Origin of the sequence: Leptospira kemamanensis (genome assembly GCF_004769665.1) — a bacterium.
Taxonomy (GTDB): domain Bacteria; phylum Spirochaetota; class Leptospiria; order Leptospirales; family Leptospiraceae; genus Leptospira_A; species Leptospira_A kemamanensis.
Window position 1 is genome coordinate 115,344 of sequence record NZ_RQGG01000013.1, and the last position, 57,671, is coordinate 173,014.

A 57,671-nucleotide genomic window follows, 5' to 3' on the forward strand; every position below is an offset into this window, starting at 1 on the left:
TGTCAGTGTGATCACTCAAATTTTACGTAAAAAAGAAGAAACAATCATTCTCATTGGTAGTAAAGCGGATCAGGCAATCGAGGAACATATCTTTCGATTGATGAAAACAGAACCGCTGGAATTAAAACAGAGAGAACGTTTGTTATCTCTCATTGGAAAAACCAGTTTAAAAGAACTTATGGTTTGGATCCAAAATGCGAAGGCGATCATTTCTAATGACTCAAGTCCCATTCATTTTGCTTCCGCTTTTAATACTCCCACGGTGATGGTGTATGGCGCCACCATACCTGCCTTTGGTTATGGAAGTTTATCAGATAAACATAAAATCCTGGAAGTGAATGGACTTGGTTGTAGGCCTTGTGGAATTCACGGAGGAAGAGTTTGTCCCGAAGCTCATTTTCGATGTATGTTAGATCAAAATCCTGTTCGTATCTTTGAAGCCCTTGAGGAGGTGATGAAACCATGAAACAACCGACCTTAAAAACAAATGAATTTGATTCCAATCTCTATCGCAAACGAATCCAAAAGATCCAAAAAAAACTAAAATCTGGAGAAATCCTGATTGTGTTTGCAGCGAATCATAAAATCAGAAACCGCGATGTAGAATATAAATTTAGGCAAAATTCCGATTTCTATTACCTCACAGGAATCAAAGAAGAAGATTCGATTTTCATTCTGACTTCTGTTGCAGCAGGTATGTTTTGTTTGCCAAAAGACAAAGAAAAAGAGATTTGGACTGGCATTCGATTGGGAAAAGACCAAATCAAATCAATGTTAGGTTTGGATTTTACGTATGACTTAAGCGATTGGGACAAACAAAAATCAGCAATTTTACTAGGAAATCATACTTTGTATTATTTTTTCGGTGAAAATCCTGATCGGGACAGAGAACTATTAACGGAATGTAAAACTTTATCAGAACGTGCAAGAGAAGGAAAGTTTGGTCCACATCGAATCGAACATCCTTATTTTTTACATGAAGAAAGACTTACGAAATCCAAAGAAGAAATCCAAATTTTAAAAAATGCAGCCGAAATTACGAAGTTTGGCCATATGCGGATCATGCGAGAAAGTAAACCTGGCATGTACGAATATGAATTGGAAGCCCTTTTGGAACAAGAATATCTTAAGTATGGTTCCATTGGTGGTGGATATGGACATATTGTTGCCTCTGGAAAAAATGCCTGTATCCTACATTACGTAAATAACGACGAGAAGCTACTAGATGGAGATTTGGTGTTAGTGGATTCCGGTGCTGAATGGAATTATTATACGGCAGATGTGACAAGGGTTTTTCCTGTAGGAAAACGCTTTTCTGAACCTCAGAAAACAGTCTATGAAGTGGTTTTGTATGCGCAAAAAAATGCCATCCGCCAATCAGTAGTGAGTGTTCCTTTTAACGAAGTTCATGAAAAAACAGTTCGATTCCTTGCGGACTGTTTACGAGAGATGGGTTTTTTAAAGGGAAGCCTGGATGAAATTTTAGAAAAAGAAACCTATAAAAAGTTTTATATGCATCGAACAGGTCATTACCTCGGGATGGATGTACATGATGTAGGTCGTTATTATTTAGATGGAAAATCTAGGCCTCTAAAAGATGGGCAAGTGGTAACCGTTGAACCTGGGTTATACTTTGATCCAACCGATGAATCTATTCCGAAAGAATTTAGAGGGATTGGGATACGAATCGAAGATGATATTCTCATCAATGGAAAAGATCCTATCAATTTAACAGAATTCATTCCCAAAGAAATTTCGGAAATTGAAGCCTTAAAACTCTAACAGGATCATTTACAACATGGCAAGAGAACTTCCCAGCCGGTTTCGTTCCGTGCGTTATTTTGATCGGATCAGTTCCGAAATTGCTGACATCGTACGGATCGAAATGGAAAAATTGGGATACCCAGGTCTCACCACATCTCATTTCGAAATTTTAACGTTTTTAATCCGTACATCCAATCCCATCAATATGACTCAAATTGCCAAAACCATTGAAAAAACAAAACCAACTTGTACGGTACTTGTAAATCGATTGGTGAAGGAGGGACTCGTTGATCGAAATCCATCTCCTAGCGATGGAAGAGAGTGGGCGATTTTACTTTCCAAAGAAGGGAAAAAGATTCGTAAAAAGATAGTTACGATTTCGGCGAAACTTCTTTCTTTACAAACCTGGGGAATCTCAAAAGAAAACGAGGATATTTTATATCCTATCCTCGATAAAATTTATAAACACATCAGAAAAGAAAAAGATGAGGAACCTCAATCTAAGACGTGAAAACGGGCCGTCTCACTTCTACAGAAGCTGAAATTCCTTCTTTTGCATCTGGAGATTGGATACTCGTGATTGTGTTTTTGATGTCTTCTTTCACAAGTGCAAGTAAGGGTTCATGAACTTTTAAAATTCCTTTTTTGGTATCCTTCATCGCTGAGTTAGAATTTTTCTTTAACTTTGTTTGTAAGGATTTTGATTTTTTCTTTAGATCTTCTTCCGATTCAACAATCTCTTCAAAAAGATTTGGCATCTCTTTTGCTTTAAACGCATCACCAAGTAAGACATGTCTTTTGGCGACGTCGTATCCTACAGCTTCCCCCATGAGTGCATAAACAAAGGATGGAACTTGGATTCCAATTTTCACTTCTGGGAGTCCAAAACGAATATCTGAAGTCGCATAACGGTAGTCACATACGAGAGCCAACATGGCTCCATATCCCAAGGCATGGCCTGAAATTTCTGCTATGGTGGGTATTGGAAGTTGGTAAAGCTCTGTTAAATTCAGGTAAAATAATTCCAAAAAAGCAGCTAAATCTTTTGCCATATCCATCGAACTGACGGTTGTCAAATCAAGGCCTAGGGAAAAAGAACCATTTGAGGAGCTCCTTAAAACCACAACTTTGGCATTGGATTCCTTTGCTGATTGAATCGCCTTTTTTAAGGCCAAAAAAGATTCATTGGAAAAACTGTTTTTGTCATTGATAGATAGGTTGATGACCCCAACACCATCATTTAGTTCGAAACTAATCATAAATCCCTCGGATTGGTTAGATATCTAACTAATAAAACTGTAGGTTTTCGTGACAAGAAAAAATTGATTTAATTTTCGGATAGGTAGGTGTGGATGACTTCTTTCATGACGGAAAGTCCGATAGGTAGGGCATCTTCGTCAAAATCAAAAAACGAACTATGGTGAGGGTGGATGAATCCTTTTTCCTCATTTCTAGAACCAATAAAGAAATAACAACCAGGCCGTTCCATTAAGAATGCGGAAAAATCTTCACCACCCATGGTCCTTGTATTTTCTTCTGTCAGGCAATCGTCGCCTAAAACCGTTTTTGCGGCTTTTCGAACTACGTCTGCCATCGCTTGGTCATTGATGGTTGGTTTATCAATTCGTTTGTATTCCAAATGGATTTTGGCTCCAAATCCGAGTCCAATTTGTTCCACTAATTGTTTCATTCGGAGTGGAATCATTTCGTACACTGATTTGGAATAGGTGCGAACCGTGCCATGTAAAACAGCAGTCTCTGGGATGACATTAAAAGCATTTCCAGAATGAAACGAGCCCACTGTGACTACACAAGGTTCTAATGGATCTACATTTCTTGAAACTAAGGTTTGTAAGGCGGTCACTAGATGACTGCCTACAAGGATGGGATCAACCGTATGTTGTGGCATGGCGCCATGGCCAGAAGTTCCTTGTACCGTGATTTTGAATTCGTCAACGGATGCCATCATGGTTCCGTTCACAACTCCCACTTTTCCTAAATCGATATGGTTCCAAACATGTAAAGCGAACACTGCATCCACTTGGTAACGATCCAAAATTCCAGATGCGATCATTCGATCTGCACCAGAACCACCTTCTTCCGCTGGTTGAAAACAGAGTAATACTCTGCCTTTTGGAACAAAATTGGATACATCCTTTTTTAAATCAGAAGATAACGCAAGTAAGATGCTCGTATGTCCATCATGACCACAGGCATGCATTTTGCCTTCATTACGGCTTTTATACACATGGGAATTTTCTTCATGGATGGGAAGTGCATCCATATCCGCGCGGACTAATATCGTTTTTCCAGGTTTCCCTGAGTCGTAAAGCGCCACAAGCCCAGTCTCTGCAATTCCATCTTCCACTTGGAAACCCAGTGTTTCCAAATGTCTTTTGGCAAACAAAGCAGTTTCCCTTTCTTCGTATTTGAGTTCTGGATTTTGATGAAAGGTTCGTCTGTAACGAACCATTTCTTCTTTGCGATGTGTGGGGAAGGATTTCATAATTTATCTGTTTCGAGTTTGGCGCGTTTTTCGACTTCTTCCAAGATGGAATAAAGATCTAATCCATATTTTTCAAAAAGAGAATTTTTCGCCAACTCATAACGAACTAAATTAATATTAAAATTGATTTTAGCTTGTGTGACTGCCAGTTCCGTATTGGCCAAACTATCCAAAGCATTTTTGACATTCACTGCTGTATATCGACCTTGTCTAAATCGTTCCATAAGACCGTTATAAAAAATCTCAGTTTCACGTTTGGTTTTCAAAAGATCTTTTAAGAGAGCATGACTTGCAAGAAGTGCCTCATAACGGATGTCAATTTCTTGTTCTATTTCCTGTTCTAAGTTTTGGATTTTAAGTTCGTTTACTTTTAAATTGGTTTCTGCGTCTCGAATGCCTGCTTTGATTCCCAAATCCCATAAAGGATAGGACATTTTTAACTCTGCATTGATTTGTGGGTAAAGAAAAGAAGTCACTCCACGTTGTCTTGCGATAAAATTTTCTTGTGGAGAAAGAAAATTTTGACCTATGGAACTATAAGAAACTGTAGCAAGTAGAGAAGGATCATCTTCGGCAAGTGCCGTCTTTAGCGCTAGTTTTGCGATTTCTCTTTCTCGTTTTAAGATTAAATAATCCGCTCGATGGTTTAACGCATATTCTTTGTCAGCTTTTAAATTGATGCCTGTTGGTAAGGTTTCACTTAAATCTGTGACACCTTCAATGGAGGAAGCTGTATCTACATTTAAAATTCGAATTAAATTACGTTCTGCTTCAATACGATCCACTTTTGCTTTTTCTAATAAAGATTGGGTTTTTAAATATGCTTGGTTCCATTGGTTTACTTCAAATCCTTCTGAAAGACCAAGTCCAGTTTTTCGTAAAGTGAGCCTTCGGATTTCTTCCGTGTTTTTAGAAACCTTTTCAAATGTGGCAATTCTAGAATCTACGATACTCAGTGACCAATAATCCACTAAGATCTTCACAACAAGTTGTGTGAGGATATTGATATAATTCTCCCGAACAAGTAATGTTTGGTTTTTTAATAATTTTGCTTTGTCTTCTTCTGTTCTACCAAATCCATATTTGAGAAGTTCCTGAGAAAGAGTCACAGACAATGCACCTGTATACATAGGTGGGGCAGCAAGCAAACTTGCAAATCCAGCGGTAGCTGGGTCAGGATTTTCAAACGCATTCACATCATAACGAACTGTGCTGATTTCTGTTTTGAAATAAGTTCCAGTTTTGAATTGTTTTTCGACACCTGCGGCAATTCGATCTTGAGACCGGATCGTTCCCGCAAAGATGTTGTTTCTGTTATTTGGAAATAATTGTTTGGCAGATTGAATACTTGCGAGTGCCTTCCAGGAATATTTGGACTCGTTTTTCCACTCAGGACTATCTGCTTTTACGATTTCCAATTTGGCATTTTGGACAATGGTATTATTTTCAATGACTTGTTCGATTGCTTGGGCAATGGAAAGTCTTAGTTTTTTCGGACCCGGACCTTGGAGTTTTTCCGGTAAAACATCACCGTTTTCCCACTGGGAAAGTTGCATCCTTTTTACATCATCGTCAAAATCTGATTCTGCTAAAATGGGGAAAGAAATAAGGCTCAAAGATATTAACCAGCTGGTCAACTTTCGAGAATTTGTGAATAAATATGGGGCAAAAAACGGATATGCTTTCAATGGAAACCTTTAAAACCCCTTACAGGAACAAGATGAAAAAATGAATCTTGTCAATCAACCGAAAATGTAAAAAGCTTGGTTGGGAAAGCCTATTTTCTCGGAGAACATTGTGGCAAATTTGTCTAAAAAACCGAATCGTTTGGTTCATGAAAAAAGTCCTTATCTGTTACAACATGCACACAATCCTGTAGATTGGTTTCCATGGGGAAACGAAGCTTTTGAAAAAGCAAAAAAGGAAGATAAAATCATCCTTTTGTCTATTGGTTATTCCACCTGTCACTGGTGTCATGTGATGGAACGGGAGTCCTTTGAGGACCAATCGACCGCAGAACAACTAAACCGTGACTTCGTATGCATCAAGTTAGACAGAGAAGAACGCCCTGACATAGATAAAATTTATATGGATGCCTTACATGCGATGGGAACCCAAGGGGGTTGGCCTCTCAATATGTTCCTCACTCCAGACAAAGAACCCATTCTCGGTGGAACTTATTTTCCACCAGAAAATCGATATGGAAAACGTAGTTTTAAAGAGGTGTTACGCCTGGTGTCAGAAGCTTGGAGAAACCAAAGAGAGGAACTCATCCAAGCCGCAGCGGATTTGACAACGTATTTAAATGAGAACGAACGGAACTCCAGTTCCATTATAGTCCCTGGAAAAGAGATCATTACAAACAACTTCCAACGTTACATCCAATTGTATGATAAAGAATTTTTCGGATTCAAAACCAATTCGGTCAATAAATTCCCTCCCAGCATGGCACTTTCTTTTTTATTAGAGTATTACCAAATTCAAAAAGACAATCGTGCTTTAGAGATGGCATGGAATACGGCGTATGCGATGAAATCTGGTGGCATATATGACCAAATTGGTGGAGGAATTTGCCGTTATGCGACAGACCATGAATGGCTTGTACCTCATTTTGAAAAAATGTTGTATGATAACGCTCTTTTTGTAGAAACTCTTGCCAAACTTTTCCAAATCACAGGCGAACATTTTTTTCTAGAAGCACTCGATGAAATCATCACCTACATCGAACGAGATATGTGTTTGGAAGAAGGTGGCATTGCCAGTGCTGAAGATGCCGACTCGGAAGGGGAAGAAGGAAAGTTTTATCTTTGGACAGAGAAGGAGATCGTTTCCTATGTGACGGATCCTGAGATTTTAGGGTATTGGAATGTAACGGAAGAAGGAAATTTTGAACACCAAAACATCTTACATGTCTATTGGAAGGGTAAAAATCCTTATTTGGATGGCATCCATTTCAATCCTGAATTTAAAGAAAAATTAAAGCAGACAAAAGAAATTTTATTGCAAGTGAGAAACAAACGAATTCGCCCTCTTAGGGATGATAAAGTTTTAACCTCTTGGAATGCATTGTGGATGCGTGCTTTGTTATCCAGTTATGAAGCCACTGGGAACGAATCTTATCTTTCCCAAACCAAAAGAATTTACCAATTTCTCTCCAAACATTTGTTACTGGAAGATGGAACTGTCCTACGAAGATACAGAGAAGGAGAGGCTAAGTTTTATGGAACGTTACCCGATTATGCGGAATGGATTTGGATCTCTATTCGATTGTTCCAACTGACTGGTGAAAAAGAATTTTACCAAACGATGAGCCGACTTTTCGAAACCATCCAATTACGTTTTGTTTCCGAGATGGGACCGTATTATGAATCTTTAGCCGAAAATTCAGATTTGATTGTGAGAACCATAGAAGGTTATGACGGTGTGGAACCTTCAGGTAATTCCACCATGCTCCATGTGTTTTATACCTTACACTCACTTGGATACTCCAAATCAAATTTAGAGAAAAAAGCCAATTCGATCTTTGCTTACTTTTTACCGGAACTCACTCAAAATTCATTGAGTTATCCTTCGATGATTTCTGCCTTTCAGAAATTCCAAACTCCATCCAAAGAAGTGATCGTGATTTACCGGAACAAATCAGAAGAAGAAGTAAAAGAGATCAGACAAAATTTAATGGGAATCTTAGATCCCTGTCTTGTATGGTTAGTGGTGGAAGAATCAGTTGCCAAGTCTTTGGAGGAAGAATTGGCAATCTTTAAAGGAAGAGATGCAGGAAATGGAATCCGTTACTTTGTGTGTCAAAATTTTAAGTGTGAACTGCCAACTGAAAACTGGCAAGATACACTTCTTCTCATACGGAAATAGGACTCGCGTCACCCCAAAGTCGGTCTAAGGAATAATACGTACGCATTTCATCTGTCATGATATGGACACAAATTTCACCGTAGTCGAGAAGGATCCAACCTGTTGCATCCTTCGGTAAATCTGCAAAGTTTTGACGTTTGACTGCTAGTTTTAATGGTTTCATGTACTTATCAATGTCTTTGGCACATGACCTTCCTTGTGTTTCCGTTTTGACAGTCGCAATTACAAATAATGATAAATAGGAATGAACATCTTTTAGATCCAGAAATTGAATGTTTTCACATTTTTTCTCAACTAATGTTTGTTTGATCTTTTTTAAATGTTCTAATGTTTCCGCGCTAATATTTGGCATTTTAATCCTTAGAATTTTGAAAGTCTTCCCCGACGATCACAGTGGCATCGAGGCCTAAATCTTTCCGTAAGGAAAAAAATACCTTCCTGCCTTGGAATGTATCCGAGATCATATCTGTATAATGAGTATTTCCGGAACGATTTAGAATCACTGTGGATTTAAAATTAGAATCCCAAGCATTGTCAACGGTGAGGACTTTCAGACCCTTATCATTGAGTAATACTTTTCCGTATTTGGCAAGTCCATTTTTGGGGGTTCCGTTCAGGACTTCGATCCTTGCCCTTTCTCCTTCCGCAAACGATGGGGATCGCAAATCACTTGAAAACTTATAAAAAGCAACCTTGATGGTTTCTTCATTTGCCTTTAACACTTGGTCTTTGGATTTGATGCGGGCGACTGGCTCGCCTGGAACTTCGGAAACACCAAACTGGAGTTTTTCTTTCTTCAAAAAATCAAAGAAGGTCTCCCATTCTTTTTGAGACATATTGGTGGACATTTGGCTGTGGAGATAAGCCACTTTTTGTTTTCCCATTTGTTCTCTTTTTTCGTGGATGGTTTCCAATAGAGTCAACATCACCGTTTCTTGAATTTCTAATCTACGAAAATAGGATAAAATAGAATCATCTGCTAAAGAACTCATCCAATCAAAACAATCAGGTCCATCTAAGAGATATGATTCTTTGTTTCGGGAATAGTTCTCTGTGACATGTAAGGATTTGGGTTCAAAAAATAAATGTAAACCACCTAGCAAATTGATCCAATTTTGGAACTGTTCTTTGGTCCACACAATCTTAAAAGGGATATTGGAATCCAAAGTATCTTCTAATACGGATTTCACGTAAGAGGGAGCCGAATTTCCTTTTTCCTTCAGAGATTTTTCGCCATCATCAAAACTTGTTTTAGGATTCACAAAAAATAGGGCGGCTTTTTTTTCATTGGGATAAAATTCCGCATACATCGAAAATAAATATTCTTCCTTATCTCCTAAAACTGAAAATAGAATCGGCATTCGTTTGCTTTGTGAAAATTTCTGATCCAATGAAAATCCCGTTTTCGATTTAAATACTAAAAAGAGCAGAGCGAATAAAAAAAAGGAACCCGCTGCGATGAAAAGAGTTTTTGCAGGGATTGTTTGTTTTGGGGAGGATTCACGTAACATTTATTTGGTTTCCTTTAAGGATTGTAGTGCATGGTTGTAAGTAAAAAATGTATGGGGATGGATTACTTCTTTTTTTTCCATAAGAAAGGATATGGTTTGGAATGCTTTCATAAAAATCCCAAAAGATAAATTTTCCTTTGTGTTCTGAATCCAATTTTCTAACTCAATTTGCTTTTGGCAATAGTCGGATCCTAAAAAATCTGCCGCATATACGATTTGGTCTAAAAGAGAAGGTTTGGGACTTCCTAAGGTATGATTTTGGATGGCAGAGCGGATCTCCGGGTCCACAAGTCCATATTCTTTTTGTAAAAACAAAGGAGCAGAGTAGGCATGATAGGCTTGGAAAGGAATTCCTTCCATTTCCAAACCAAATTCGGAGAATAAACTTTCGTGGACTTCCGCTTTTTTTTGTTTGGTGGTGTCGTGGCAAAGTCCAACCAAATAAGCTTTTTTAGGTTCGGGATATTTGTGTGCAATAGCAAGTGACTCCGCCAATTTTGCTACCCTTTGGATATGTTTCCACCTGCTTTCCGTTACATGGTTTGGGACTTCCACTTCAAAAAATGAGATCCATTCTTCTATTGTTTTTTCATTCATTTTTTGTTTCACGATTTAAGATTTCATTCCTGATTCTTTTTCCCGATACGATAACAAAAGTGACCTTGTATTCGGCAAAAGGGAAAAAGTTTCCCATTCTTCTGGTGTATGGTTTCTGATATGAGTGCTACTCATGGGGACGAGGGCATTGTTTAGAACAATGAGTTTTGTTTTGGGGATAAAACTGGGACAAGGGATGGTTTCGGGAGGTTTGGTAAAACGCCGAACCACAAGGAGAGAACGGATCAGAGTTAGAATTTCTTCATAGGACTTCCATTCCTGAAAACTCATCAAATTGTCTTCCCCGATCACAAGAGATAGAGACTGGTTTGGTTCTTTTGTCTGTAACGTGTGTAAGGTTTCAATCGTATAACTGATCTGATTTTGTTTGATTTCTTCATCCCAAAGGATGACCTTGGGAGAAAGTAAACCTTCAAATTCAGTTAAACATAAATTCCAAATTTCTTCTTTAGTAAATTTTCTTTCCTTTTGTTTAAAAGGAGAAACAAAATTTGGGCAAACGTAAAGTTTTGCCTGAGGGAATTCAGTTTGTATCGTTGTGATTACATGCCTGTGGCCTATGTGAGGGGGATTAAAACTCCCACCAAACAAAATCACATCCATTTTACCCTCTGACTTGTCCTTTTCCTGTGACATAGGTTGTGGTCGTTGTTAGGTGGATAAGCCCCATTGGACCACGCACGTGTAATTTCCCCGTTGAAATTCCTACCTCAGCTCCAAGACCATATTCTCCACCATCATGGAACCTTGTGGAACAATTCACAAAAATGGCAGCACTATCCAGTCCTTGTTGGAAGGTTTGAATCTCCGATACATCTTCTGATAAAATACATTCCGTGTGGCCCGAGCTATAGTTTTGGATCTGTTCCATGGCTTCTTCAACGGAACCTACGAGTTTGATACTAAGCCTTGTGTCTAAAAACTCTGTAGCAAAATCGTCTTCTGTTGCCAGTGGGATCGATGAATCCATACTCTGAATGGAAGAATCTCCTAGGATTTGTACTCCATTTGTTTTCAGTTCGCCAAGCAAAGATTTTATGTTTGGGTAAGCTTTATGGATGAATAAATTCTCTAAGGCATTACAAACACCAGGACGTTGGGTTTTGGAGTTCAGTAAAATAGGAAGAACAATTTCTGGATTGGCATGATTCGAAAGATATAAGTTTGTAACACCTTTATCGTGTTTGATGACAGGAATTTTGCTATTTTCTGAAACAAATCGAATCAGGGCTTCTCCACCTCTTGGCACTATCACATCAATCAAATCATCCAATTGGAAAAAGGGAAGCATGGCTTCTCGATTGGTATTGTCTACAAAACTCACTACTTCTTTGTTTACACCAGGTAATTTTGATTCTTCAATCGCTTGGTGGAAAAGGGAAGAAAGAATGGTATTGGAATGATACGCTTCACTGCCTCCACGTAAGATACAAGCATTACCCGACTTAAACGAAAGCGAAGCAATGTCTACAATCACATTGGGCCTTGATTCAAAGATGGTCATGACCACACCAATGGGCACTCGTTTTGTGAGAAGTTCGAGCCCATTGGGAAGGATGGTCCCTCTTACCACTTCTCCAACAGGGTCTGGTAAATTCCGAATTTCCTCGATACTTTTTGCCATCCCTTTGATTCGTTTGGAATCGAGGAGGAGGCGATCCATCATGGAGGAACTTAATCCTTTCTCTTTCCCATTTTTTAAATCAATTTGGTTTTTTGTTATGATCTCAGATTCATTTTCTAATAGCAGTGTTTCAAACTGAAGTAAAACCGCATTTTTTTGATTGGTGGTCAGTCGCTTTAAAGTACGACTTGCCTCTTTTGCTTTTGAAGCAATGTTTTTTGCGTAAGTAGTGTAGTCTTCAGCCATCATTTACTCCGTAGGGAAAGAAAAAAAGTGAGTTTGGATTTCAGATGCAGTAGGAATCCGATGTGGAAAACTACTATTTGCCACAAGAGTTCCAAAGTTTTCTCTGGAAAAAAATTGTGCAATGGCATGTTTTTTTTCTCCATTCACAATCCCTGTTTTGATTCCAAATGGTAATAGAAGTTTGGCGGCATTGATTTTTGTGAACATACCACCTGTCCCTGGGCCAGAAGGACCTGTCGCCAAAGACTCCGTCTCCTTCGAGATTTCCGTAAATAAATCTATTTTTTCCTGACCATTAAGGAATCCATCTACACCTGTGAGGATAAGAAGTAGGTCAGCGCCCACAATCGAAGCAACAATGGCGGATAAAATATCATTATCACCTAAATTTAGTTCTTCTGTCGAAACAGAATCGTTTTCATTGACGATGGGTAAAATTCCCCAATTCAAAAGTTGGCGAAAGGTTTGTTTGAGGTTCGTGAAACTGCTATCTTCATTTAAGTCTTTGCGACCAAACAAAATTTGGGCAATGGGAATGTTCACTCGGCTAAAAAAACTCTCATACAAATTGAGAAGTTTGTTTTGGCCCATGGCGGCAAACGCTTGTTTTTCGGCAAGGGTCGTTTTCCCGTTAGGCAATTCAGCTGTTCCACTTTTGTCTACGAGAAGTTTTTTCCCTTGGGCGATGGCACCAGAAGATACGAGAATAATTTCTTTTCCTTGGTCGCGAAGGGTTCTGATATCACCAACTAAATCATATAAAAAATCATTAATTTTTGATTCTTCCCCAGAAACACGAGCACTGCCAATTTTAATGACGATGAGTTTTGCTTTGTCGAGTGAATCTAAAAAATCCTTACGTGTTTTCATAAACTAACTTTGCTTTTTCGGGAAAAAATACTTTATCAATTCGTTCCAGTAGGTATTCCAAATTGGATTCTTTATCAGCAGAGATACAAATGATTTCACCAAGGGAAGAATAGTTTTTTTGAATTTCTTCTGTAAAACTTGGATCGTTATCCCAAATATCCATTTTGTTGATGACTATCAGATATTTTTTATCTAATAAAGATTCGTTATAATTGCCAAGTTCACTACGTAACATTTCCAATTCTTCTTCGAGTTGTAAATTACCGCCATCAAATAAGAACAAGATCCCTTGGACCCGTTCAATGTGTTTGAGAAAACTGATCCCAAGGCCTACACCTTTGGAAGCCCCTTCAATGATTCCTGGAATGTCTGCTACCGTATAACGAAATAAATCTTCATGTCTATGTACCACACCTAGGTTAGGGGATAGAGTAGTGAAGGCATATCCTGCAATTTTGGGATGTGCATGGGTGATTTTGGCAAGAAGAGTCGACTTACCAGCATTCGGAAGTCCTACAATCCCAATGTCTGCGAGAAGTTTTAATTCTAATCGTAATGAGAAACTATCTCCTTCTTCTCCGGGTTGGCTGTAACGAGGTGCTTGTTGGACTGAAGTTTTAAAAAAAGTATTGCCTTTGCCTCCACGCCCTCCCTTCGCAATGGTAAATGTTTCCCCATCGTGATTGAAGTCGTAGATAAGCTCCATCGTGACCGCATCAATGATCTGAGTTCCCACTGGAACTTTTAGAAGTAAATCTTCTCCATTTTTACCATTTCGGTTTTGGCCAAGGCCTGGTTCCCCGTCTTGTGCCGCATACATTCGGTCGGGTAGGTAATTTTCCAATGTCATCATTCGACCTTCGGCAACAAAGATCACATCTCCCCCTTTGCCTCCGTCACCTCCATCAGGACCACCAAATTCGACAAACTTCTCTTTGTGGAAGTGGACAGAACCTGCCCCTCCGTGTCCGGCTCGAATTTGAATGGGTACTTCGTCGATAAATCCGCTCATAATTTCCTTTGGTCAAAAAAAAACCCGTTTAAGGATGTCCTAAAACGGGTTTTGTCCTCTCGTTTTGTGAGAGGAATTAAGCTTTCGGGTAAACGGAGATTTGTTGTCTTTCTTTTGTTACGTGTTCGAAAGTCACAATCCCGTCAACGAGTGCATATAGAGTATGATCACGACCAATCCCTACGTTTTTACCAGGTTTGTATTCAGTTCCTCTTTGGCGTACGATAATGTTTCCAGCAATTGCTTGTTGGCCACCATATACTTTTACTCCAAGTCTTTTCGATACCGAATCACGACCGTTCTTTGTGGAACCACCACCTTTTTTTGTAGCCATTGTTTACCTCTTAATTAGTTCGTTGTGGACGGAAATCGCATGAGAGTGGGAATGTTCTAAACTTTTTAAACCAAACTCAACCATGGCAAGTAGGCTTTGGTAGACCTCTTTTTGGTTTTGTTTGACAAAAAACTGAAGATACCCGTCTCTTTTCTCTTCTCTTTCCAAACTGCCTTGTGATGCCAAATACGAGTGAGCACTCTGCACGAGAGTGGAGACTCCGGCACACAAAAGATTTTCGCCTTTCGAACCTAGGTTCGTTGGAGAATGTCCTTCCAGCTGGATTCCTGCGATTTTCCCTCCTAAATCTTTAAAAATTGTACTATAAATCAATTAACCGCTGATCGAAACTACTTGCAGTTTTTGGAGTTGTTGTCTGTGACCCCAAGACTTCTTGTAGTTCTTTCTTTTTTTGTATTTGAAACCGTGGATTTTTTCACCCTTGCAGTCTTCTAATACCTTTAAAGTGACTTTTGCTCCCGACAATGCAGGGGAACCAATGTTCACTTTGTTGTTATCGGAAAGGAGTAGGACTTTCGTTTCTACTGTGCTTCCAACCGTGTTTCCTGTTTTTTCTGCGACGAATACCTGGTCAGGAGACACTTTAAATTGTTTGGCTCCAAGTTCAATGATGGCGAACATATAACTATCCTAATCTCTTTCTCGAATGTAGTTCTTACCAGGATTTCTGACAGGCACCTCTTGTCAAACTGAAATCCCCATTTACAGCCTAAGTGGATTGGAATTTCTGGTAAAAACAATGGAAATTCGCAACATCGCCATCATCGCACACGTCGACCACGGTAAGACGACACTCACAGATTGTATCCTTCGCCATACGGGCGCCGTAACCGCAAAAGAAGACCGAGAAAGAATCATGGATTCCAACACTTTGGAACAGGAAAAAGGGATTACGATCCTTGCCAAGAACACTTCGGTAAAATACAAAGGCACTCGCATTAATATCGTAGACACTCCAGGTCACGCTGACTTTGGAGGAGAAGTGGAACGAGTTCTGTCCATGACAGACTGTACACTTTTACTCGTAGATGCATTCGACGGACCAATGCCGCAAACCCGTTTTGTTCTAGGGAAATCTCTCCAACTTGGACACAAACCAATTGTGGTTGTCAACAAAGTGGATCGTGAAGGAGCAAGACCAGGTTACTCGGTAGACAAAGTATTTGACTTGTTTAGTGACCTCGGGGCCACCGAAGAGCAGTTAGACTTTCCAATCATCTATGCTTCGGCAAAACAAGGTTGGGCGGTAAATCAACTTTCTGAAGTTCCTGGCTCTAACATTGAACCACTACTCGATAAGGTTTTGGCACATGTGCCAGCAGTGAAGAACGAAAGCGACAAAGCTCTTCAATTCCAAGTCACAGCACTAGATTATAATGAATATGTTGGTCGTATTGCGATTGGTAAAATCTACCAAGGAACCATGAAAAAAGGTGCCGATGTTACACTCGCCAAAACAAACGGAACCACAGCCAATTATAAAATCACAAAGTTATATGGTTACGAAGGACTCACTCGTTACGAAATCGACGAAGCGGGCTCAGGGGACATCGTTGCGATGGCCGGGATTCCGGATGTATTCATCGGAGACACGGTTTGTGATTTAGGAAATCCACTTCCACTTCCTGCGATCCAAGTGGAAGAACCAACTGTATCGATGTTCTTTATGGTCAACAACTCACCGTTTGCTGGAAAAGAAGGTAAGTTTGTGACCACACGTAACCTAAGAGAGCGTCTTGACCGAGAACTTGAAACCAACGTGGCACTTCGTTTGGAAGAAACAGAAGACAAAGATCGTTTCAAAATTTTAGGTCGTGGGGAACTTCACTTATCCATCCTCATCGAAAACATGAGACGGGAAGGTTATGAACTCCAAGTATCAAGACCAGAAGTCATCATCAAACACAACGAAGCTGGGGAAAAGATTGAACCTTACGAAACACTCGTAATGGACCTTCCAGACCAATACACGGGCGCTGTGATCCAAGAACTAAACCGCCGTAAGGGTGAGTTAACAGGAATGGATGCTCATACTTCTGGGATCACTCGTGTGGAATACACAATTCCAACTAGAGGACTCATTGGTTTTAGAGGACATTTTATTTCGGAAACTCGTGGTGAAGGGGTAATGTCTAGCCGCTTCTTACGTTTTGATAAATACAAGGGTGAAATTCCAGGCCGTAAAAACGGAGCTCTCATTTCTATGGACTCCGGAGAATCCACTGCCTATGCACTCTGGAAAGTGCAAGAACGTGGGGACCTTTTCATTGAACCACAAGTAGCGGTGTATCCAGGTATGATCCTTGGGATGAATAGTAGAGATACTGATTTAGAAGTGAACCCTGTGCGTGAGAAGAAACTCACAAACGTTCGGGCTTCTGGATCGGATGAAGCAATTCGTCTAGTTCCACCGAAAAAACTCACTTTGGAACAATCCATCGAATTTTTAGATGATGATGAGCTTCTGGAAGTGACTCCTCAAAGTTTGCGTCTTCGTAAAAAAGTTTTGGATGCAAGCATGAGAAAACGATCCAGTGGTGGAAGATAAGGTTCGATTTTTAAAAGAATCCAAACTTTCTTTTTTAGGAATGCGCTAAAACAAAAAAGGGACTAAGAGATTTGTCCCTTTTTTTTGTACCAATCATGATTGGCAAAGAAAGGGTTTCTCCTTAAAAACCCAAACCTTTGAGAGCGTCGCCTGCACCAGGAATTTTTTTCAATGCATCTCCCGCTTTTCCTTTGATCACTTCTTTCACGGCTCCACCAATTAGGTCTGTTAAAGTACCAAGTCCCACTCCCAGTTCTACATTAGGATTACGGATATCTCCATAAGTTCTAAAGGGAATAAACAAACGTTCGTCCTTTACCAAATTCCCAACAATTTTATTTCGAAGAGCTTTTGGATCTCCTTGGCCTTTGGTTGCTTGTTTGATTTTTTCATCTACCGAAGCGAGTGATTTTTTGGATTCATCTTCATCATACAACATTCCCATTTTCATTTCATGGTAATTGGTAGTCGTGACAATGAAGGATCCTTTTGTAATTTGGAGGTCGTAATTTTTTGTTGGAAAGGTTGGTTCGTCAAGGAACGTCACCTTGCCGTTGCTATACTCTACCTTAAAACTCACGTCTTTTTTCAGTTCAGCTTTTTCTTTTAGTTTGTCCAGTTTGAGCCCTGCTTGGTTCATCGCAGGAAGTTCTCCGGCAATGGCATCAAACGCAGCAAATCCAGAAAGGAACGAGTCTTCTTTCATCGTCACTTCATAGATGACCTTTGGATTCACTAATCCTGTTTTTTCCACAAAAGGAGTCACCTTACCACCTGTTTCAAGTAAAAACTTGGCTGCTTCCTTTTTGTTTTTACCAATGATTGTCACATCGGCATCAAAGTTCACATCTAAACTGTTATGCGAAGCTAAATCACTTCCATCGATATCAATGTCTGTGATTTCCAAATCCAATTTTTGCACGAGGATTTGTTGGCCTGTTTTCCGCATATTGACTTGGATGTTTCCTTCTTGGATTCCCACAAGTCCCATTTTGATGGCGATGGGAACATCTTTGATGGAAAAAGGACCAGATGGAGGTTCATTTGCTTTTTCCTTCGCTTCTGCTTCCGCCTCAGCTTTTTTTTCTGCGAGAGCCTCTGGTGATAGAGCTGGATTTTTTTCTCCATCTACGATTTTAGGAGTTTTGAAAAGGGAAGTCAAATTGTTCCCACCATCTTCATTCATCGTAAGAGAAATTTCAGGTTGTTTTAACACGAGTTTGTTGACTTTAACTGTTTTTGTGAGCAGTGCTAAAAAGGAAATTTTTACATCTACCTTTCCTAATTGGATGGCACCTTTTGGTTTTGATTTTCTTTCCTCAAGAGGAGTTCCCTTATTGGCTACTTCATCTCTAGGGGCAAGGATGATCCCTTCTATTTCAATTCCTGATAATACATTAAAGAGGTTGATATTTACTTTTTCAACATGTGCTCGGACATTTATGGAAGATTCTATTTGTTTGACAAGAAAGCTCGGAGTGATGATACTTCCTGCAAATACAAACGCGATGATAATGATTAGAAGAATTGCCGCAAAAAATGCTCCAATCCCATAACCTATTTTTTTCATGGTGACTCCTAATTCCAACTAAAACGGTGGACTAGAGACTATAGTGATTTTGGAATCTGTAAAGTAAAAAAGGGAAAGAAATTAATTCAAAAACCTGACAGAACTGATGATATTGGTTAGTTGTTGGAACAGTTCGTCTCCCACTTCTTCATCTGAATTATAAGTAAGAAGGATCATTCTTTCTTTATTGGCAACCATGTACACCATCCACACACGATCTTCTCTCATAAATTCACAAGCGCGAATCGCTGATCCCTCATTGTTTTCAAACACTGCTACCTTTTCTGGATCATAGTCAATTTCATGAATTTTTAAGTAGTTTTCTAATTCTTTGTCGATATCGAAATATTCTGCTTTGGATTCAAAGGCATACACTTGTAACGCACCACCCCCGTCTGGATGGAAAAAAGCAGGAATTTCTTCTACCACCATATGTTCCCAATTGACAGGAAAAAGAAAGGAATACCAACCTTGAGGGGAACGAAATTGTTTGTACATTGGTTTTGTCATGAGAAATCCCTTTTCTTTCCAGTAAATCTATGAGGGAATGGCAGTAAATGATTTTCAAACGAAAATATTTCTGGGTGATTTCCCTTTTTTTGATTTGGTTATTTCCCATTCGTCCTATTTCTGCACAGATTTCTGGATATGATGTAGCGTATCCCTCTGCTTATTTACTTGGACTATCTTCTCAAGGAGTGGTAAGCCAAAATCCCATGGCAAGTTTGTATGGGAATACTGCATTTTTATCTTACCAATCTAAACATATGATGGATGTTTCGCTAAACGGAAGTCATGCGAATGGAAAATTTTCACCTCTCTATATTTCCGGTGCTGGTTATTATTCATTTTCAGAATCCTTTGGATTTGGGGTTCGTGGAAAACCAGTTTACTTACGATCGTTTCCTACGGACGAACGGTATTCAAATTATGCATTTCAAACCTTTGCCAATTGGAAACTTAATCCCTATATTAGTTTTGCTCTGCAAATTGGACCAAGTGTTTCGGGAAGGTTAGGAGGTTATAGTTCTTACTCTTGGAATGTCTCTCTATCCACTGCTATCCAATATGAAAATTTTCGATTGGGGATCATTCTGGAATCACCAGGAAAATACCGCTTCGATGAATATTTAGGATCGGAAAGGTTAAAGGAAAAACTCCCCGAACGGGCATTAGTTGGATTTGGTTACCAATGCAATGATTGGATTTTTTTGCAGGCTGAATTCTCTCGTAAATTTTATGAAAGGACTAGTGTGAATTTTAACCAATCGAATGAATACACTCCGTATCCCATTCGCACCATGTATTCGGGTAATTTCAGTTTGGCGATTGGCAAAATGGAATCCTTTCAGTTCCTAACAGGCGTTGGTCGAGAAATTCGAATGGATACGGAATTACGTGGATTTTATACAGCCTCTCTCGGAATTGCTGGTGCTTTATTTCCAGATTGGTTTGGAGAAGGGTATTTTTATGCGCTTTCTTTCCAAAGGTCAGGCCTAAGTGTTCCCGAACGAGAAGGTGCTGAAACAAGAATGGCAACTCAATTGCAAGTTCAGTTCTAATTAGGAACATCATTTGCTTAATATTTACGCAAATTGGTTGTTTTCCATAAATAGTCTCCATACGATTTGTTCGGATTTCATACCGTTTGTAGAGAAATATAGGATATTCTTACTTCTTTAGGCGAGATGCATCGTCGGTACGATACTTGCATCTCATTGAGAAAGGTATCCAATATGGTTGATTTCAAAGTTTCCAAACGAATGCTCGTCAACTTCCGCGGACAGAACAAAGTTGTGGGAGGATTAACAGATAAAGATAAAATTGCAATCCTTCTTTATATCTCCAAAGAATTTGCCAATTTAGATAGAGAAGACCAACTCTTTTCCAAGGTCATCCTGATTTGCCAGGAGATTTTCGAATCGGATAATACCACTCTCCGGTTATGGGATGGTGAGTTTTTAGTTCCAGTAAAGTTTGTTAAAGAAACAGAACCTCCTAGAAGGAATTTAAAATCAGGGGAAGGGTATTCAGGTACCGTATTTGAATCCAGAGAACCAATGCTTGTAAACGACCTATCCAGGTCAGCGCATTACTTTGATGAGGGGGAAAAAACCAAGTCGGTGATGTGTGTTCCCATCATGCAAAAAGAAGAAATCTTGGGAACTCTGGCAGTAGAAAGTGAAAGGGAAAACTTCTATATCCTGGATGATTTAGAAATCCTAGAAGCCTTAACCTCACAACTAGCTCTTGCTTTATATGGTGTTCGTCTGATTGAAGGTCTTGTTACCGCTAGAGCACGCGAAGCTGCCATCTTAAACCAATTAGAATGGGATTTGAAAATGGGACGAAATGTCCAAAGTCAAATCCTTCCTCAAGACTTAAGTGCTTGGAATGGAATTTATTTTGCCAGTCATTATGAACCAATGGCGGAGGTGAGCGGAGATTTAGTGGACATTGTAAGACAAGGTCACTCTCTCACGGCGATTAACATCGATGTGTCGGGTCATGGAATTCCTGCGGCTCTTGTGACGATGGCCATTCACCACCAGTTCCGCCGTTCGGTGATGGCAGGTCTTGGCCTTACCGAAATCATGGAAGAACTTGGGGAAAAATTAAGAGAACAACTTCCTGAATCTACTTATTTTACAGCCTTTATGGTTCGAATTTTTAGTGATTATACCTTTGGTTATGTGAATGCAGGTCACCAACGTATGTTACACTACAAAGCTTCCGATGATACTTTTATTCAATATGATACGAAAGGTGTTCCCCTTGGAATTTTACCTGTTCGTAAAATTGATTACGAGGAAAAACAGGGAAAATTAGAACCAGGTGATTTTTTACTACTGATCTCTGACGGGTTTAGTGAACAAAGAAACCACTTAAAAGATGAAGTGGGAGTGGAACGAATCCAAACTTGGTTACATGACGAAAGAGAAAAACTCGTTATCGAAGGTCGTGGAAAAGTTGATTTAAAAAAACTTTCGAATGCCTTTATCAAACGTTTTCGTGCTTACCAAGGAGAAGTGCCAAACGGTGACGATTTGAGTTTTCTCTTTTTGTATTGTGGTGATTCCATTCCAGAAGCTTCCCATTACATCCAATTAGCAAAACAATCCAATTCGAAAATGAAAACGGAAGAGGCATATGCACAAGCTCTCAAAGCCTTCAGCATTGATTCTTCTTTAAAAGAAATCCTGGTTTTCCTTGGCAAAATGTATTACCGAGACGGGAAATACAAAGAAGCTATTCGGTATTTAGAAGAGTATTTGAGAACCTCTGGGGATAATACAGCTGCTTCCCACTTTACGATGGGAAGAGCTTATTATAAAGCAGGAATGATTTCGGAAGCAAAACGAGCATTAAAGATGGCACTTTCGAGTGATCATAGTTTTGCGAAAGCAAGTATTCTACTTGCTCAATGTTATTTGAAAGAAAATGCAAAACCAAAAGCGATTAAGGTATTGCAACAAGGCGTAAAAAATACACCTCAAAGTTTGGAATTAAAATCTTCACTTTTGAGACTAGAATCACATACCCAAAAGGCAATTTAAGGAACGTTATATGAAACATTTCGGAGTTTACTTTAGTTTGATCGTTTTTCTTTTAGTGGGGAATCTAGCTGCAGAAACAACCTCCCTGCCAGAAAAAGAAAGTTTGGAAAATTTGGCAAAAGACCTGGCAGAGATTAAATCCTCTCTTGCGGAAACCAAACTAGCATTAGAAACCACTAAACAAGAAGCCAATTGGGTTTGGACTTGTATTGCTGCCTTTTTAGTATTCTTTATGCAAGCGGGGTTTGCTTACGTGGAGGCTGGATTCACTCGAGCGAAAAATGCAGTGAATATCCTAATGAAAAACTTCTCTGACTTAACCGTTGGTGCGATTGCCTATTGGCTCATTGGTTTTTCGATCATGTTTGGACCTCAAGTATTGGATGGATTTGGAATTGGCGTGCCAACGTTCGCCGAGTCTCTCATCAACGCAGAGGATGGAAGTATGGATCCTGCCAATTATACGTTTTTTATCTTCCAAATCGTATTTGCCGCTACGGCAGCAACGATCGTTTCGGGAGCGATGGCAGAACGAACCAAGTTTTCTGCTTATTTGATCTTTTCTGTGATCATCACAGCTTTCATCTACCCAGTGTTTGGTTCTCTTGCCTGGGGCAGTTTACTTGGGATCTCCACCGGATTTTTAGAATCGCTTGGACTCGGGGGAGGAGAAGGCGTTGGTTTTCATGATTTTGCAGGATCTACGGTAGTGCATAGTGTGGGTGCTTGGGCAGGTCTTGCTGGTGCGATTGTTGTTGGTCCAAGGATGGGCAAATTTCAATCGGATGGTCGAGTGTATCCCATCTTAGGGCATAATATGTCCATGGCAGCTTTGGGAGTTTTTATCCTTTGGTTTGGATGGTTTGGGTTTAACCCAGGTTCGACGACCTCCATTGAGGGAGGAAGTTTTGCAAGGATTGCGGTGGTCACCCATATGGCAGCTTGTGCTGGTGCTCTCAGTGCGATGGCTCTCACTTGGTATCTTTTCAAAAAACCAGAAATTGGTCTGACTCTCAATGGTGGTCTTGCAGGGCTTGTGGCCATCACCGCACCTTGTGATAATGTGAGTATCTTAGGAGCGGTGATCATTGGTCTTGTAGCGGGGATTCTTGTGATTGTATCCGTTCTCTTTTTGGACAACCGAAAGATTGATGATCCAGTGGGTGCAGTTTCTGTGCATGGGGTTTGCGGAGCTTGGGGAACTTTGGCGTATGGGCTTTTCAGTTTGGATACGGGTCTTTTTTACGGAGCCGGATTTGCACAATTTGCCGCGCAAGCGATTGGTGTTACCACTGCCTTTTTCTGGGCCTTTCCTGTGAGTTTGCTGATGTTTTATCTGATCAAAAAAACCGTGGGTCTACGTGTTTCCGAAGAAGAAGAGCTGTTAGGTTTGGATATTCTCGAACATGGAAACGAAGCATATCCTGTTTCGAAATAGTCCTTGACCCTAGATTTTCTCTATGGGGAAGTCTAGGGTGTGTTCCGCATTGTTTGTTTTTTACTCGTTTTTTGTTATGGATGTTTTGAATACGAAGAGACCATTCTCTTTCGGAAAATCAGTTCTGGGACGGTCGAGATCGCATATACTGTCCCTCTAAAAAAAGATTCGAACGAATCTCTAGTGAAATTTTTGCCTACGTCAAAAGAAGAAATCCTAACCTCTGTTAAAAAGAAGTCCAATAACAATTTACAAGTTCGAGATTTTACATTTCGTGAATTGGAAAAATCCGAAACAACAGATATGTATTTCAAACGAAAAGGGAAGGTGTCTTATAAATTAGATTTTGAAGACCCAACTCATTTGGAAGGGGTTCTCATAGGAACCTTTACGATCAAAACAAAACCACGCTCCATTGCTGTGAAAAGAGACTTCCCCAATCTGACAGACAATGCCATTCTTGATTCCAGTGCGGGAGAGAAAAAAATCATAGCAGAGACTTCTCGTTTGCTTCGGGAAGGGAAAATTCAATTCAAAGTTCTGTTTCCAAAAGATTCCGAATGTAGTTCGAACCGTGGGTTTATCGGACTTGGGAATTTAATGTATCAAATTCCTTTACAAGAAACCTTAGAAAATCCAGAATCCAAAACTTGGGAATACAAAATCCGTTTTTTTTAATTTAGAGAAGTCCAAGTGACTTTGCCGTTTGGATGAAAAGAGAAAAACCTTCCAAATTCTTTTTTTCAGGAATGTAGTGTAACTCTTGTTTGAGGTAACGATCAGTGATTGCAATGGGCAGGCGTTTTTCTTCGGCGATGATGGAAGGTAGTTCTTTTAGTCCATATTCCAACGCTGTCAAAAATATTTGGTTGTCCCATGTTTTTCCTTTGGGATAGGCCCAAAAGGCAAAACAAAAATACAATCCAGTCATTCGATTCCACCATTCCGCTAGATCCAATACTTGGTATCCTGGAATCGGTGTTTGCAAAAGAGCATGGTCTCCAAATAATAAATGGGAACCTTTGCTTTCTTTCATCATTTCTGAAATTTCAGAAGCGTCGGTGGGAATCACTTCGACCGTTTTTCCATATTGCAAGTGGAACAAACATTGGAGGAGGCAAACACTCGACCTAGATCCTTTGTCTGTAAACACCTGATCGGGAATCCCCGATTCTCTTTCGTTTTGAAAGTACAAGACCGAACGCACCACATCCCTGGCACAAACTCCTACGATTTTGGTATAATCCAACTTGTCCGAATTTCGTTCACATTCAATCGAAGACACTAACGCACAATCTAATTCCCCTTTTTTTAAGAGTTCAATGAGGACACTGGGGTTCTCATACACCGGAGTATAGTTGGGAGAGCGTTCAAAAAAGAGGGTGAGAGGTCGTGCATTTAGGTGTTTTACGATGCCAATCTTCATGTTTGAACCTCCATGGGAAAAAACAACTTGTCAGATGGAAAAAACTCTGTTGAATCTTCGTGAGGGCAAATTGGACTTTCGAACATCTTTAAACACAATCGGTGATGCCGAGTTTGAATTCATCAAAAATTTAGTGTACAAACAAGCAGGAATTTTCCTCGCTCCACACAAAAAGATCATGGTGCAGTCTAGGCTCAATGCAAGATTACGTACTTTGGGAATTCCGAGTTTTGAGGACTATGTGGCAAAACTCAAAATGGATCAAAATTTTTCGACCCAAGAAATGCAGGAGCTTATCAATCGCATAACAACGAATAAAACTGATTTCTTTCGTGAAAACCATCACTTTGAATTTTTAAAAAATGAATACTTCCCTCAGTTGGAAAAATTAGCTCAAGATTCAGGTGCCTCGAAGAGTTTGCGCATTTGGTGTTCTGCTTCTTCCACTGGAGAAGAACCGTATTCGATCGCCATTACGGTATATGATTATTTCCAAAACAAACCAGGTTGGAATTGTAAAATTTATGCATCTGACATTGACACCCAAGTATTAATGACAGCAAAAAAAGGGGTGTATCGAGATGACCGTTTAGAACCAGTTTCCGAAGCGATCAAGAAAAAACACTTCACCGAATTCAAAGAAAAAGACCATGTTTACTTTGAAGTAAAACCTCATTTGAAGGCTCTGGTTGACTTCCGCCAAATCAACTTATTGCATTTTCCGTTTCCCATCACGGACAAACTGGATTTGATTTTTTGCCGCAATGTGGTGATCTACTTTGACAAACCTACACAAAAAACCTTATTCCAAAACTTTGAAGTGAGTTTGAAACCGAAAGGGTTTTTGATCCTTGGCCATTCGGAAACCATGTTTGGAATCTCTGACCAGTTCAAGTTTTTAGGCCATACCATTTACCAAAAGAAAACGTAAAAAAAAACGATTACGTTTCTTCAGTGACCCAAAGTTTTTTCAAATCCTCCCACATTTGGTAGGGTTCGTAGATGACAATCCTCGTATTGGATAGGACATCTAAGAATCCTGCTTCGTTGGGGAATCTGGGCACAATGTGTTCATGGATATGGGGGATGGAACCACCGCTGTTTTTTCCTAAATTATAACCTGTATTAAATCCTTGCACCTTCCATTGTTTTTCCAAAATCCGCATGGTTTTTTGGGTGAGAACGTGGATGTCCAAAGCTTCTTCGGCTGTAAGTTCCAAATAACTGATGATATGGCGTTTGGGAAAGATGATGATATGACCTGGGTTGTAGGGAAATAAATTGATGGAAACAATCGAAAGATCGGTTTCCGCTATGGTGAGATTCGGGACAATTTCGTTTTTATCTCGCACACCACAAAGGATACATTCCACATTGGGTCTGTCCCCTTTGGCATAACCCAATTTGCCTACGCTAAACAGGTTTTTACGAAGGGAATGTTCTTCATAGGAACTCATTGTTACTTTCAATCTCCGAGAAGGATTAAAGGATTGCAAGGATTTTGACAAGTATACAGTAAGAAAGTAACAGTGTTAGAATCTCCTCACATACCCGTCCTTCCCAACGAAGTACTCGCCTTATTACAAGATACCAGAAATCCAAACCCAAAGTGGTTTTTAGATGGAACGGCAGGTGAAGGTGGTCATTCCAAACTGATTTTACAAACCTTTCCCGAGGCAAATCTCATTCTGATTGATCGGGATGCGGTAATGTTGGAACGAGCGAAAAAAGAAATCCAAAAAGAAATTGGGTCTTTGGATCGTGTTCATGCCTTCCAAATGAATTTTTCTGAAGTGGATGAGACCCTGCTTTCGGACTTAGGTTGTCCTGGACTTGACGGTGCTCTGGTTGACCTCGGAGTTTCCTTGTTTCATTTTTTGCATTCGGGTAGAGGTTTTACTTTTAAAAATGAAGAACCTCTGGACATGCGCCTCGAACCCCAAGTGGGTCAAAAAACAGCAGCAGATGTAGTGAATTATAGTTCTGTCCTCCATTTAAAAAAAGTGTTTTGGGAATATGGGGAAGAACGTTGGGCCTTAAAAATTGCAAATAACATTGTACAGACGAGGCACAAAAAGAAATTTGAAACCAGTACCGATCTTGCCAAACTTGTGGAAGCTTCGATCCCAAGAAAATTTTGGCCAAAAGAATCTCATCCTGCCACAAGGATTTTCCAAGCCCTAAGGATTGAAGTAAACGAAGAACTGATCCATGCTGAAAAAGGGATTCGCACACTTGCCAATTCCTTGTGTTTGGGTGGAGTTCTTACTTGTATTTCTTTTCATTCCCTGGAAGACCGCATCGTGAAATGGACCTTTCGGGATTTGAAAGCAACTGATCATTTTGAAATCCTAACCAAAAAACCGATATTGCCTACGGACAAAGAAATCAAAGAAAACCGAGCCTCTCGTTCTGCAAAATTAAGAGGGCTACGTAAAATCGAACCGATAAAAGAAAGTAGATGGGAAAAGTGATTTACCATATTCAATCGCTGCCAAAGAATCTTTTTGCCTTTTTGGCACCACTACAAACGTTTGTGGTCTTATTCCCATTCCTTGGATTTTTTTTCTTTCATGTTTGGCAAGGTTTGGAAAAAGCCAGACTACAAAGGTCAATTCACGAACGTACAACCACCAAAGAAGAGTTAAAACGGAAAAATGATGAACTGAAAATAGGCATTGTTTCCTATACTTCTGCCGAACGAATCGAAACTTTGTATCGAAGGACATATCAATTTTTGCCTATTAGTCTGGGAAATCGAACCGTCACAATTGAGCTCCCTCCCATTCCCGATTCCACCTCCAATTCAAAACCATGAAACTCAGTGAAATCCTAAAAAAAATTCCAGAGATCAAACTCGTAACAGGTGATCCCAACAAGGATATCCAATACGTATGGGCAGACAGTCGTAAAGTCACAAACTCCGATGGATTTGTTTTGCCTGAAGGAAAACCAGAAGTCCTAGAATCCTATTTAAAAATGGCAAACGAGTTGGGTTGCCAAATTGTTTTTGTTTCAAAACGCCAATTGAAATTAAAAGCTTTGGCGTTATTTCCCATCATATTGGAATCGGAAGAGCCAATTGGAGACATTCATGGCAAATTAGCTTCCTTACTCGCGGGTTATCCTTCCAAAAAATTAAAAATTATTGGGATCACGGGAACCAATGGAAAAACATCTTTAACATTCATTTTATTTCATATTGCCAGAAAACTTGGAAAAAAAGCCGCTCTCATTGGAACCGTTCAAATCCAAATTTTTGATCGAATACTGGAATCAGGTTATACCACACCCGATGCCTCTTCCCTCAATTTGTTACTCAAAGAGATGTTAGACGAAGGTGTAGAATATGTTTTTATGGAGATGAGTAGCCATGGTTTAAAATTGGGAAGGGTGGCTGGCATTGAAATCACTTGTGCAGGATTTACCAACTTAACCCAAGATCATCTCGACTTTCATGAAACCATGGAAGATTATTTTGAAAGCAAATTTAAAATTTTCCAACTCCTCGAACAATCCTCCGTCAAAAACAAATTTGGTCTGGTAGCAGGAGATGTCTCTTTTGGAGAACAGATGATCCAAAAAATCAGAGATACCAAATTGAAAACGCCCATTTACATTTTGGGAAAATCAGGAGAATTTCACTATAGCAATACCAAACTATCGTTACTCGGTAGTGAATATCGTTTTCATAAAAAAGAAAAAAATTTACCGTTTATCGAAGTTCGAAGTGTTAAAACAAATTTACTTGGTAACTTCAATGTTTTCAACACAGCCTTTGCCTTGTCCATTGCATACGAATTAGGATTTCCTTGGGAAGAAGTGGTAACTGCCATTGCTGAGATCCCAACCGTTCCTGGAAGGTTTCATGTAGTTCCCTATCCAGATCGTTCCCGAATTGCCGTAGTAGATTACGCTCACACACCCGATGCCTTAGAAAATATCTTAAAAAGTTGTGTGGAAATTCGACCCAAACAATTGATTTGTTTGTTTGGTTGTGGGGGAGATCGAGATCGAACCAAACGTCCCCAAATGGCAAAAATTGCAGAAACTTTTTCCGACTTTGTGATTTTAACTTCTGACAATCCTAGAACGGAAAATCCAGAATCCATTTTAGATGAAATTGAAGCTGGATTTTCCAGAGGATTCAAACGTTATGAAAAAATCACAGACCGAAGGGTCGCGATAGACCGAGCCGTTTCCCTCCTGGAGAAAGATGGAATTTTGGTTGTAGCAGGAAAAGGCCACGAAACGTACCAAATCATCGGCAAAGAAAAAACTAAGTTTGTTGATTTTGAAGAAATCGAAAAAGCATTTTTAAAATTGAATACCTAAAAATAGAGGATACAGTATGTTCCAATGGATTTACGAAACATTTGGTAATGATTATGGTTTTTTGCGAGTGTTTAGTTATGTAACACTGCGAGCGATGATGGCGGGACTTACATCCATGTTCATTACCTTTATCTTTGGGAAATCTCTCATTTCCTTTTTATTATCCTTAAAATTTCGTGAATCAGTTCGTAACGATGGTCCTCAATCCCATGCTACAAAATCGGGAACTCCAACCATGGGGGGACTCATCATGATTTTATCCTTAACCATCTCCACATTGTTATGGGGTAATTTATCAAATTTAAATGTAATTTTACTTTTAGTATCTGCCATTCTTTTTGCGGGACTCGGATTTACAGATGATTATATGAAGTCTGTAAAAAAAATCAAAGGAGGGATGAGAGCCCGTACAAAATTCATTGTTACCATTTTGTTTGCAGTTACCATCACAACTTTGTATTTTTATTTTACAGGAAAATCCAACACCAATGCTAACAAAGGAATCGTATTTACCATTACTGATTTATTTTTACCCTTTGTCAAAGGACCGGTTTGGAATTTAGGATTTTTAGCGGTTCCCTTCGCCATCATCGTGTTAATCGGTAGTTCTCATGCTGTCAATTTGACTGATGGATTAGATGGTTTGGCATCAGGCACTGTTGTGATCTCAACGGCTACATTTGCTTTGATATCCTATGTCTCGGGAACACCTTCTGCAGCCAATTATCTGCATATACCCTATTTACCTGGGTCTCACGAATATTCTGTTTTCCTTGCAGGATTGTCTGGGGCATTACTTGGGTTTCTTTGGTTCAATTGCCATCCTGCTCAAGTATTTATGGGAGACACGGGATCCTTATTTTTAGGTTCTACCCTTGGTCTTGTAGCCATTATGTTAAAAAAGGAATTATTGTTAGTGATTCTTGGTGGGATTTTTGTAGCAGAAGCTGTGAGTGTTATCTTACAAGTTGGTTCGTTTAAATTAACTGGAAAACGAATTTTTAAAATGGCGCCACTTCACCATCACTTTGAACTCAGCGGTTGGTCTGAGGAAAAAGTGGTGATCCGATTTTGGATCATCGGAATCATCCTTGCCATCATCACACTCTCTACTTTAAAAATTCAATAATGGATTTGATCCGCTCCCTTCGTAATCTTTTGCGTTTTGGCTCTTCTAAGTTTGATGGGCCAATGCTGTTTTCTATGTTTTTACTTTTTGGGTTGGGAATCATTGTGATGTTTAGTGCATCAGTGATTCCTGCGGAAAGGGAGTTCTCTGATTCATATTATTACCTCAAGAAACAATTGTTATGGGGTGCACTTGGTGTTTTTTTGTTTTTAATATTTTGCCAAATTCCCTACCAATTTTTGGTCAAATGGTCGTTTGTATTTTCTCTTTTCAGTTTGCTTTTGTTAGTAGCTGTATTTGTCCCTGGACTCGGAAAATCAGTGGGAACTACTTACGGTCGAAGTTTTAATCGATGGATTCAAATTGCAGGTTTCCAAATCCAACCTTCCGAATTTTCTAAAATCAGTATTTTACTATTTTCTTCTTACTTTTTTTATAATTTTGATTTTAAAAAGATTCAGTGGGATCAGAAAAAAATAGTCTCACTCGTTGTGATCTTTTTAACACTACTACTCATTGTCGTCGAACCTGCGTTTGGTACGACAGTTGAGTTATTACTCGTTCTATTTTTCTTTGTATTACTTGCTGGTTTTCCAATGAAACGGTTATTCATATTAGGTGCCTCCGTCATTCCTCTTTTAGTGGTGCTTGTGACTCAAGTTGGATATCGAAAAAAACGTCTCGAGATTTGGCTTGATCCCTATAAATTTCGTTTTGATGAAGGCCACCAATTGGTCACAAGTTTTCGTGCCTTTTTTGACGGAGCTACTTCAGGAAAAGCAATCGGTACAGGATATGCGCACAGGTACTTAGCGTATAGCCACACTGACTTTGTATTGTCTTCCTTTGTAGAAGACTTTGGATTTTTAGGTTTTTTATTTTTTATCGCGGTAGTACTCTTTTTAATGATTCGAATTTTTCTTTTGCTGATGCGCACCAAAGATAAACTCGGATTCTTTTTAGGTTCGGGGATTCTCATTTTGTTTGGATTCCAAACCATTTTGAATTTATTTGTCATCACTGGAATTGTACCTGTGACAGGAATTTCTCTTCCCTTTATGAGTTATGGAGGTTCCTCCCTTTTGACAATTTTTATCCTTTTCGGAATTCTTGCCAACATTACCAGTAAAGAGAATTTGGTCGTATGAGTGGATCGGTAGTCATTGCAGCAGGTGGAACAGGTGGACATATCTCCCCAGGAGTGGCTCTCGCCGAAGTTTTAAGTGAAAAAGCAACTGGATTTGGTTTTGAATCAGTTTATATACATTCACTTGTCCGAAATCAAAACAATCCGGATCTTTTAAATCCTCCCTGTGAAGTGCTTTGGCATAATATACCACAGTTAGGTGGACTAAAGACAATCCTATATCCTTTATTATTTTTGTTTCCATTTTTAAAAACAATTCTTCAATTTCGCAAACTAAACGTAAATGCTGTCATTGGAATGGGTGGATATTCTAGTTTACCTGCGATTCTTTATGCGATTTTGTTTCGAAAATCTTTATACTTATGTGAACAGAATTGTGTTCCAGGTAAAATCACTCGTGTGTTTTCACGGTTTGCTAAAAAAATCGCCTTCAGTTTCCCTCTAGAAGAAGAATACAAAATTCCGGGGAAAACCATTGGGAATCCCATTCGCAAAAGGGTGATTCCTGAACACCTTAATATCAGACAAAATGAGAACCTACACGAAGGAAAAAAGAATACCATCAACGTTCTGGTGTTAGGTGGATCACAAGGGGCAAGGCAACTCAACCAAATGATTTTGAAAGCCATGGAAAATGCCGAAATTGCATCCAAATACAAATTTCGTTTACTTACTGGAACCAATTTATACGACGAAACCAAAAATAAAGCCAGTGATGATGCAGAAATCATCTCGTATGCCAATGACATGAAACCCAATTATGAATGGGCCAATTTGGTCGTTGCACGATCTGGAGCTGGTGTCATTGCTGAATGTTTGGTTTTTGGTTTACCAATGATTCTGATTCCTTATCCTTATGCAGCAGATAACCATCAAAAGGCGAATGCAAATCATTTAGAAAAAGAAGGGGCAGCCGTTACGATCCATTCTACAAGTGATGATCCGTCTCCTCTAGTCAAATTTCTACTCTCCTGGAAAGACCATTCAGAAGTTTTGCGGGAGATGGGCCACGTCAGTTTGGCATTATCCAATGTAAATGCGGCTTACCAAACGGTTTCATATTTTTTTACAGAACCGAAATAGGATCAATACAGTGAAGGGTCCAATTTTATTTTTGGGAGTGGGTGGAAGTGGGATGTCAAGTCTTGCTCATATGAGTATCGACTTAAAAATCCCTGTCATTGGTTATGATAAAAAAAGTTCGGAAGCTACAAATTTTTTAAAGGAACGAGGCATTACACTCTATCATTTGATCGAGGAGATTCCGTTAGAGGGAATCCAGATGGTAGTGTATAGTTCTGCCATCAATGACAAACACAAAGAGGTGTTTAGTCGCATCAAAGATTTGGGCATTCCTTTAAAACATAGATCGGAGTTTATGCATCTACTGGTGTCCAATCAGAAATCCATTTCTGTTGCGGGCAGTCATGGAAAAACTTCCACAACTACCATGGTCTCTCAAATTTTAACCGAGATGGGTTTTGATCCTACCATAATGATTGGTGGTGATACGAGTTTGTTAGACAAACGAGGTGGAAAAATTGGATTTGGAAGTTTCGCAGTGTATGAATCGGATGAGTCCGATGGAACTTTTCTCAAACACAAAGCAAATTACCGACTTCTAACAAATATTGATAATGACCACCTAGACTATTACAAAACACGAAACAATTTAGAAGATGCGTTTTTCGAATACATGGGGTTTCATTCACCAGGGGAAACCGTTTTATTTGTAGGAGATGAAGGCATCCAATCGGTTTTACAATCCAAATACAAAGAGTTTTCGTTTCATAAAGACTTTCATCTGAATCTCCTTGTCACAGAGGAAATTTTGGAAAAAAAATGGTTTAGCACCTTACAAAACAAATGGGAAACTCAAATCACAACGATTCTCTATAAAATCAGAAATGATGTATTGGAATTTACCATTAACGGGAAAACATATCCATTACAATTACCATACCCTGGTGTTCATTACCTGACAAATGGCCTTGTGGCTGTTATTTGTGCGTATCGACTTGGGATTCCACCAGAAGAGGCAACAAAGATTTTATCTCGTTATATTGGAGTCAAACGACGCCAAGAAATTTTGGGAACGTGGCAAGAAACCACTGTTATTGATGATTATGGACACCATCCAACAGAAATTAAGATGGTCATCCAATCCTTAAAACAGAAAAACAAAGGAAAGGGAAATCTCCATGTGATTTTCCAACCACATCGTTATACACGAACCCAACTGCTATTAGAAGATCTCGCGAAATCACTGTTAGATGCAGATTCTCTCTATTTATTACCGATTTATTCCGCAGGCGAAACTCAAATTCCTGGCATATCTTCTACGAGTTTTTTGCCATTTTTAAATGCAACTGTGACAACTCTTTTAGACGGAAATCTAAATTCCAATTTAGAAACCATTAAACCCCATTTGAGACCAGGAGATATTCTTTTGTGTTTAGGGGCAGGCAATGTGAGAGATTGGGGTGTTGCGTTAGTTTCTGAAAACAAAAAATCAAATTAAAAACTTACAGTTCATGGAAGAGGGGATTTACTTCTTCTAAATTACCTTTAAAATTCATATGACCCATTTTTCTGCCCTGTTTTGCTTCTTCTTTGGCATATAAGTGAAGGTGGTATCTGTCATCTTTTAATAATTCGTTTGCGATTGTTAGGCTTTCCTCATAAGAATTACCCAATATATTCTTCATCAATGTAGGTTTTGGCCTAACATCTGTTGGGGGAAGTTTGCCAACAATTGCCTGAACATGTAAATAAAACTGTGAAAAACTTTGGCAATCTTGTGTGTAATGTCCCGTATTATGAGGTCTTGGAGCAAACTCATTCAGATACAAATGATTGTCTAAAAGAAAAAACTCAACTCCTAAAGTCCCAACATAATGCAAAGATTCTGCTAATTTGGAAGCCATCTCGATTGCCTCTAAATTGAGAGCCACTGGAATTCTCGCAGGGAAAATCGAAAGATCCAAAATATGATCTTTGTGTTCATTTTCCACGGCACCATAACACACAATGTCTCCGTTTTGAAAACGAGTGAGGATGATACTAATTTCCTTTTGGAAAGGAATGACTTCTTCGATTAAGTATTCAGATGCATCAGACAGAAAAGCTGTATTTAAAAATTCTTTGTATTCTTCTTCGGTTCTAATTTTCACTTGGCCTTTCCCATCATACCCAAATCGAAGGGTTTTGATGATCCAAGGAAAAGGAATGGCGACAGCAATGTTTGCCGTATCTCGCGTTAGGTGAAAAAAATTAGCTGTGCGAAATCCTAATTTTCGAAAATGAGATTTTTCTAAAAAGCGGTCCTGGGCAATGATGAGTGCCTTGGGAGGTGGAAATACAGACACATTTTTTTGATTTGATAGAAAATCTAACGTTTGTTTGGGGATATTTTCAAATTCAAAACTGAGAACATCCACCTCATTTATAAATTTCTCAATTTGGTCTAGAGATTCATAAGAGGACGTGGTTGCCTTGGCTCCCACTTTTTCAGCGGGTGAGTTTTTCTCAGGAGAATAACAATAAAAGCCATAACCTAAAGGAACCGCTTCTAAACACATCATTTGGCCAAGTTGGCCCGATCCCAAAACTCCAATTTTCATTTGGAATCCAAAAGCAATTGGTCATTTTTAGAGAGTGCGGTTACTAAATTGGAATGTGCATACTCTTCTAATTTTTTAGATAAATTCGGATCCATTAAGGATAAAATACGAACTGCAAGTAATCCTGCATTGGCAGCACCACTCGTACCGATGGCTAAGGTTCCCACGGGAACTCCTTTTGGCATTTGAACGATGGAAAGTAAACTATCCATTCCATTTAATGCTTTGGAAAGAACTGGAACACCTAATACTGGCAATGTGGTGAGAGATGCCGTCATTCCAGGAAGGTGTGCGGCTCCGCCCGCTCCCGCAATAATCACCCCAAATCCATTGTCTTTTGCCTGTTTGGCAAATTCAAACATTCGTTCCGGGGAACGATGTGCAGATACAATTTCTTTTTCAAAAGGAATACCGAATTCTGTCAAGATTTCACATGATTCTTTCATGGTCTCCCAATCAGAATAAGAGCCCATAATCACGGCTACTTTTGGTACTAGGTTTGTCATACGTAGAATCTAAAAAAGCCTCTCTGCCTTTCAACCTTTAAAAGATTCGAGTTCTGCTACGATTTCTTCCATTTTCATGGAACGAGAACCCTTTACTAAAATCACAGTATTTTTAGGAATTTCCTTTTGGATGAAGTGTATGAGATCTTGTTTGTTCGTAAAAAGTTTAGCATGGTTTACTTGCTTTACCATGGGTTTTGTATCTTCGCCTAACCCTAACAAGATTCCTTTTCCAATTTTTTTCAATTCTTTCCCGATGCGCTCATGGTAAAATTTAGAAAATTTCCCCAATTCTTTCATGGTTCCAAGAACCCAAACAATATTTTTTCCATCAGCAAATTGCAAACAAGCATCGATACTGGACGACATCGATTCCGGGTTTGCATTATAACAATCATCGATAATCGTATAAAATCCTTTTTTGATATTCAATCGTTTGTTTGGACTTTTATAAGAACGAATCGTATTTCGGATTTGCCCGTCTGGAATGCCAAAGTAAGATCCGACTGCTACCATACCTCTCACATTACTGAGTAATTTCTGTCCTGGAATTTTCCATTGGATGGATTCCTTTTTCCAATCTAAAACAAATCCATTTTGATTGATTTGATTCACTTTTAGATCTGGATTTTTGGTATGTTTCCAGATGATGAGATTTTGTTTAATTTGTTTGGTTCTAATTTTGGCACGGTTTAAAAAATCCAAATCATCAGGTACAAACAGTACTCCGTCAGGTCGTAATCCTGTGATGATATCTATTTTTTCTTCTGCAATGTTTTCTCTGGATTTTAAATTTTCGATATGGGCAGAACCAATATTGGTAATGAGTGCATGAGTGGGTTCGGCAATTCTCGAGAGTCTTTCGATTTCGCCGCGGTGGTTCATACCCATCTCACAAATCACAACTCGAGTGAATTCTGTGATCCGAAAGAGTGTGAACGGTAAACCAATTTCGTTATTATAATTTTTCTCCGTAACCACTAGGCTTTTTGGTTCTAAAAAGGAAAACAATCCACCTAACAAATCTTTTGTAGTTGTTTTTCCAGAAGAACCTGTGATGGCAAGAATCACGGGACAAAATCGATTTCTATGAAAATTGGCAAGGGTTCCTAGAGAACGGAGTGTATCTTTGACAAAGATTGCTTTTTCTATTTCAGAGGAAGATAAGGATTTGAGAATTGGGTGGTTTTTCTCACATAAAAATCCAGTGGCACCGTTTCGTAAGGCATCGACAATGAACTCATGACCATCTCTATCTCCACGGAGAGGAACAAAGAGGGTGTTTTTTTTGATTTCCCGAGACGAGGTAGAAATCCATTGGAATTTTGGATTCTTTGGATTTCCCCAATCTGGTTTCAAGGAAAACAAACTTAGAAGAGTTGACAGGGAATATTCAAATGGTGCGATCATAGCTTCTAAGCCAGAATTTCGAAAGAAAGATAGATTTTAAAGAAAAACTTACATGAAACCACCCAAAATCAAAGTGATTCTCATCGGGTTAGGAAGGATCGCCTCAAAATTAGAAAAGGATCCATACCGTAAAAAACCCTGCACACATATGGGAGTCCTTGCATCGGCTTTTGGGAAAAAAAATTTTCAGTTTATCAGTGGTTTTGATACCAGTTCCCAAGTTTGTGATGAGTTTCGTGCCACATGGAATACGAATGTTTGCATTTTGCCAGAGAAATTAACAAATGAGTTTCGATTTCCGAAAGCAGATCTTGCAATCATTGCGACCCCGAGTACTTCCCATGTAAGATTAGCAAAAAAATGTATCGATTCCGAAATTCCAAACATCCTCATCGAAAAACCAGTTGCGATGCATGTAAAGGATGCGAAGTCCATAGAAACGATGGCTAAAAAAAAGGGAACCAATCTTTGGATCAACCATGAAAGACGATACCATCCCAGTTACTTGTTTGTCAAAAATGAACTAACAAAAGGGAATTTTGGCGTTTTAAAATCCATTCGTGCCTCCGTATTTACTTCAGCAAAAAATCCAGGCATCGCATTCTCTAAATTTGGTGGAGGACCCTTATTACATGATGGAACCCATGCTGTAGACCTCATCCATTGGATTGTGGGAAAACCAAAACTCATTCATTCCGTTTTAGATAGACCCAAAAAGGGAATCGTAGAAACAAGAGCCTACGCTTGTTTTCAAACAGAGAACCAAGTGGAAATCACCTTAGATGTATCAGGTGGACGTGATTATTTTCAGTTTGAATTGGATCTCCATACAAGCTCTCATCGTATCATTTGTTCGAATGATGGATTTCGTTTTTACCGATCCGTTCCCTCTCGTTTGTATCAAGGGTTTCATAGTTTGCAAGAGTATACTCCAAAAGGTTTCCCCAAACCTGAATTGTCGAATGCCTTTCTTGGAATTTATACCGAAATTGTGAATGTGATCCAAAAGAAACAGATCTATAAAGAAGCCACCATCGCTGACAATGTAAAAATCTTAGAAACAATTGAATCTATCTATAGGAAATCGAAATGAAATCCAAACAAAACCGTTCGATTTCCATTTATTCTTTTGTTCTGAAAACCTATTTTCAATATTTGATTTTATCAAAAATTTCAAAACGAGTTCTCTCCAAAGAAAGGTTTGATACAAAAAGAGTGAGTTTTCTCAAACAAAAGGGGATTGAGACCAAACATCTTTTTTTCCAGTTAGGTGGAGTTTACATCAAAATTGGACAATTTTTAAGCAATTTATTTCATATCCTACCAGAAGAATACCTTTGGGAATTACAAGACTTACAAGATAAAATTCCACCTAGGGATTTTTATTCCATCGATGCTAGATGGCAAATGGATTATGGAAAATCCATGAATCAAATTTTTACATCCTTGGACACGAACTCCTATGCCAGTGCTTCCACTGCTCAAGTGCATATCGGTTATTACCAAGAGAAAAAAGTGGCGATCAAAACCCTATACCCAGGCATCGAAGAAACTGCAAAGTCTGATCTTGGAACCATTTCCAAAGTGATTTGGTTTGTGGATCGATTTGTTGTTCGTGTCTCAGGCAAAGAAGTAGTAGACCAATTACAATCCATGATCCATGCCGAGTTGGATTTACGAACGGAGTTAAAAAATCTAAAAATTCTCAAACAGATGTTTGCACTTGAAAAAGATTTTTATATTCCAAATCCCGTGGAAGAACTTTGTAATCGCCACACACTGGTCACTGAGTTTGTAGAAGGGAAAAAAATTTACGAACTGGATTTAGATTTAGCACCGACTAAACGTAGCCTTCATTTAGAAAAATTAATCCGTGCTTATATCCTAATGATTTTTGAGTATCGATTCTTTCATGCAGATCCTCACCCTGGGAATTTGATTTTTATGGAAACAGGTGAACTTTGTTTGATCGATTTTGGAGCTGTTCAATCGATTTCAGAAGAAGAAACTCAAATTTTAGAACGAATTTTAGTTGGTTCCATGCGTAAGGACTACCACCTTGTTTCCGAATCACTTATGGCACTCGGTGCTGTGACGGATTCCTTATCCAAAGAAGAATTAACTCAAATCGTAAAATACTCCCTTGAAAAATTAAATCGAATATTAGCCGATACCAATCACTTTCGAAATTTGAGTTTTGATACTTTAAAACCTGGAGAGGACTTACGTTTTTTAAAAGAAATCCAAGTGAGTTTAAAACGTCTGTTATCGAGTTTAAAGTTGCCACCCAATTTCTTAAGTTTACACCGAGTGCTTGCCTTACTGTTAGGAAATTCATCGTATTTGGACCCAACACGTTCTATGATTGAATATGCAGAAAAACCGTTTTCCCAAATTGTATTGAAGGGAAGTTCACTCAAACGACTTTGGAAGGATGAAGGGGAAGAATTTTTAACCAGTTTATTTTCCTTACCAAAAGAATTGAATGAGTTTCTCTACAAATGGAATCGGGGCGAATTGACAAAACCCGACCAGTTAAAATCGGAAGAACTTCGATTAAGAGAAATTCTCACCTTTGGGTTCCTCGGATCATTATTTTTCTTTTTTGGAATGTATTATGCGGAAAAATCCTGGAAAGAACCAAGCATTATATTTTATATACTATCAGGACTTAGTTTTTGGTCTCTAGCCAAATCGAGTCTAAGTTATTGGAAACAAAAATAAACGGAATTAACTCAAAAATACCCCTTTTTATGAAATTACCAAACACACCCTTTTTCTCAGTATTTAAGCCTGGTTATTTGGCATTTGTTGCATTTGGTCTTTTTTTAGACTTACTCACTAAATACATCATCATCATCAAAATGTATCGTCATGAAAGTATCCCCGTTCTCGGTGAATTTTTTAGACTTTCATTAACATTTAACACTGGATTTGTTTTTGGTTTATTCCAAGACAACGCATTACCATCTTTATTTGCCACTGGGTTTGCGATCGTATTTTTGATTTTTTACCGATGGCAAAATTCTGATTTAGGGAATGTTTGGGGATGGAATTTTGTGATGGCAGGTGCTTTCGGAAATTTTATCGATAAGTTTTTTGTTAAAATCCCTGGCAGTGGTTTTCGATTCGGTTTCACTCCTGAAAAACCAGGAATCGAATTTATCGGTGTCGTTGACTTTTTAGACTTTGAATGGCCAGACTTCTTACTTTTTGACAGATGGCCTGCGTTTAATGTGGCAGACTCTTGTGTTTCGATTGGAATCGTCATTTTACTCTTTACCATGGACTGGAAAGAGATGGATAAAAAATAAAACCTAAAAATTGAATTTAAGGAACTGTTAGACGAATTTAGAAAAACAGTTCCTTATAACAAATAACTCCGCATCACATTGACAGAGAGAGTTTTGAAAACATCTTTGTCTTCTTCCACTTTTCCCACTTTCCAATTGATCCCAGAAGGGGATGCATACAAACTACGAGCAGCAATTCCATCCGATGGTCCACAAACTCGAATCAGGTGGATATTCTTCGTTTTAGCCAAGGACTCGTAAAAACTTAAGTCTTCCTCATAAGTTCGTTCACTTCTTATGGAATCCAAATGGAAAATGATTTCAATATTCTCTTTTTTGAATTCTTCCCAGATGGACTCGTTTTTTAAATCCTCTCCAAGTAAGATTCCAAATCGGAGTCCCCCCATAATGAAAATCGATTCCGTTTTACCTGGTTTAGTTCCAAGATCTATTTTTTCATTTGGTGTTTTTTTCTCATAAAAGTCTACAAGGACTAACGACTGTACGATGGGAAGAGCGGAAACTAAATTTCCGTCTTCATTTTTACGATAGTGGCTACCACCGAGGATCACACCTGTAAATTTTTCGGAAATTTCTAAGAGATGGTCTTGGTATTCCTTTTCATGTTTTGCCGCATCGGAAGGAGAAACACTTTGGAAGAAATGAGGATATCCTTCTGGTAAAAGTAAAAAATGGGCCTTACTTTGTTGGATCTTCGAAATTTCGTCAGGTGTGAATCGTTTGTGTAAATTCTTTTGGTAAATTGCGATTTTGATGACTGCCATTAAAAGGGATTTCCTGTCGGTAATATGTCATCGTCGGAAAGATCCTCTAAACTGTCATTTGTTTGCTCAGTTGGAGTTTCCTCTTTGGAAAGAGATTCTTCCGTAGTTGGATTTTTCCCTTCCAATTCTGCCTTTGGCTCACCCTCGAGTTCGGAAGCATCTGGAGAATCGGATTCCTTGGCAACTTCCATGTCCACACCGAACGAAGATTTCATTTGTTCTGGCGTTAATTCCACAAGCCCACCAAATAAATCACCAGTTTCGATCCTATCATGAAGGGCGAGTAAGTAACAATAGGCTTCCATGATACATTGTTTGACCGGTTTTTTGTTCAGTCGCTTTCGCGACTCCATGGAATCCAAAGTCAATACATCATTCATGTTCGCGACGATTTCTTTTTTTCCCTTCATATCTTTGATGAGGACGAGAAGGGCATCTCTTGATTTTAAACTAAACTCTTTGATTGCTAAACGAACGGTGCGCGACTGGCCTGTGCGTTTCTGTTCGATTCCTGTGAGTTTTTTGGAAGCTTCGATGTAATTCACACCAGGATTTGCTTTGTGTTTTTCTAATTCCCTTAGGATATCATGGTAAATGCGAAATTGGTCTATGATGGTTCGTGTACTTTCATAGATATCCAACATCTTTTGTCTATAATCCACTTTGACCCCATTTAAGGAACCAGGTTTGATATCGATTTTTTTCGTTGTCATAACAAACGAATACTCATCATCAAATTCATAAAAATAAAAAAGAGACAAAAGAGCTTTGTCTGCATCGGGAATGTTTATATATTCATTTTTTGGATCAAATTTTTTCCGTAATTTCGGAATGGAATACATTTGCATCAATCGTAATCCATACGCTTGTTCTTTGGACAAAGGAACTTCTTCTTCCTTTTTTTCCTCTTCTTTGGCAGCGTTTTCCGCATCCCTTTCTTCTTTGGTTTCTACTTGTTTACCACCAGGAACATTTTCACCAGATTTTCGTTGTCCTGGTTTGTCTTCTGGTGTGATGCCCAAAAGAGTTTCCATATAACGAGAAATGAGTGGGATGTTTTTATTTTCCGCACGGATCACAACCAAATACAAACGATCAAAGAAACCATCGAACAAGGTATCAATTTCTTGTAATACCTTTCGTTTTTTATTGGCATAAATGAGTGAAGGTTTTCCCTCTAACTTCTGTAATTCGTCGTAAGCTTGCGTAAAAGATTTTTTTAATGTTTCTTGATAAGGATAAAGGATGTACATCCTTTTAAATAAAGAATATATTTGATTCCGAACTCGTTCAATCGCTACTGGGGACTCAGGAGCAGTCATAATTGGTTCTGTAATGTCGGTTAATTCTGGTCCGTTGTATAATCTTTGACCCATCGCCAAAAGTTCCACGAGTAGAGGATTGATGCGATCAAGTGTCTTACTGAGTTGAGGTGAATACTGTTGGTTGGCGAGTAATTCATTTCCACTGTATTGCAATTCGATGAGAGCTTGTTTGGCACGAATGGAAAAGTCATGCATAAACTTGGGTGTGAGGTCACTCGAACCAAATGGGGTAACTCGTGCTAACCAACATTTCAGTTTGATGGAAAAGCGAGCGGAAAAACTACTGATTTCTTTTTCGAATTGGGCTTTGGAATCTAGTTGGGATTTGTTGGCATTGGCATCTTCTTTGGAAGGACTCCTTCCTTGGGAAGAACTTCCACCACCACGACTACCGGAACGACCTTCGTCACTCCCACGGGAAACAGAACCCTGTCTCACCTTAGGTTCAGGTCGACTTTTTTTGTTGTCATCTTCTTTGGCAGGTGTTTTTTCTTTGATGACTTCACCACCAGCGCTTTTAAACTTATTGAACATATCCTTTCGTTGAGAATCGTCCAGTTTTCCTACGCCAATCGCTCGTTTGGTATTATCGAAATCGCCCATATATTTATTATCGTTCCAATTTCTTAATATGGGAACCCAATTTCTTTCAAAAAGCAATTTTTAGTAGATTCCCCCGTTTTTCGAAAAAGATTGGAGTCCAAAAGGTAAAGACATGGCAGATTACATCCTATCAGAAGACTTAAAAGAAGCAGTACAAGTGGCTGAGATCACAAAGCGCCCACTTCTTTTGAAGGGAGAACCAGGCACTGGGAAAACCCTTTTGGCAAGTTTCCTCGCAGAGTCCAAAAAACTCACCTTTTACCGATGGCATATCAAATCCACAAGCCTTGCCAAAGAAGGATTGTACTTTTATGATGCTGTTTCCCGATTGAATGATTCCCGTTTTCCAGAAGAAGAAGCGATGAACCGAGTCAGAGATGTCAAAAATTACATTCGGTTAGGTGCTCTCGGGGAAGCCTTTTTAGACCCGAAGAAATCAGTGGTTCTCATTGATGAAATTGACAAAGCGGACATTGAGTTTCCAAACGACCTTTTACTCGAATTGGACAAAATGGAATTTTTTATTCCTGAAACCAAGGAACACATTGTAGCCAAAGAACGACCGATCGTCATCATCACATCCAATAATGAAAAAGAATTGCCTGATGCTTTTTTAAGAAGATGTATTTTTCATTACATTGAGTTTCCGAAACGAGAGTCCATGAAGGAAATCATCAAAGCCCATTATCCATCGATTGAAACTGAATTTATGGAAAAGGCACTTGCGATGTTTTATTCCATCCGCAAAATCGAGAGCCTCCGAAAAAAACCGTCTACGAGTGAGTTATTAGATTGGATCCAAGTGTTACTGGTCTCAGGGGAACGTTTGGAATCGAGTAAAATCCCTTTTGCAGGAACTTTATTCAAATCAGAAGAAGATTACCGAGTGTATTTAAACTAATATGTTTTTGGATTTTTTCTACAATCTGCGAAAGGAAACGGTTCCCTGTTCTACAGGCGAACTCATCGCATTTTTAGAAACCATCCGTAAACTGACGGATCCAACTGGTTACATCAATCTAGACCAATTGTATCGTGTGGGTAGACTTAATTTTGCCAAAGACTTAAAACACTACGACGCGTATGACTTGGCGTTTGGGAAAACATTTGGAAGTTGGAAGGAAGAAAGAATTCAATTCCGAGAAATTCTTCTGGAATGGTTAGAAGAGAATATTCAGAAAGATCTCTCCGACGAACAAAAAAACAAAGCACCTAACATGAGTATGGAAGAGGTGATTGAGGAATTAAAAAAACGCCTCGCCGAACAAAAAGAACGCCATGACGGTGGTAGCAAATGGGTAGGAACTTCGGGAACAAGTCCGTTTGGAAATTCAGGGTTCAATCCAAATGGACTCTCCATCGGAGGCAATACAGAAGGAGAGGGCAATCGGTCAGGCGTCAGCCTCTGGAATGAACGAAAATACAAAGCCTACCGAGAAGATGAAATTTTAGATACTAGATCCATCCAACTGGCTTTAAAGGAGTTGCGGTTTCTCAAAAAAGAAGGCAAACGGGAACTCCATGTAGACAAAACCATTGATAAAACTTGTGAGAATGGAGGCGAAATAGAACTTGTCGAAGAAAGAGAACGTAAAAATTCCCTTAGGCTAGTTCTCATCATGGACATCGGCGGCAGTATGACTCCTCATTCCGACCGAGTGAGCCAGCTATTCAGTGCTAGTCGGGGTTTGTATCATTTTAAGGAAGTACACCATTATTATTTTCATAATATCTTCCATGAATACCTGTACGAAAATCACGAATTTCAATCTAGAATCTCTCTGAAACATTTTGAAGAAAAATTCCGTAAAAATACAAAACTGATTTTTGTTGGGGATGCTTATATGGCTCCCTACGAACTATTGGGAACTCCATATAATTTGTATGCCTATCATTCCCAATCCAAAGAAGAAAAAGAGAAAAAAGCCAAAAGTGGATTGGAATGCCTCAAAGAACTTGTAGGTTATTTTCCAGATTCTATTTGGTTAAACCCAGAGCCAAAACGATTTTGGGGAGCTCCCACAATCGAAGCCATTGAAGACGTTGTATCAATGTTTCCTCTGACCATTGAAGGCCTTCGAAAAGCGGTCAAACACCTGGTTTAAAGCTTTAAATCCTTAGTTTTGATTCATTTTCTGATTTTAATTTGTCGTTAATAGAAGTAAATGTCCATTCAAATCTCCATCCCCAGTCTGGTCATTTTTCTCATCAATCTTCTCACCTTAGCGTTTTATTATTCCTTTTACCGTTTTCATTTTTATCGATTTACAGAAGGATTTTTACAATACACAGCACTTGCTTTTTCCTTATTTAGCGCAGGGATAGCCATAGGAATCCAAGCTTTGTTTTTGCATTTGGTTCCGAATGCAGATGTCCTTTGGAATTCCTTTTTTCTCTCCTCGTTTGTCGAAGAGTTTTCAAAACTACTGGGGATCTATTTGTTTTTTAGTAAAAACCAAGATGAATTCACTGTGACTGACGGGATTTTTTATGGCCTTGTCCTCGGAGGTGGGTTTGGTCTTTTAGAAAACATTTTGTATTTCATCAATACTGGACTTTGGTCGCAAGTACTTCGCTCCATCACCGCACTTCCGATTCATATGATGAATGGTGGACTCGTGGGTGCTTTTACCATGATGTTTCTCTTCCATAAAAATCCTGTGTTCAAATGGGGAAATTTGTCCATCGGATTTTCTCTCTGTGTTTTCATCCACGGTCTTTATAACCTTTCCTTATTCCAAGAAATTGACCTGCTTGTGATTTTACCCATTTGTATTCTCACACTTTTTTTTATGTTAGAGGTCACCATTGCCAAATCTAGGATTTTAGTTCCAGGCCAGATCTTAAAACTCATGGATATGAGTATGGAAGAGTATGAAATTTTGAGTCGGCACAACCGACATGAAGGTTGGATTCAAAACGTTCAAAAACATATCTCCACATCGGGAATCAGGTTGTTCCAATACCCTAACTTACGTCATACGATTTTAACCATCTTTTTTCTAATCCCAGGTATTTTATCCATTTATCTTTTGTATGATTCACCTGATTGGATTTCCCATAAGTTTCCCGACCTTGTGAAGCAAGATTATTTTGCCTTATTTGTCATGTATCCAATAGTACTTGCTCTAATGTTCTTTTTTGCTGGGATTCTCAACCCATATTTCTTTCGAGACCGAATGCTTGCCGTTCCCTTATTTAGTTCAGTGGATATGCAGGTAGGTGACAAAGAGGAAAATTCCGCAATCTTTCATATCACAGTAAATTTGTTTTATTTACCGACTTCCCAAAGTTACGATAAAAATACGAAAGCAACATTTGATTTATGGATAGGACTCACTTGTTTTTCCGGGTTAGGTGGAAAAATCCTATGGAGTCGGGAAAATGAAGAAGGAAATTGTGGGGTGATGTGCCAACTTGATTCCATTCCCTTTTTGTTTTTAATGAAGTGGAACTTATTACGACTGAAACAAAATTTAAAAAATCTTTTTTTACGAAAAGTCCAAGTATAAGACGATTTTGTTTTTCTAAAATGAAGTTTCAAAACTAAACCCATAATGAAGCGAATCATTGGGATTTGTTTGTGTTTTGGCGCTAAGAAATGGGTTCACATTGTTTTTGAAGTCTAACAAAGGTTTTAGATAGACAGCTTGTGAGTTTTCTTTATTGGAATCTCTCTGTCCTAAATAAAAACTATCTATAAAACTATAAGTCAAAATAGAAGCAAATACAGCAGCATAGATCGTAAACCTTTGTCTATGAAAATCATAACGATCATTTCCCAAGGTATTGGAAACTAAAAACACACGACCATCACCAGTAGGGATGTATTCCAGATCTTGGTTGATGGCTTTTACGGACATATTGTACTCATATGCCATTCCAAGTCCTGAAACAAGGGCAGTGGTAAACAAAAATGCGGCTTTCCCATATCGTTTTTCGGAAATCGAGGTATAACCAGGAATCACCTTAGGTGTTTCTTCTTTGATCACTTTTACAATGATGGATTTGTTTTGGTATTCGTAAGACTGAAATTCCAAGAGATCTGCTGTTTCTAATTTTTTATCCTCGGTTTCAAAAGTCATACGACCTCTGTCCAAAGATTTATAAAGTCCAAAAATTTCTTTGTTTTTAAAAGTCCACTTTCCTTTGGTTCCGATTTGGATGTAACGATCCACGGGAGAACCAGATTCTGCCGTCACTTTCATGGTAGCGATTTTTTTGATCGGAATGGTTTCGAGTTCCAAGGGACTACTTTTTTTGGAGAAACTAGCATTTGTTTTTGTCAGTCGAGTGAGGATTAAATCGCAGTCTTCCACACCAAAGGTTTTGTAATCTGCACAGGTCGGAAGGCCATCATATCCCACATCAATTCCAAGAACATCCTCGTTCAGGAATTTATACTTTTTTCCTTGGTCGATCCATTCCACATGGGTGGGGGTCACATTTTGCACTTTTCCATTCAGTACTTCCCCCGATTTCAATCGGATTTTATCCGCAGAGAGGGAAGAGACCAGAACTAGGATTCCCAAAAGGAAAACTCTCTGCCCTAACTTACGAATCAATGCTATGTGGATCTTTAAAACCAATGGAAATTCTCAAATTTGTGATAGATTTCTATCACTTAATTATCGACAATACTAGTAATTGCCGTGAACAAAAGCAAAACCAAAACGACGAATTCCTTACGCTTTAAGATTGGACTCTTTTATTCCCTTTTAGCCTTTTTAAATATCATCTTTTTTACGGTGATGATTTTTGAAAACCAATCCGACCTGCTTTTGAAAAACTTCCAATTCCAATCGGAAAATTTGGCAAACACGATCCTCACTGACATCCAAACCATAGGGCTCACTGGCAAGCGTGATGAAAGTTTTGAAGTGTTCCGTAAGACTTTAAAACTCTATGAAATCACAAAATTCACTTTTTTTGATCCAGAAGGAAAAATCATTCAAACGGAACCGGAATCTGAACTTTCCAAAATCTCCATTCCGGAATCAGTTCTCAAAAAAACCAAAGAAGTTTCTTCTGACAAAGAAGGGAATTTATTCAAAGCAAGATATAGTTTGGATTTAAATGAATCTGACTTTACTGTGAACTTTTTATTACCCATTCGATTGTCCGATGATAGAGAAGTTTTTTTATTTACCCATTTTAATATCTCACCCATCCAAGATAGATTAAAACAACTGTACATCCAGGTAGGTTATGCCGTCATCTGGGGAGTTGTATTCCATATCATTTTTGCAATTTTGGTGTATCGTGCGATCTTTAAAAGAGTGGGAGCATTGGAAGTTGCATCCAAAGACATGGCAACGGGAAACTTGGAAGCAAGGGTCACTTGGGATTTCAAAAGTAATGATGAACTCGATAGTTTAGGAAACTCCTTTAACCTTATGGCGGAAGAGATCCACAACAAAGTAACAACAATTACACGACTCAATCAAGAAATCAATCAAGAACTTCAAATTGGCAAAGAAGTCCAAGAACTCTTTTTACCTTCCGTTAAAAAATTTAAGAAATTCAATATCGGGAAATTGTACAGACCTATGCGGGAAGTTTCTGGAGATTTATATCAATACTTCCACGTTCCAGAACAAAATTTTTATGGATTCTTTCTCGCTGATGCCTCAGGTCATGGTGTTTCCGCAGCCCTTGTAACAGTAGTTATGGCAATGTCTTTACAATCCATCATGAAAGAAAACCCAGCACCCATTCATGCAATCAATTCTTTGGGAGAAGTGATCGCAAACCGATTACAAGCTTCCTTTTTTGCAACAGGTGTATTTGTTGTTTTTGATGAACCTGGTGTGGTTAAGTTTGTGAATGCTGGACACAATGCACCTTTTATCATCCGACCATCCACAAAGGAAGTGCGTTTCATCGATAGTTCAGGTCCACCTCTTGGTATGGGCGATGACATCCAATATTCTTTGGAATCCTTTCCTGTTGAACCTGGTGATAAAATTATTCTTTATACGGATGGAGTTGTGGAAACTCCCATCAAAGAAGGTGGGTTGTTTGGGTTAGAACGGTTTACCGAAATCGTTTTAGAAAACATCCATTTGACCAATGCAGAAATTGTTGAAAAAGCAATGGCTATGTTGGATGAAAAACATGACGAGTATAAGGATGATGTCACTATGTTAGTCCTTGATGTACCAGAATGAAAAAGTTTTTCTTTTTCTCCTTATTTGGAATTCTATTCTTATTTTTTGCCATGGCCTCTGATGCCATAGTCAGTGTTAAACTCCAAGAATTACGATTTGGTATTCTCAGAGACCAACTTATGAATTATGAACTTTCTTCGCAGACCTTGCGAGAACGTTTAAAACAAATGTTTTTATCGAAAGATGATTACATGACGGAAGTCAAAGTGAATATCTTAGAATCGGGAATCATGAACTCCGAAACGGAAGGTATGGATTTAAAAATGGGTTGGAAGGATCGATTTGGTCTTTTTGTGATCAATTCTGTACGTTTTCTCAATTTTAAATCTCCACTGGAACTAGAAGAACAACAAAAAACAATCATTCGTTTGCAGTTTGCCTTTTATATGGAGCGAACTAGGAAATATCCAATCGCTGCTAAAAAATACCAAGAATTGGAAGAATCCATTACTTCTTCTTTATCTGATGAGATGGCCTTTACTTTGTTACACCATGGTTATTGCCTTGTGATGATGGGGGAAAGGGAAAAAGCGTTTGTGAAACTGAATAAAGCAATTGATCTTTTTCCTGGTTCTCATTATTCAGAAAATGCAGCTCTTCTCATCAGTTTCTTAGAAGATGGGGAAAAGAAAAAAGAAGAATTAAAATCGAAAAAGAAATCACCAGAAGAGTTAGCATATTCTCTTTTCCAAAGTGGTGACTACGAAGAAACTCTACGAACTTTAGAAAGTTTACCAACTCTCTCAAATGACCAATCTTATATCAAAGCAAGATCAATGGAAGAACTCGGAAAAACTTCCAACGCTGTAAAAGAATACATCCAACTCGTCAAACAAAAGGAAAATAAAGAAGTAGCCATTCGTGCGAACAGACGGCTCCTGCTCATCGGAAATTTTTACCAAGAAAATAAATCCCTCGTTGCCTTCTCTAAAGAGGAAGCAAATAAACTAGGGGATGCCAAAGCTGCTGAAAATATCGAAGAAGGGAAAACCTTAGTTCTAAAACCAGTGATCATTGAAAAAATTCTGAAAACAGAATCCACTGGAAACCTTTCCGTAGAAGAAACCAAAGAATTAAACCAAATCAAAGATGAAATCAAACTATCGTTAGAGGATTCCAAAGAAGAAACTAAAAATTTAGCAGCAGTTGTCTCTGAAGAAAAAATTCCTCTGGTTTCGGAAACCACAGTGGCTACAGATACAAAACTAGAAACACAAACCAAACGCCCTGTCACAGAAAAACAAGAGTCCAATGTTCCCATCAAATTGAAAGTGAAACTGAGAGATGGAAGGGAAGTTATTTGTGATGAAGTTCAAATTGAAGGAAAACTTGCCAATCTCAAACTAGGTAGTTTCGGACTGAATGTGCCTTATGATCTAATTGTTTCTGTGCGATCCACAAATCCTAAAAAAGGAAAAATCAAATTGGGAACGGGTAGTGGAGTGATGGGTGAATCGAACCAGTGGAACCAAAACCAAACAGGAGACTGGATTTATGGACAAGGGGGAGAAAGTCCCGTAACAAGAGCCGAAGTCAAATTCTTTCGGCTCTAACAGGAAGGGGTTTAAGGAAGTTCGGCTTCGCTCCCTAAAATGGTGAAAAACTTATCTAAACTGGAAAGTTTTAAAATCACCATCACATCTTGGCTCACATTCAATAGAAAAAACTGACCTTCTTCCGATTTGAGTTTCTTTTGCAAATTAGCAAGTAAGGCAATTCCAGAAGAATCCAATAATTTAATATTGATCATATCGATTGCTACTGATTCAGCTCCATCATCAATGATTTTATGAAGCTCTTTTTTGAGTGCGGGTGCAGAATAAATGTCGAGGGATCCCTCTAAGGTAACAACTGTATGATTTTTAACTTGTTTTGTTGTGAAATTCATTGAACTTCCTACTGGCACGTATACTATCCGTTTTTCATCTAATTTTGTAAAGAATTTTTGTAGAAACTCATTGTTTGTGAGGGAGAAGAAAGAGTTTACTAGAAAAAACCCTAGTTTTGCAGTTTTTTTAAGACCAAAGTGATCGCCTGGTTAAAACCATCATACCCACCTTTATCATACTCACTTAAATCTTTGTATTCTAAGTCATTCATATCGAGCAGGAGTTTCCGCAACTCGTGTTCTAAGTATTCCTTTCGGATATAACTTGTTTCAAAAACCTTGGGATGCACTGACCCATTGGACGAAATTTAAGAGAAAATTTGAATCTTTTTTCGGTTGAGATTTCTAGTTTTTTGCATACACTTACCTGGGGAACAAAGCCGGTTCGGCATTCATAATGGCAAGTCCAATCAGTGTTTTAATATTAGAAAACGACTCAAACAGCGTTTTTGATTTAGTGCGGGAAATGAAGGCAAATGGCCTAAGTCCTTTGTATCGTGTGGTGGAATCATCTGCCAATTTTGAAGCAACCGTTTTAGAGGAGGATTGGGATGCCATTATCTGTAGCACACGTGCTCCGTTTCAATCGGAGATCTCATTCTTCTTAAAATTTCTGAACGAAAAAAAAATCGACATTCCAGTCATCTTACTCAGTGAACCAGAAGACTTTCATAAAAATCTTTTGTACATGAAATCTGGTGTGAATGATATCATTGATCGAAAAACACTTTTACGTTTAACGGAAGTTTTAGAACGAGAAAGAAGGGAACTTGTTTACCGAAAAGAAAAAAATACCACTGAAACGTTTTTGTACCAATCACTCAAAGAGATTCAGTTACAAAAGTTTGCATTAGACCAAGCAAATAAAGTTTCGATTACCGATGCAAATGGGATCATCACCTATGTCAATGATGCCTTTGCCAAAATCACTGGTTATGAAAGTTTTGAACTTCTAGGACATAACCATAGAATTTTAAAAAGCCAAAACAAGTCCAAAGAGGATTGGGCTAAAATATGGGAATCCATCCACAAAGGGAAAGTTTGGCGGGGAGAAATTCTAAACACAAAAAAAGATGGAAGTCTTTTTTGGGTGGATACAACCATTGTTCCTTTTATTGGGACTGATGGATCAGTATTTCAATACATAGCGATTCATCATGATATCACCGACCAGAAATTAGCGGAAGAGCAACTCACTCACGATGCTTTTTATGATAACCTCACGGGTTTACCCAATCGAGCCCTGTATCTTGCCCGGATTGAACAAAAAATCTTCACTTACAATATCCAAAAAGATGGATATCCAATTGTTTTTTGTATCAATATAGACAATTTTAAGCGGATCAATCACTCTCTCGGAAACGAATCTGGCGATAAAATATTAATTATTTTTTCAGAACGTTTAAAACAGTTTTCGGATAAAGATGCCATTATCACTCGGTTAGGTGCTGACAATTTTTCCATTTTACTCAATCATCTTTTGTCGATTGAAGAAGCGGTGGATTATGCGTATCGGTTGTTTGAATTTTTAGGAGACCCAATCCCTCTAGGTGGTTATGAAATTTATTTAACGGCTTCTTATGGGATTTCGGCTTTTGGTTTAGGGGGAAAAGAAGCCGATGTATTACTTCGGAATGCAGAAATTGCCATGTTCCATGCGAAATCACAAAAAGTAGGAACAGTGGCAGTGTTTAACCAAGCCATGCAGGAAAAAATCCACTTCCAGTTGGAAATCCAAAATGATTTAAAAAAAGCATTAATTCACAATGAAATCTCTGTGTTTTTCCAACCCATTTTGGATCTAAAGTCGAATCAGATTGGGCACTGGGAAGCACTCGTAAGGTGGCGCCATCCACAAAGGGGAATGGTTTCCCCTGCCGAATTTATCCCATTGGCAGAAGACTCAGGTCTCATTGTTCCCATCACTCGTTTTGTTTTGGAACAAACTGCTAATGTGATCGAAGAAGTCCAAATCAAAAAAGGATATCCGATCTCCATTGCCGTAAACTTAAGCCCACAAGTATTTTATGACCAAAATATTTTCCATTGGATTGTCGATTTACACAAAAGAAGAGGGATACCGTATTCTTCCTTACAAGTAGAGATCACAGAAAGTTTAGCGATGAAAAATCTATCCGATACCGTGCCAATTCTTTCCAATTTAATTGATATTGGTGTGAAAGTGGCTTTGGATGATTTTGGAACTGGATTTTCTTCTTTGTCCTATTTGGAAAAATTACCTCTTTCCATTCTCAAAATTGATAAGTCTTTTTTAAACAATGTCCACGTAGGAAACAAAGAAAGTTTTTTACTGATTTCAATTATAAACATGGCACATGACTTAGGTTATACGGTTGTTGCGGAAGGTGTGGAAGAATTAGAACAATTGGAACTATTACAATCCTACCAATGTGATGAAATCCAAGGATATTGGTTATCCAAACCAGTTCCATTTCCAGAAATTATACCATTTTTAGATCAATTTTACAAAAAGGAAACCTCATGATTCGAAGTTTAATCTTCCTCATCACAATCACTTTCATTACGCATTGTAGCACTTCCCCAACGGGTCGAAAACAAATCATTCTCGTCAAAGACGACCAAATGAATGAAATGGGAAACGAAGCCTTTGCGGATATGAAATCAAAAACACCCATTGATCCAAGATCCAATACCAATGCTTATGTGAAATGTATTGTGGAATCTCAACTGCAAGTGACAACGGATACAACTGGTGTTACCAATTGGGAAGTAGTTGTCTTTAAAGATAATACTCCCAATGCCTTTGCTTTACCTGGCGGAAAAATCGGAGTTTATACGGGAATGTTTTCCGTTGCAAAAAACAAAGATCAGTTAGCTGCTGTGATTGGACATGAAATTGGGCATGTGATTGCACGCCATGGAAATGAACGTGTTTCTCAAAACCAACTTGCTTCTGGATCGATGAAAGTATTGGAAACTATGGGAAAACCTACAGTAGCAGGTGCCCTCGGTATGGGTGCAAAGTTCGGAGTACTTTTGCCTTTTTCCAGAAAACATGAATCGGAAGCAGATCTCATTGGTTTGGAAATTATGGCAAAGTCTGGGTTTGATCCGAGAGAAAGTGTTAATCTTTGGAAGAATATGAGTGCTATGAGTTCTGGAAAACCAAACGAACTTTTATCAACGCATCCTTCTGATGAAACGAGGATGAAACAACTAAATGAAGCAATGCCAAAAGCAATGGCATTGTATGAAACTGCTTTGCAGTCTGGCAAAAAACCAAACTGCCAATTATAAACGAAAATTCATTCGCAGAGTAATTTTCTTCCAGAGATTTTACAGTTTCTGGATTTTCCTTCCTCTAATAAAACTCCGATACCTTCTTGGCCATCGGAGCTAAAGTCACCTGATACGGATTTACCATCTTTGAACGTATAGGTTCCTTTTCCATTGATTTGACCGTTTTGAAATTCCCCAACGTATTTATCCCCGTTTTTAAATGAATACTCTCCAGGGCCTTGTTTTTTATCTTCCACATAGGTTCCGTTAAACTTTTCCCCATCGGCATATAAAAAATTTCCACTTCCATCTCTTACATCATTTTTAAAAGAACCTGTGTATACATCTCCATTGTCGTATACATATTTACCTACGCCGTTGACGCAGTTGCCTTCGATACAACCGAATTTTTTTCCACCTTTTTCAGGGTCTTCTAAATTGGCACTACGTGAATTTGATTTCGAATCTTGGTCTTTCCCATCTGTAGATTCTTTTGTATCATTGGATGCACAGTTAACGAATAAAAAAACGAATACAATTCCCAAAAGGATAGTTTGCCGATAAAATTTCATAATTACTCCAAATCCGTCTCTATTGGACAGGTCTAAAATAAAAAATCAATTCAAAAAGTAGTTTTGGATGGATTGAAACGGATCAGGTGACCCATCATTTTGGCTCTGTTTTTCCTTTTTTGTATTTTCCTGATTCTGTAACTTTTCCCATTTGGTAAACAAATCTTTATCGTTTGGCAAATCGGATACGAAACGGCTAACGGACGTAAATCGATTTTTTTCATTTGTGACCGGATAGGTTAAGTACAGGGTAGATTTGGCCCTGGTGATTGCCACATACAACAATCTACGTTCTTCTTCCAATTCTTGCACTGTTTTGATTCTGTGATTAGGTAAAATTCCTTCCACAACTTGCATGGTCACCACATACTTCCATTCCAATCCTTTTGCCGAATGGATGGTGGAAAGAGTGACAAATTCATTTTCCTTATCGTCTAGAGATCCAATTTCCTTTCCTTCCACTGGATTTAAGACCAATTGGGAAAGATATTCAGTGAGATTGGTTTCTTTTTTCGAAAGGAACCGGAGTGCTTCTAAATCAGGTTTTCGTTTCTCAGCATCATCGTATGTGTTCTCGAGAATTGGTAGATAATGAGTTAAAATCTGTTCTAAAATTTGATATGGGTTCGATTGTTCTTTTGGAATTGCATGCAAACATTCTAATAATTTGACAAAAGAAAGTTTTGTTTGTTCCGGAAATCCCAAAAAGAAATTAGGATCATTTTTGTAATCAAAATGATTTGTTTCCAGTTGTTTGTATAAAAGGTGAGCATATTTTTTACCAATATGATCTTCCAGTAACAAAATACGATTCCATGAAAGAATGTCCTTTGGATTTTCGATTACTTTTAAATAGGCAATGGTATCCTTGATATGTGCTAAATCTAAAAATCGTTTTCCACCATACTTACGATATGGAATTTTTTTAGCAGTCAATTGCATTTCCAATAGGTGTGAAGAGTATCCTGCCCGAAAAAGAACCGCCATATCAGAAAATGATTCTCCATTTTCACTCAGTTCTAACAATAATGAGGAAATCCATTCAGCTTCTTCTTCCAGATTTTCTAATTTTACTAAAAAAGGTTTTTCTAATAATTTTGGTTTATTAGAAAAAAGATTTTTTTTATAATTTTCTTTACTTCCTTCTAAAACCGCATTGGCAACATCTAAAATAGGTTGTACACTTCGATAGTTTTCTGTTAGTTGAATGATCTTTGTGTTTGGGAAAATTTTGGGAAAATCCAACATATTTCGAACATTGGCACCACGAAATCCGTAGATACATTGAGCATCATCTCCAACCACCAGAATATTTTGGTGTTTACTTGCAAGCAAACAGGCGATATGTGCTTGGATTCGATTTGTATCTTGGTATTCATCCACAAGGATATATTGGTAAACCGAAGCCATTTTTTCGCGGATGGTTTCGTCCGACATCAAGATACTTCTTGTGAAATCGAGTAAATCATCAAAATCCAATGCATCGTGTTTTCGTTTGAATTCGATAAACTTGGTTTTGATTTCTTGGATCTCTTTGGTTAACCCGATAAACATTGGGTATTCTTTTTGGATGAGTTTATCTAGTGAGATTTGCAAATTAAAACTGGTAGAAAAAATTTCCGCCAAGGTTTCTTTTTTGGGGAATCGTTGTTTTGTATTAGGTGTGACGATTTGATCTCTTGCCATCCCCACAAAACCCAAGGTGTCTTCCTCATCTAAAATTGTAAAATTAGGATGTACGGAAATAGAATGCCCATACCGACGGAGAAACAATTGGCAAAAGGAATGAAAGGTTCCTCCCTTTACAGACATCATCCTTTGGTCAAGGATTCCCGCGGCACGACCAAGCATTTCCTTGGCTGCTCTTCGAGTAAATGTGAGTAGGAGAATGGATTCAGGATTTGTACCTGTTTTGACAAGGTGGGCAAGTTTGTGTACAAGTGTATTGGTTTTCCCCGTACCTGCACCAGCGACGACTAAAATGGGACCATCTTTTGTGTGTACCACTTCGTTCTGGGCATCATTTAAATCCATCGTCACAATACAGAGATTTGTTGTCTGGTTTCTGTTGACAAACGGAAATTATTCTGTTTGATTGTTTGGACTGGTAATGTAAAACAATGACAACAATGGTTGGCACCGAAAAAGAAACAGATGTAAAGAAGATTCTCGTAGTAGAAGACGAGAGGATCATTGCCATTAATATTTGTTCGACATTAAAACAATATGGTTACCAAGCAAGTTATGTGTCAGAAGCAAACGATGCCTTGGAACAAATTGAAGCGGAACATTTTGATTTGGTTCTCATGGACATCATGTTAAATGGTCCCATGGATGGAATTGAAATTGCGGGAAGAATCAAACGCACCAAGGAAATCCCTGTCATTTATCTCACAGCGTATTCCGATGAAGCCACCATCAACCGTGCCAAAACCACAGAACCTTTTGGATACTTAATCAAACCCTTTAATAGCCGGGATTTGTACATCTCGGTAGAAATGGCCATTTATAAATCCCAAGTACAAAAACACATTCGTGTTGTGGAAAGTAGACTTGCGGAAAATCAAAAATGGGAAACCATTGCCCTTGTTGCTTCGGGAATTTCCCATGAAGTGAATAATCCTCTCACTTCCATACTAAATTTGGCAGACCTCATCGCTTTAGAAGCGAAAAAAACTTCGAACACTTCCTTAAAAGAAAAAGCAGACAAAA

At 38.6% G+C, this 57,671-nt stretch carries 55 protein-coding genes (2 of these 55 cut by a window edge); 28 read left to right on the forward strand and 27 right to left on the reverse strand.

Going from position 1 to position 57,671, the window contains the following annotated elements; genetic code table 11:
• The 3 genes in view from waaF to EHQ59_RS05195 are tightly spaced (at most 16 nt apart) and all read left to right on the forward strand, a layout consistent with a single transcriptional unit that may run on beyond the window.
• Positions 1-466, forward strand: the end of a protein-coding gene (waaF, locus tag EHQ59_RS05185) for a lipopolysaccharide heptosyltransferase II (RefSeq protein WP_135618123.1). It extends 596 nt beyond the left edge of the window; the window shows 466 of its 1,062 coding nt (coding positions 597-1,062); the start codon falls outside the window, past its left edge; it ends in the stop codon at positions 464-466.
• A complete protein-coding gene (locus EHQ59_RS05190; RefSeq protein WP_135618124.1) occupies positions 463-1,782 on the forward strand; it encodes an aminopeptidase P N-terminal domain-containing protein in 1,320 nt (439 codons plus the stop codon). Before waaF ends, EHQ59_RS05190 begins: the two co-directional genes overlap by 4 nt.
• A gap of 16 nt (positions 1,783-1,798) precedes the next feature.
• Entirely contained in the window at positions 1,799-2,275 is a 477-nt protein-coding gene (locus EHQ59_RS05195; protein ID WP_135618125.1) for a MarR family winged helix-turn-helix transcriptional regulator, read from the forward strand.
• Here the strand turns inward: EHQ59_RS05195 and EHQ59_RS05200 are convergent.
• From EHQ59_RS05200 to EHQ59_RS05210, 3 genes are all read right to left on the reverse strand, one after another.
• Positions 2,265-3,023 (reverse strand): enoyl-CoA hydratase/isomerase family protein, encoded by a 759-nt coding sequence (locus tag EHQ59_RS05200; protein WP_135618127.1) that lies wholly within the window; start codon positions 3,021-3,023, stop codon positions 2,265-2,267. The two genes, EHQ59_RS05195 and EHQ59_RS05200, sit on opposite strands and share 11 nt — an antisense overlap.
• 68 nt (positions 3,024-3,091) lie before the next feature.
• A complete protein-coding gene (locus EHQ59_RS05205) occupies positions 3,092-4,273 on the reverse strand; it encodes a M20 metallopeptidase family protein (protein ID WP_425270125.1) in 1,182 nt (393 codons plus the stop codon).
• Positions 4,267-5,826: a TolC family protein gene (locus EHQ59_RS05210; protein ID WP_135618473.1), complete on the reverse strand. Its 1,560-nt coding sequence runs from the start codon at positions 5,824-5,826 to the stop codon at positions 4,267-4,269. The genes EHQ59_RS05205 and EHQ59_RS05210 overlap by 7 nt, the downstream gene beginning before the upstream one ends.
• A 241-nt stretch (positions 5,827-6,067) precedes the next feature.
• Here EHQ59_RS05210 and EHQ59_RS05215 point away from each other — a divergent pair, with 241 nt between their 5' ends.
• Complete coding sequence (locus EHQ59_RS05215) at positions 6,068-8,137, forward strand: thioredoxin domain-containing protein (RefSeq protein WP_135618131.1); 2,070 nt, start codon at positions 6,068-6,070, stop codon at positions 8,135-8,137.
• On the opposite strand, the gene rsfS is transcribed toward EHQ59_RS05215, so the two are convergent.
• From rsfS to rplU, 10 genes are all read right to left on the reverse strand, one after another.
• Positions 8,124-8,489, reverse strand: coding sequence for a ribosome silencing factor (rsfS, locus tag EHQ59_RS05220; protein ID WP_135618133.1), 366 nt, complete (start codon positions 8,487-8,489; stop codon positions 8,124-8,126). The two genes, EHQ59_RS05215 and rsfS, sit on opposite strands and share 14 nt — an antisense overlap.
• A gap of 1 nt (position 8,490) precedes the next feature.
• A complete protein-coding gene (locus EHQ59_RS05225) occupies positions 8,491-9,648 on the reverse strand; it encodes a LytR C-terminal domain-containing protein (RefSeq protein WP_135618135.1) in 1,158 nt (385 codons plus the stop codon).
• Positions 9,649-10,257 (reverse strand): bis(5'-nucleosyl)-tetraphosphatase (symmetrical) YqeK, encoded by a 609-nt coding sequence (gene yqeK, locus EHQ59_RS05230; protein ID WP_244245397.1) that lies wholly within the window; start codon positions 10,255-10,257, stop codon positions 9,649-9,651.
• A gap of 3 nt (positions 10,258-10,260) precedes the next feature.
• Positions 10,261-10,902, reverse strand: coding sequence for a nicotinate (nicotinamide) nucleotide adenylyltransferase (gene nadD, locus EHQ59_RS05235; protein WP_341867135.1), 642 nt, complete (start codon positions 10,900-10,902; stop codon positions 10,261-10,263).
• Positions 10,871-12,136 (reverse strand): glutamate-5-semialdehyde dehydrogenase, encoded by a 1,266-nt coding sequence (locus tag EHQ59_RS05240; protein WP_135618138.1) that lies wholly within the window; start codon positions 12,134-12,136, stop codon positions 10,871-10,873. Before EHQ59_RS05240 ends, nadD begins: the two co-directional genes overlap by 32 nt.
• Positions 12,137-12,139: 3 nt before the next feature.
• Positions 12,140-13,006, reverse strand: coding sequence for a glutamate 5-kinase (proB, locus tag EHQ59_RS05245; protein WP_135618140.1), 867 nt, complete (start codon positions 13,004-13,006; stop codon positions 12,140-12,142).
• Positions 12,993-14,018, reverse strand: a complete 1,026-nt coding sequence (obgE, locus tag EHQ59_RS05250; protein ID WP_135618142.1) for a GTPase ObgE — start codon at positions 14,016-14,018, stop codon at positions 12,993-12,995. Before obgE ends, proB begins: the two co-directional genes overlap by 14 nt.
• Positions 14,019-14,094: 76 nt before the next feature.
• The gene (gene rpmA / locus EHQ59_RS05255) at positions 14,095-14,352 is read right to left on the reverse strand and encodes a 50S ribosomal protein L27 (protein ID WP_108959159.1); all 258 of its coding nucleotides are present in this window, start codon (positions 14,350-14,352) and stop codon (positions 14,095-14,097) included.
• A 3-nt stretch (positions 14,353-14,355) separates the two neighbouring features.
• Positions 14,356-14,685, reverse strand: coding sequence for a ribosomal-processing cysteine protease Prp (locus tag EHQ59_RS05260; RefSeq protein ID WP_135618144.1), 330 nt, complete (start codon positions 14,683-14,685; stop codon positions 14,356-14,358).
• Positions 14,686-14,994 carry a 50S ribosomal protein L21 gene (rplU, locus tag EHQ59_RS05265; RefSeq protein WP_012388757.1) on the reverse strand — a complete coding sequence of 103 codons (309 nt, stop codon included), beginning with the start codon at positions 14,992-14,994 and terminating at the stop codon, positions 14,686-14,688.
• A gap of 118 nt (positions 14,995-15,112) precedes the next feature.
• Here rplU and typA point away from each other — a divergent pair, with 118 nt between their 5' ends.
• The gene (gene typA, locus EHQ59_RS05270) at positions 15,113-16,921 is read left to right on the forward strand and encodes a translational GTPase TypA (protein WP_135618146.1); all 1,809 of its coding nucleotides are present in this window, start codon (positions 15,113-15,115) and stop codon (positions 16,919-16,921) included.
• A 121-nt stretch (positions 16,922-17,042) separates the two neighbouring features.
• Here typA and EHQ59_RS05275 read toward each other — a convergent pair whose 3' ends face one another.
• On the reverse strand, positions 17,043-18,491 hold the full coding sequence (locus EHQ59_RS05275) for an AsmA family protein (protein WP_135618148.1): 1,449 nt from the start codon (positions 18,489-18,491) through the stop codon (positions 17,043-17,045).
• An 81-nt stretch (positions 18,492-18,572) separates the two neighbouring features.
• Positions 18,573-19,001 carry a hypothetical protein gene (locus EHQ59_RS05280; protein ID WP_135618150.1) on the reverse strand — a complete coding sequence of 143 codons (429 nt, stop codon included), beginning with the start codon at positions 18,999-19,001 and terminating at the stop codon, positions 18,573-18,575.
• Between the two features lie 47 nt (positions 19,002-19,048).
• Between EHQ59_RS05280 and EHQ59_RS05285 the strand changes: the two genes are divergently transcribed.
• From EHQ59_RS05285 to EHQ59_RS05300, 4 genes are all read left to right on the forward strand, one after another.
• On the forward strand, positions 19,049-20,053 hold the full coding sequence (locus EHQ59_RS05285) for a hypothetical protein (RefSeq protein ID WP_135618152.1): 1,005 nt from the start codon (positions 19,049-19,051) through the stop codon (positions 20,051-20,053).
• A 174-nt stretch (positions 20,054-20,227) separates the two neighbouring features.
• Positions 20,228-22,048, forward strand: a complete 1,821-nt coding sequence (locus tag EHQ59_RS05290) for a GAF domain-containing SpoIIE family protein phosphatase (protein ID WP_135618154.1) — start codon at positions 20,228-20,230, stop codon at positions 22,046-22,048.
• Positions 22,049-22,058: 10 nt separating this feature from the next.
• On the forward strand, positions 22,059-23,486 hold the full coding sequence (locus EHQ59_RS05295) for an ammonium transporter (protein WP_135618155.1): 1,428 nt from the start codon (positions 22,059-22,061) through the stop codon (positions 23,484-23,486).
• Positions 23,487-23,525: 39 nt separating this feature from the next.
• The gene (locus tag EHQ59_RS05300; protein ID WP_135618157.1) at positions 23,526-24,164 is read left to right on the forward strand and encodes an LIC11874 family lipoprotein; all 639 of its coding nucleotides are present in this window, start codon (positions 23,526-23,528) and stop codon (positions 24,162-24,164) included.
• A gap of 1 nt (position 24,165) precedes the next feature.
• On the opposite strand, the gene EHQ59_RS05305 is transcribed toward EHQ59_RS05300, so the two are convergent.
• A complete protein-coding gene (locus tag EHQ59_RS05305; RefSeq protein ID WP_135618159.1) occupies positions 24,166-24,912 on the reverse strand; it encodes a menaquinone biosynthetic enzyme MqnA/MqnD family protein in 747 nt (248 codons plus the stop codon).
• Between the two features lie 34 nt (positions 24,913-24,946).
• Between EHQ59_RS05305 and EHQ59_RS05310 the strand changes: the two genes are divergently transcribed.
• The gene (locus EHQ59_RS05310) at positions 24,947-25,843 is read left to right on the forward strand and encodes a CheR family methyltransferase (protein ID WP_167481387.1); all 897 of its coding nucleotides are present in this window, start codon (positions 24,947-24,949) and stop codon (positions 25,841-25,843) included.
• Between the two features lie 10 nt (positions 25,844-25,853).
• Here EHQ59_RS05310 and EHQ59_RS05315 read toward each other — a convergent pair whose 3' ends face one another.
• The gene (locus tag EHQ59_RS05315; RefSeq protein WP_135618161.1) at positions 25,854-26,369 is read right to left on the reverse strand and encodes an HIT family protein; all 516 of its coding nucleotides are present in this window, start codon (positions 26,367-26,369) and stop codon (positions 25,854-25,856) included.
• 72 nt (positions 26,370-26,441) lie between these two features.
• On the opposite strand from EHQ59_RS05315, the gene rsmH reads away from it, so the two are divergent.
• The 7 genes from rsmH to murC are packed head-to-tail and all read left to right on the forward strand — an operon-like array spanning position 26,442 to position 34,044.
• Positions 26,442-27,386 carry a 16S rRNA (cytosine(1402)-N(4))-methyltransferase RsmH gene (gene rsmH, locus EHQ59_RS05320; RefSeq protein ID WP_135618163.1) on the forward strand — a complete coding sequence of 315 codons (945 nt, stop codon included), beginning with the start codon at positions 26,442-26,444 and terminating at the stop codon, positions 27,384-27,386.
• The gene (locus EHQ59_RS05325) at positions 27,374-27,730 is read left to right on the forward strand and encodes a hypothetical protein (protein ID WP_135618165.1); all 357 of its coding nucleotides are present in this window, start codon (positions 27,374-27,376) and stop codon (positions 27,728-27,730) included. Before rsmH ends, EHQ59_RS05325 begins: the two co-directional genes overlap by 13 nt.
• Positions 27,727-29,247: a UDP-N-acetylmuramoyl-L-alanyl-D-glutamate--2,6-diaminopimelate ligase gene (locus EHQ59_RS05330; protein ID WP_135618167.1), complete on the forward strand. Its 1,521-nt coding sequence runs from the start codon at positions 27,727-27,729 to the stop codon at positions 29,245-29,247. The genes EHQ59_RS05325 and EHQ59_RS05330 overlap by 4 nt, the downstream gene beginning before the upstream one ends.
• 16 nt (positions 29,248-29,263) lie before the next feature.
• Positions 29,264-30,376, forward strand: a complete 1,113-nt coding sequence (mraY, locus tag EHQ59_RS05335; RefSeq protein WP_135618169.1) for a phospho-N-acetylmuramoyl-pentapeptide-transferase — start codon at positions 29,264-29,266, stop codon at positions 30,374-30,376.
• Positions 30,376-31,524 carry an FtsW/RodA/SpoVE family cell cycle protein gene (locus EHQ59_RS05340; protein ID WP_135618171.1) on the forward strand — a complete coding sequence of 383 codons (1,149 nt, stop codon included), beginning with the start codon at positions 30,376-30,378 and terminating at the stop codon, positions 31,522-31,524. The genes mraY and EHQ59_RS05340 overlap by 1 nt, the downstream gene beginning before the upstream one ends.
• Entirely contained in the window at positions 31,521-32,606 is a 1,086-nt protein-coding gene (locus EHQ59_RS05345; protein WP_135618173.1) for a UDP-N-acetylglucosamine--N-acetylmuramyl-(pentapeptide) pyrophosphoryl-undecaprenol N-acetylglucosamine transferase, read from the forward strand. The genes EHQ59_RS05340 and EHQ59_RS05345 overlap by 4 nt, the downstream gene beginning before the upstream one ends.
• Positions 32,607-32,616: 10 nt before the next feature.
• A complete protein-coding gene (gene murC / locus EHQ59_RS05350; protein WP_135618175.1) occupies positions 32,617-34,044 on the forward strand; it encodes a UDP-N-acetylmuramate--L-alanine ligase in 1,428 nt (475 codons plus the stop codon).
• 4 nt (positions 34,045-34,048) lie between these two features.
• Here the strand turns inward: murC and EHQ59_RS05355 are convergent, their stop codons facing one another.
• The 3 genes from EHQ59_RS05355 to EHQ59_RS05365 are packed head-to-tail and all read right to left on the reverse strand — an operon-like array spanning position 34,049 to position 37,062.
• Positions 34,049-35,146 (reverse strand): 5-(carboxyamino)imidazole ribonucleotide synthase, encoded by a 1,098-nt coding sequence (locus tag EHQ59_RS05355; RefSeq protein ID WP_135618177.1) that lies wholly within the window; start codon positions 35,144-35,146, stop codon positions 34,049-34,051.
• Positions 35,143-35,652 (reverse strand): 5-(carboxyamino)imidazole ribonucleotide mutase, encoded by a 510-nt coding sequence (gene purE, locus EHQ59_RS05360; RefSeq protein WP_135618179.1) that lies wholly within the window; start codon positions 35,650-35,652, stop codon positions 35,143-35,145. Before purE ends, EHQ59_RS05355 begins: the two co-directional genes overlap by 4 nt.
• A 30-nt stretch (positions 35,653-35,682) precedes the next feature.
• The gene (locus tag EHQ59_RS05365) at positions 35,683-37,062 is read right to left on the reverse strand and encodes a UDP-N-acetylmuramoyl-tripeptide--D-alanyl-D-alanine ligase (RefSeq protein ID WP_135618181.1); all 1,380 of its coding nucleotides are present in this window, start codon (positions 37,060-37,062) and stop codon (positions 35,683-35,685) included.
• A 52-nt stretch (positions 37,063-37,114) separates the two neighbouring features.
• Between EHQ59_RS05365 and EHQ59_RS05370 the strand changes: the two genes are divergently transcribed.
• The 3 genes from EHQ59_RS05370 to EHQ59_RS05380 are packed head-to-tail and all read left to right on the forward strand — an operon-like array spanning position 37,115 to position 40,376.
• Positions 37,115-38,155, forward strand: coding sequence for a Gfo/Idh/MocA family protein (locus tag EHQ59_RS05370; protein WP_135618183.1), 1,041 nt, complete (start codon positions 37,115-37,117; stop codon positions 38,153-38,155).
• Positions 38,152-39,786, forward strand: coding sequence for an ABC1 kinase family protein (locus EHQ59_RS05375; RefSeq protein WP_135618185.1), 1,635 nt, complete (start codon positions 38,152-38,154; stop codon positions 39,784-39,786). The genes EHQ59_RS05370 and EHQ59_RS05375 overlap by 4 nt, the downstream gene beginning before the upstream one ends.
• 29 nt (positions 39,787-39,815) lie before the next feature.
• Positions 39,816-40,376 carry a lipoprotein signal peptidase gene (locus EHQ59_RS05380; protein ID WP_135618187.1) on the forward strand — a complete coding sequence of 187 codons (561 nt, stop codon included), beginning with the start codon at positions 39,816-39,818 and terminating at the stop codon, positions 40,374-40,376.
• Positions 40,377-40,429: 53 nt separating this feature from the next.
• Here the strand turns inward: EHQ59_RS05380 and EHQ59_RS05385 are convergent, their stop codons facing one another.
• Together EHQ59_RS05385 and EHQ59_RS05390 are read right to left on the reverse strand one after the other, a co-directional pair.
• Complete coding sequence (locus EHQ59_RS05385; RefSeq protein ID WP_135618189.1) at positions 40,430-41,140, reverse strand: carbon-nitrogen hydrolase family protein; 711 nt, start codon at positions 41,138-41,140, stop codon at positions 40,430-40,432.
• Entirely contained in the window at positions 41,140-43,068 is a 1,929-nt protein-coding gene (locus EHQ59_RS05390) for a hypothetical protein (protein ID WP_135618191.1), read from the reverse strand. The genes EHQ59_RS05385 and EHQ59_RS05390 overlap by 1 nt, the downstream gene beginning before the upstream one ends.
• 112 nt (positions 43,069-43,180) lie before the next feature.
• Between EHQ59_RS05390 and EHQ59_RS05395 the strand changes: the two genes are divergently transcribed.
• The 3 genes from EHQ59_RS05395 to EHQ59_RS05405 are packed head-to-tail and all read left to right on the forward strand — an operon-like array spanning position 43,181 to position 46,580.
• Positions 43,181-43,969 carry an AAA family ATPase gene (locus tag EHQ59_RS05395; RefSeq protein WP_135618192.1) on the forward strand — a complete coding sequence of 263 codons (789 nt, stop codon included), beginning with the start codon at positions 43,181-43,183 and terminating at the stop codon, positions 43,967-43,969.
• 1 nt (position 43,970) lies between these two features.
• Entirely contained in the window at positions 43,971-45,173 is a 1,203-nt protein-coding gene (locus EHQ59_RS05400) for a vWA domain-containing protein (protein ID WP_135618194.1), read from the forward strand.
• Between the two features lie 60 nt (positions 45,174-45,233).
• Positions 45,234-46,580, forward strand: a complete 1,347-nt coding sequence (locus EHQ59_RS05405) for a PrsW family glutamic-type intramembrane protease (RefSeq protein WP_135618195.1) — start codon at positions 45,234-45,236, stop codon at positions 46,578-46,580.
• Positions 46,581-46,595: 15 nt separating this feature from the next.
• On the opposite strand, the gene EHQ59_RS05410 is transcribed toward EHQ59_RS05405, so the two are convergent.
• Positions 46,596-47,657, reverse strand: coding sequence for an LB_137 family protein (locus EHQ59_RS05410; protein ID WP_135618197.1), 1,062 nt, complete (start codon positions 47,655-47,657; stop codon positions 46,596-46,598).
• Between the two features lie 63 nt (positions 47,658-47,720).
• On the opposite strand from EHQ59_RS05410, the gene EHQ59_RS05415 reads away from it, so the two are divergent.
• Together EHQ59_RS05415 and EHQ59_RS05420 are read left to right on the forward strand one after the other, a co-directional pair.
• Complete coding sequence (locus EHQ59_RS05415) at positions 47,721-49,238, forward strand: PP2C family protein-serine/threonine phosphatase (RefSeq protein ID WP_135618199.1); 1,518 nt, start codon at positions 47,721-47,723, stop codon at positions 49,236-49,238.
• Entirely contained in the window at positions 49,235-50,791 is a 1,557-nt protein-coding gene (locus EHQ59_RS05420) for a tetratricopeptide repeat protein (protein ID WP_135618201.1), read from the forward strand. Before EHQ59_RS05415 ends, EHQ59_RS05420 begins: the two co-directional genes overlap by 4 nt.
• An 11-nt stretch (positions 50,792-50,802) precedes the next feature.
• Here the strand turns inward: EHQ59_RS05420 and EHQ59_RS05425 are convergent, their stop codons facing one another.
• Both EHQ59_RS05425 and EHQ59_RS05430 read right to left on the reverse strand, forming a co-directional pair.
• Positions 50,803-51,126 carry an STAS domain-containing protein gene (locus EHQ59_RS05425; RefSeq protein WP_135618203.1) on the reverse strand — a complete coding sequence of 108 codons (324 nt, stop codon included), beginning with the start codon at positions 51,124-51,126 and terminating at the stop codon, positions 50,803-50,805.
• A gap of 110 nt (positions 51,127-51,236) precedes the next feature.
• Positions 51,237-51,416 carry a hypothetical protein gene (locus tag EHQ59_RS05430; RefSeq protein ID WP_135618204.1) on the reverse strand — a complete coding sequence of 60 codons (180 nt, stop codon included), beginning with the start codon at positions 51,414-51,416 and terminating at the stop codon, positions 51,237-51,239.
• A 107-nt stretch (positions 51,417-51,523) separates the two neighbouring features.
• Here EHQ59_RS05430 and EHQ59_RS05435 point away from each other — a divergent pair, with 107 nt between their 5' ends.
• A complete protein-coding gene (locus EHQ59_RS05435) occupies positions 51,524-53,632 on the forward strand; it encodes a GGDEF domain-containing phosphodiesterase (protein ID WP_135618206.1) in 2,109 nt (702 codons plus the stop codon).
• Complete coding sequence (locus EHQ59_RS05440; RefSeq protein WP_135618208.1) at positions 53,629-54,405, forward strand: M48 family metallopeptidase; 777 nt, start codon at positions 53,629-53,631, stop codon at positions 54,403-54,405. Before EHQ59_RS05435 ends, EHQ59_RS05440 begins: the two co-directional genes overlap by 4 nt.
• Before the next feature lie 8 nt (positions 54,406-54,413).
• On the opposite strand, the gene EHQ59_RS05445 is transcribed toward EHQ59_RS05440, so the two are convergent.
• Together EHQ59_RS05445 and EHQ59_RS05450 are read right to left on the reverse strand one after the other, a co-directional pair.
• Entirely contained in the window at positions 54,414-54,959 is a 546-nt protein-coding gene (locus EHQ59_RS05445; protein WP_135618210.1) for an MORN repeat-containing protein, read from the reverse strand.
• A 45-nt stretch (positions 54,960-55,004) separates the two neighbouring features.
• A complete protein-coding gene (locus tag EHQ59_RS05450; RefSeq protein WP_244245398.1) occupies positions 55,005-56,993 on the reverse strand; it encodes an ATP-dependent helicase in 1,989 nt (662 codons plus the stop codon).
• Positions 56,994-57,079: 86 nt separating this feature from the next.
• Between EHQ59_RS05450 and EHQ59_RS05455 the strand changes: the two genes are divergently transcribed.
• A protein-coding gene (locus EHQ59_RS05455; RefSeq protein ID WP_135618213.1) for a response regulator crosses the window boundary here: on the forward strand, positions 57,080-57,671 show its 5' portion. 500 nt of this gene lie beyond the right edge of the window; only the first 592 of its 1,092 coding nucleotides appear in the window; its start codon is at positions 57,080-57,082; its stop codon lies off the right edge, out of view.

Coding starts and splice junctions, on each gene's coding strand:
- EHQ59_RS05190 (WP_135618124.1), top strand. CDS start 463: ATGAAACAACCGACCTTAAAAACAAATGAATTTGATTCCAATCTCTAT.
- EHQ59_RS05195 (WP_135618125.1), top strand. CDS start 1,799: ATGGCAAGAGAACTTCCCAGCCGGTTTCGTTCCGTGCGTTATTTTGAT.
- EHQ59_RS05200 (WP_135618127.1), bottom strand. CDS start 3,023: ATGATTAGTTTCGAACTAAATGATGGTGTTGGGGTCATCAACCTATCT.
- EHQ59_RS05210 (WP_135618473.1), bottom strand. CDS start 5,826: ATGCAACTTTCCCAGTGGGAAAACGGTGATGTTTTACCGGAAAAACTC.
- rsfS (WP_135618133.1), bottom strand. CDS start 8,489: ATGCCAAATATTAGCGCGGAAACATTAGAACATTTAAAAAAGATCAAA.
- EHQ59_RS05225 (WP_135618135.1), bottom strand. CDS start 9,648: ATGTTACGTGAATCCTCCCCAAAACAAACAATCCCTGCAAAAACTCTT.
- nadD (WP_341867135.1), bottom strand. CDS start 10,902: ATGTCACAGGAAAAGGACAAGTCAGAGGGTAAAATGGATGTGATTTTG.
- EHQ59_RS05240 (WP_135618138.1), bottom strand. CDS start 12,136: ATGGCTGAAGACTACACTACTTACGCAAAAAACATTGCTTCAAAAGCA.
- proB (WP_135618140.1), bottom strand. CDS start 13,006: ATGAAAACACGTAAGGATTTTTTAGATTCACTCGACAAAGCAAAACTC.
- obgE (WP_135618142.1), bottom strand. CDS start 14,018: ATGAGCGGATTTATCGACGAAGTACCCATTCAAATTCGAGCCGGACAC.
- rpmA (WP_108959159.1), bottom strand. CDS start 14,352: ATGGCTACAAAAAAAGGTGGTGGTTCCACAAAGAACGGTCGTGATTCG.
- rplU (WP_012388757.1), bottom strand. CDS start 14,994: ATGTTCGCCATCATTGAACTTGGAGCCAAACAATTTAAAGTGTCTCCT.
- typA (WP_135618146.1), top strand. CDS start 15,113: ATGGAAATTCGCAACATCGCCATCATCGCACACGTCGACCACGGTAAG.
- EHQ59_RS05275 (WP_135618148.1), bottom strand. CDS start 18,491: ATGAAAAAAATAGGTTATGGGATTGGAGCATTTTTTGCGGCAATTCTT.
- EHQ59_RS05280 (WP_135618150.1), bottom strand. CDS start 19,001: ATGACAAAACCAATGTACAAACAATTTCGTTCCCCTCAAGGTTGGTAT.
- EHQ59_RS05285 (WP_135618152.1), top strand. CDS start 19,049: ATGATTTTCAAACGAAAATATTTCTGGGTGATTTCCCTTTTTTTGATT.
- EHQ59_RS05290 (WP_135618154.1), top strand. CDS start 20,228: ATGGTTGATTTCAAAGTTTCCAAACGAATGCTCGTCAACTTCCGCGGA.
- EHQ59_RS05295 (WP_135618155.1), top strand. CDS start 22,059: ATGAAACATTTCGGAGTTTACTTTAGTTTGATCGTTTTTCTTTTAGTG.
- EHQ59_RS05305 (WP_135618159.1), bottom strand. CDS start 24,912: ATGAAGATTGGCATCGTAAAACACCTAAATGCACGACCTCTCACCCTC.
- EHQ59_RS05310 (WP_167481387.1), top strand. CDS start 24,947: ATGGAAAAAACTCTGTTGAATCTTCGTGAGGGCAAATTGGACTTTCGA.
- EHQ59_RS05315 (WP_135618161.1), bottom strand. CDS start 26,369: ATGAGTTCCTATGAAGAACATTCCCTTCGTAAAAACCTGTTTAGCGTA.
- EHQ59_RS05325 (WP_135618165.1), top strand. CDS start 27,374: ATGGGAAAAGTGATTTACCATATTCAATCGCTGCCAAAGAATCTTTTT.
- EHQ59_RS05330 (WP_135618167.1), top strand. CDS start 27,727: ATGAAACTCAGTGAAATCCTAAAAAAAATTCCAGAGATCAAACTCGTA.
- mraY (WP_135618169.1), top strand. CDS start 29,264: ATGTTCCAATGGATTTACGAAACATTTGGTAATGATTATGGTTTTTTG.
- EHQ59_RS05340 (WP_135618171.1), top strand. CDS start 30,376: ATGGATTTGATCCGCTCCCTTCGTAATCTTTTGCGTTTTGGCTCTTCT.
- EHQ59_RS05345 (WP_135618173.1), top strand. CDS start 31,521: ATGAGTGGATCGGTAGTCATTGCAGCAGGTGGAACAGGTGGACATATC.
- EHQ59_RS05355 (WP_135618177.1), bottom strand. CDS start 35,146: ATGAAAATTGGAGTTTTGGGATCGGGCCAACTTGGCCAAATGATGTGT.
- purE (WP_135618179.1), bottom strand. CDS start 35,652: ATGACAAACCTAGTACCAAAAGTAGCCGTGATTATGGGCTCTTATTCT.
- EHQ59_RS05365 (WP_135618181.1), bottom strand. CDS start 37,062: ATGATCGCACCATTTGAATATTCCCTGTCAACTCTTCTAAGTTTGTTT.
- EHQ59_RS05370 (WP_135618183.1), top strand. CDS start 37,115: ATGAAACCACCCAAAATCAAAGTGATTCTCATCGGGTTAGGAAGGATC.
- EHQ59_RS05375 (WP_135618185.1), top strand. CDS start 38,152: ATGAAATCCAAACAAAACCGTTCGATTTCCATTTATTCTTTTGTTCTG.
- EHQ59_RS05380 (WP_135618187.1), top strand. CDS start 39,816: ATGAAATTACCAAACACACCCTTTTTCTCAGTATTTAAGCCTGGTTAT.
- EHQ59_RS05385 (WP_135618189.1), bottom strand. CDS start 41,140: ATGGCAGTCATCAAAATCGCAATTTACCAAAAGAATTTACACAAACGA.
- EHQ59_RS05390 (WP_135618191.1), bottom strand. CDS start 43,068: ATGGGCGATTTCGATAATACCAAACGAGCGATTGGCGTAGGAAAACTG.
- EHQ59_RS05395 (WP_135618192.1), top strand. CDS start 43,181: ATGGCAGATTACATCCTATCAGAAGACTTAAAAGAAGCAGTACAAGTG.
- EHQ59_RS05400 (WP_135618194.1), top strand. CDS start 43,971: ATGTTTTTGGATTTTTTCTACAATCTGCGAAAGGAAACGGTTCCCTGT.
- EHQ59_RS05405 (WP_135618195.1), top strand. CDS start 45,234: ATGTCCATTCAAATCTCCATCCCCAGTCTGGTCATTTTTCTCATCAAT.
- EHQ59_RS05420 (WP_135618201.1), top strand. CDS start 49,235: ATGAAAAAGTTTTTCTTTTTCTCCTTATTTGGAATTCTATTCTTATTT.
- EHQ59_RS05425 (WP_135618203.1), bottom strand. CDS start 51,126: ATGAATTTCACAACAAAACAAGTTAAAAATCATACAGTTGTTACCTTA.
- EHQ59_RS05435 (WP_135618206.1), top strand. CDS start 51,524: ATGGCAAGTCCAATCAGTGTTTTAATATTAGAAAACGACTCAAACAGC.
- EHQ59_RS05440 (WP_135618208.1), top strand. CDS start 53,629: ATGATTCGAAGTTTAATCTTCCTCATCACAATCACTTTCATTACGCAT.
- EHQ59_RS05445 (WP_135618210.1), bottom strand. CDS start 54,959: ATGAAATTTTATCGGCAAACTATCCTTTTGGGAATTGTATTCGTTTTT.
- EHQ59_RS05450 (WP_244245398.1), bottom strand. CDS start 56,993: ATGGATTTAAATGATGCCCAGAACGAAGTGGTACACACAAAAGATGGT.